This window comes from Ruminiclostridium hungatei (genome assembly GCF_002051585.1).
GTDB classification, from domain to species: domain Bacteria; phylum Bacillota; class Clostridia; order Acetivibrionales; family DSM-1351; genus Ruminiclostridium; species Ruminiclostridium hungatei.
This window is the reverse complement of sequence record NZ_MZGX01000008.1, coordinates 115,343-173,013: the sequence shown is the minus strand read 5'-3', so window position 1 is coordinate 173,013 and position 57,671 is coordinate 115,343. Positions and strand designations below refer to the sequence as shown.

Genomic DNA, 57,671 nt, shown 5'->3' with positions numbered 1-57,671 from the left:
GCCCGCCCCCAAGAAAAATAATATCATAGAGAGACGAATCAAAAGAATCGCCTATGGTTACGTTTGTAACCAGGGTGTCTATGCTGTGCCACTGGGCCCGCTTTTGAAGGGCCAGTATATTGCCTCTGTCCCCATAGGTGTTCAGCAGGTCGGGATATAAATGACATATATTCAGATCATACATACTATTTCCAGAACTCCTTTAAATTGTACTTTTTCTTTAGAATACCACGAATATCAAGCATTGCCGTATAAGTGGGCAATATGTGGAAACAGCCGCCTGCCGGGGTCTGCTCCAGGCCCCTCTCCAACAATAGCTGGTAATCCTTTATTATGCGTATTTTATTTGTGTCCAGGCCGCTGTATTTTAGTCTGACGGCCATATCCTCACCGCGGATGCCTGAGGCAAAAAGATTCCCTATTTTATGGGGGCTGTCGTTAAGCTGCTCGAAATCCACATCCCAAAGCCAGGAAATATCAGTTCCGTCGGCAAGATTGTCGTTTATCAGAAAAGCCGCATTCAACTGCTGGTTGTCCAAGGTCAAAAAGCTAAGTACCTGATTGAAGCCTGTGGGGTTTTTTACCAGTATAAGCTTTATTGTCTTGTCCCCTACGGTTATTGACTCCATTCTTCCAAAGCCGCATTCAAAGGACTGAAGAGCATCTGTCACCGACTGTGTACCGTAGCCCAGGGCCAGTCCGCAGGTAGCCGCCGCCATTGCGTTATAGACATTGTAAAGGCCGGGCAGGTTGATTCGTGTAACATGCTGCTGACTGTCCGCAGACAGCGGAGGCTTGTTCACCCAGTCAATTGTGGTAAAACTGCTTCCGGCTTCTCTTATACCTGTACATTCAAGATTTGCCGCAGGTCTTCCATAGCCGCAGTTGGTACAGTAAAACCCCCCAAGGTGTCCGTATACCCGGTTGGTGTACTCATATTTGCTCTTGCAGTTTATACAGAACATTGCATCGGTATTGATATCTCCCGCACCAGATTTCCCCCCTGTATCGGTATCAGGCGCCATTCCGTAATAGAGCACCTGCTTTTCGGTTTCCCTCCCCAGGGAGGCGCACATGGAGTCATCTGCGTTGAGAATAAGGGCAGTGCTGCCTGAAAGCCTGTCCAATCCGGATTTGACAGCGTTAAGAGTGGAATAGAGCTCACCGTATCTGTCCAACTGATCCCTGAAAAAGTTTGTTACTACTACGGCTTTGGGCCGCAGATGCTTTGTCACCTGGTTGAAGGCGGCTTCGTCACTTTCTATCAGCGCCACCTTGTGCCGGGGACTGCCGGTAAGGGTAACAGCCTGAATGAATATGGTGGTTATGCCGCTTAAAAGGTTTGCTCCCGACTTATTTGTTATGTAATCAACGGAATTGTTCTTTAAAATTTCCTCAATTATTCTGGTCGTGGTGGTTTTACCGTTTGTGCCTGTTACCATGATGATCTCAAAATTACAGGCAATTGACTTAAGGATGCCGGGCCAGACCTTAAAGGCCAGTTTGCCCGGAAGCGTGGTCCCGCCTCTTTTCAATATGCGAAGTACCTTAATGGCCAGCTTTGCAGTAAAAATGGAAACTACTTTTCTAAAATTCATAAATGCTCCCTGAATGACTTGATACAAAAAATCATTAGTGTTCTTAGTGTTATTGGATAAACCATTATAATAAACCATTATAACATCATATTGGCTTTTTAAAACATTAATTTATGCTCTGTGCTATTAAAAGTATTGACTCATATAATGGACTTTAGCAGTGTATATAAAAATTGTTGGACAATTGATAAATTGGCGCATTTGCAGATTTGAATATTCAATACAATTTTTTTAATGGCACACTTATGTGGTACAATATATAAATAGGCAATAAAAGGCTTTGTACGACTAACACAAAGGAGTTGTTCATGAAAAAAGACATCAAACTGGGTATTGGGTTTGCAACGGGGCGAAAAAGTTTTCAAACTATTCTGAAAACAAATATCTATAATTGGCGAGAATGTGGATTAACGGACAAGGAAAATATTACACTGAATCTGTTTGTTGCCTACGACCTGAAGTATTCCAACACGAGAGCATCAGATTATACCAATATGAATCAGAAACTGCTTGACCTGATTGACGGAACCTGTTTTATTGGCTCTGGGCTATTGCAACGTGAAATAGAGGAATTGCATTCCAACGGTATTCTTAGCAAGGCTGAAACCAAACTTTTTTTCACAAGCGGTTATGCCGCTAAACGAAACTCGATACTTTACTTTGCCTTAAAAAACCACATGGATTATCTTATCTTTCTTGACGATGACGAATATCCGATGGCAGTTACCAATTCGCGGACAACCGCTCTCTGGGGGGGACAGCATGTATTGATGACCCACCTCCGGCACATTGGCAATGCCGATATTACATATGGGCATCACTGCGGCTACATATCCCCCATACCTCAAATTGCCTTTGACGCTACGTTGACTGAAGGTGACTTTCAATTGTTTATTGAAGCAATTAGCAATGATATTGTTCATTGGGAGAAAGTCAAAGCAGTTATGGAAAACGGTGGTGTTACCTATGCCGACAAAGGCATCCTGATTACGGAGGCGGCTGAGGAAGTGAAGGAAATAAATGGCGCTAAATTTATCTCGGGTTCAAACCTGTGTATCAACATGACCACACCCGCACGAGTGCACCCATTTTATAATCCTCCGAAGGCGCGCGGCGAAGATACCTTTCTCAGTACCTGTTTAAGTGAAAACAAAGTGTTGCGCGTACCATGCTACACTTTCCATGATGCATTTTCTTTCTATCGGCCGCTGATGAATGGTGTCCTTCCAATATCCCTGCAAAAAATCAATACGGATTCCGCCGCTGTCGTAACCCGGTTTTACAAAGCTTGTATTGGATGGATTCGATACAAACCACTTCTGCTTTATATTACTAATCCCGACCAATACGATGTGAAAATAGCAGAAATGCGCAAAAAGCTTTCAAGCACACTCCCAAAAATATGCAAGTATTTTAACAATTCGGATTTTATGAAGGTGTTTGATGAACTCGACTATTATCACCTGAATGTACAGGCGCATCACCGTGATTTCATTGCTACGCAGCAAATTTGGATTAAGCTGACGAAATATTTAACTACTTAATAAGCTTGTTTTACTAATGCCAGGAACTTTTTTAATTTCAGATATAGAATAGTTTTTGCTGTTATACATTTTAAGCTGATTCAACATCCTTTTGAGATTTTAAAAAAACCTTCCGCCTTTTCTCCCCCGGGCTCTAGCTGCTTGTAATCCTTCTTTTGTACGTTTGCTTTAAATCTCTATCAAGTTGACTTATTCCGGCAAATATAATGAACATCAATTTTCCTTGTGGGGTTGTGGTTCTGCCCAAGGTTCGTGATAACTCAGTGACAATAATGGCTTAAAAGCGAAGACTAATGTTTGATGGGCAATAGATTTTTATGGTATAATAACCCTGTCAAAGGCCAATGGAATAACACACACGGGTGGCTGTGAAATAGGCCCGAGACCAATTGACCTTCACCTTAAAGCATTGCGCAGCCTGGGTGCCAAAATAAATGACACCAATGGCGGATACATAACCTGTGAAACCGACGGCCTTAAAGGAGCGGACATATATCTGGACTATCCCAGCGTTGGTGCCACGGAAAATGCAATGATTGCCGCAGTATATGCCCAGGGAGATACAATAATCCGTAACGCTGCAAAAGAACCTGAAATAGTTGATTTGCAGAGTTTTCTCCAGAAAATCGGTGCAAGAGTCACAGGGGCGGGTTCAAGTGTCATAAGAATAAAAGGCTTTGATAAGAAGTTGAAAAATGTTGAACATAATGTAATACCTGACAGGATAATAACCGGTACATATATGGCTGCTGCCGCCATCACAGGCGGAAATGTGGTTATCAGGGATATAATACCCGAGCACATTATTTCAGTGGCCTCCATACTCAGAGATATCGGCTGCCAGATCAATATAAAGCGAAACGATATCCATGTAATAGCAGGGTCAAAGCTTGAGGCGGTGGAAGTAATAAGGACCTTGCCTTATCCGGGCTTCCCAACCGATATGCAGGCTCAGATTATGGCGCTGTTGACCTTGTGCAGGGGGACCAGCATTATTATTGAGACCATTTTTGAGAGCAGATACAAGCATGTTGACGAGCTTTTAAAGATGGGGGCAAATATAAGGATTGACGGTCGTATGGCTGTGGTCAAGGGCGTGGACAGACTCAATGGCGCACAGGTGGTTTCCAGGGATCTCAGAGGGGGAGCCGCACTTATCCTGGCAGGATTGGCAGCCAGAGGCGAAACTGTGATTACGGGCCTTGAGCACATAGACAGGGGCTATTACAAAATAGAAGAAAAATTAGCTTCCTTGGGAGCGGATATCATAAGGGAATAACAAATGAAAAAAACACCTGAAAAAACTTATGTAAAAAAGAAAAGTAAGAAGGCCCGTATCAGGATGCGGAGAATAAGGCGATTTTTGCTTTTTATATTGGTGGTTACCGGAATAATCGTTTTTGCCAAATCATCGGTTTTTATAGTTGACAAGATAGAGGTATCCGGTAACAAGAAATATTCATCCAGTGCCATAATCTTAAATACAGGCCTTGTTCCTGGGAAAAATGCTTTTGAAATGCTGGGAGAGAAACCAAAGAATTTGTTATCCTTCAGATTCAATGATTTGGAAAGGGAAATCTATGATTCAATGCCATACATCAAGTCTGTAAGTATCAGGCCTGCCTTACCGACAGCCATAAAAATAAAGGTACAGGAGAGAACTCCTTTTGCCATTCTTGACAAGGAAGGGAAAAGCCTTCTTATTGACAGGGAGGGCTTTGTTTTAGAGGAAATGGACGGCAAATCCCCTCTGCCGGATAATTATTTCAGGATAATAGGTATTTCGGTGGATAGCTTTAAGCTGGGACAAGCTGTAAAATATAGAAATAATGAATCGTTAATGGACTTGTTGAGCTTTTGTGACCTGGTTGTCAAAAGTGACAAGGACGATAAGGAATTAAAGCTGTACAAGAGGATTACAAAGGTGGATCTGTCCGATGCCCCGTACATATCTGTTGAGTTTGAAAAGCGTATAACTGTCAAGTTCGGGGATTTGGAGGATGCCAACTATCAGATAGGTGTTTTTAGATACTTGCTTGTCAATAATATTACAGCAAAACAAAAAGGCTCCCTTGATTTTACAAAAGGCAGCAACCCCTATTTCGTTCCAAGCCAGTAAAGCTTTAAAACCGGCAGCGGGGCCGGACTGCAAAAGAATAGCTTACAGCATAAAAATACTTGACAAGACGAAAGGAAGAGAAGTTTATGATACCAATATTAGGCTTGATTCTGGGAATACTTGTAGGCCTGTTTATTCCAATTACCATCCCCTCGGAATATTTTACCTATGTGGCGGTAGCAATACTGGCGGCGCTGGATTCGGTTTTTGGCGGCATAGTAGCCACAATAAACAAGAAATTTGAAATGAGGATTTTCCTCTCCGGATTTTTTGGGAATGCCTTACTGGCGGCAGGGCTGGCATATATTGGAGATAAACTGGGAATTCAGATATATCTTGCCGCAATCTTTGCATTTGGAAACAGATTATTTCTAAACTTTGCGTTAATTAGACGATATCTATTGAATAAATTTATTAAAAAAGATAATATAGTAAAAGAGGATTTCTAAGCGCATTTGAGGGGATTCTCCATACATATTTCAGGGGGGCAGTTTCGTGTCTGATGTTATTGTGGGAGTAGATATAGGTACTACTAAGGTGAGTACGGTAATTGGAAAAACCAACAGTACCGGTGAAATAGAAATTTTGGGCAAAGGTATTGAAAGCTGTTCCGGTATAAAAAAAGGAATAATAGTTGACATTGACGCGACCTCCTCGTCCATACAAAGTGCAGTGAAAAAGGCGGAAGCTCAGGCGGAAGTCAAGGTTGTCTCGGCTTATGTCAACATATCCGGACTGCATGTGGATATAATCAATCACAAGACATATACAAATATAATGAATGACAATAAGGAAATTTCCCGCCATGATGTGGAAAAGCTGCTGTATTCGGCAGGAACCATTTCCATTTCGGAGGACAGTGAAATCATAGATGTTGTTCCCAGACAATTCATTGTTGACGGCTATGACGGTATAAATGACCCTGTGGGAATGAAGGGCACCAAGCTGGAGGGGGATTTTGACGTAGTTATCGGCAAGATTATTTCTGTCCGCAATATAGTCAGAAGTATGGAAAAGGCCGGCATCAGAGTGGACGGACTTATTGCCGAAGGCTTTACCGCAGGTGAATGCATACTTTTGCCCGATGAAAAGGATATGGGAGTCATCCTCATTGATGTTGGAGGAGGGACAACGGAAGTAAGCGTGTACAAGGAAGAAAAGCTGGTAATGAATAAATGCATTCCGGTAGGGGGGGATCATATAACAAATGACCTGTCCATTGCCTTGAAAATGACTTATTCGGAGTCGGAAAAAATAAAAAGGCAGTTCCAGCTAGCCCTGACAGCATTAATCAAAAACGATCAGGAAATATCGGTAAGTGATTTAAGTGAAAGCTTCAAAAAAAATATAAAGGTTTCCGATGCCATAGAGGTAATAGAAGCCAGGGTATATGAGATATTCAGCCTGTGCAGGGAAATGGTGAATGCAAATTGTCCCGGCAGTTACGGGGCAGGTGTGGTGCTCTCGGGAAACGGAATAGCGCCGCTGGATGGCGCCATGCAGCTTGCGTATGATGTATTTGACATTCCTGTCAGGGTGGCGGTTCCAAAAGTGAAGAACATAAATACACTTGAGTATTGTACTGCGGCAGGCATGGTAAAATATATTGCAAGGCTTGACAAGGAAGGCAGCACCATAAGCATAAAAAGCCTGCCAAAGACAAACAGGAAAACCAGGGATAAAACCTTCCTGAAGAAAGCTCTGAGCGCATTAAAAGAATTTTTTTATTAGGCAATACAAACAAAACTTGCCTTATTCAGTTTTATATTATATTATTATTAGTGTGTGTTTTTGTAACTTTTTATTTATGATTTTAACCTATTAATCAATATACAGATTAAACAATTCCAGTCTAATTTACCAATGCTAAAGGGGGATTTACTTTGCTAGATTTTGAAATTGATATGGATCATTTTGCCCAGATAAAAGTAGTAGGATGCGGCGGTGGAGGAAACAACGCTGTTAACAGGATGATTGATGCAGGACTCAGAGGTGTGGACTTCATAGCTATAAATACAGACAAGCAGGCTTTGTTTTTATCCAAGGCAAATACCAAGATTCAAATTGGAGACAAGCTTACCAAGGGTCTTGGTGCAGGCGCAAATCCCGACATTGGAGAAAAAGCGGCAAATGAGAGCAGAGATGAAATCGCCCAGGCTATTAAAGGGGCGGACATGGTATTTGTAACTGCAGGTATGGGAGGCGGAACCGGCACGGGTGCGGCTCCTGTCGTAGCCCAGTTGGCAAGAGAGATGGGTATTTTGACTGTGGCGGTTGTTACGAAGCCCTTTATGTTTGAAAGCAGAACCCGTATGCAGCATGCTGAAAGAGGAATAGAAAACCTTAAGAATTCTGTTGATTCCCTGGTTACCATTCCAAATGACAGGCTGCTCCAGGTAGTTGAAAAACGAACCACTATGGTTGAAGCTTTCAGGATGGCCGATGACATTCTTAGACAGGGTGTTCAGGGTATTTCAGACCTGATTGCAGTTCCTGGTCTGGTAAATCTTGACTTTGCAGATGTAAAGACCATTATGCTCAGCTCAGGCCTGGCCCACATGGGTATAGGCAGGGCATCAGGTGAGAGCAGGGCGGAAGAGGCAGCCAGGCAGGCTATCCACAGTCCTCTCCTTGAAACCTCTATCGAAGGAGCCAGAAGAGTGCTTGTAAATATTACAGGCGGTCCGGATTTGGGCTTATTTGAGGTTAACACCGCAGCAGAGCTGGTTCAAAAATCTGCTGACCCGGAAGCCAACATAATATTTGGAGCTGTTATTGATGACAATATGAAGGATGAATTAATGATAACTGTTATTGCCACAGGCTTTGAGAACGGTCCTGTTTTAAAGAAATTTGACAAGCCGGCGGAAAAGGCGAAGCAGGCCACTGCAGCCGTACCTGCTCATGACAGCAGCAGCTATGCAGCAGCTACCAGCGAGAAAAACAGCTCAGGTGCTGTTTCACCTGACAACGAACTTGATATACCTACTTTCCTGAGAAGGAACAGATTCAAATAGGCAGCCATAAGCAATAATTAAGAAATATGAAGTATATGGGAAGTGTTAACCTGCCCCGGAGGCAAGTGCACTTCCCTTTTTGTGTTCCCGGGATTGCCTTCCTGGGTCAAGGTGGGGCAAGGAAAGGCTTTGATGCTGTAAATCCGTATAAGCAATGAGCTCGAACCATTTAACGCCAGTTTATTCTGACATAATTGAAAGAAACCCTGAAATAAGCATAAATACCGCTTGTATCAGGGCTTTTTGTCATACGATATTTCTTTTTCTACATTCGTTTTTGACAAACTTTTATAGATTAACTAGGTATAATTATGGATGTATCAAAGGATGGTTGATGTAATGACTTGGCATAAAAACAAAGGGGCTTGAATAATAGTAAAGTATGGGCATATGGTGGTTTATACCCTAATTTGCTGTTTTGTGAGGGATACAAAGTGGAAATATATTTGGATATTCTGTTGCTTGAAAATGTGGTTATCAATTACCTTATATTGTACGTGACGGCCAGGTTTTCCAGGTTGAGGGCAAGCACTCTGAGGTTGTTCGCCGGAGCCATAGTAGGAGCTCTTTACGTGGTTTTTATAATTATACAGCCGGGAGGCAGGGTCTACTATACGGCATTGGCAAAAATTCTTTTATCATTTTTTATCATAGCCATAACCTTCTCGCCCAGAAAGGTGTTGTCCTTTTTGAAAACCCTGGTTATTTTCTACATATCGACTTTCATTTTTGCCGGCGCCGCACTTGCATTTTTGTATTTCAACCAGCAGGGCGGTTTTGTGAAAAACGGCATAATATATGTTTTCGGCCAGTCCAAGGGCAGTCTGATGTTTTTTGGCATTGCCACAGTGGGAATCATTGTAAAGATTTTCATGGAGGTCATCCAGAGCAGAATAACCAGAGAAAAACTGCTGGTGCCTGTTATAATAGCCTTTGACAACAGGGCCATAGCATTGCCGGCGCTGGTGGATACGGGGAATTCCCTCAAAGACCCCCTTACAAACATTCCGGTGATGGTTGTGGAGTTTAAGGCACTGGAAGAACTTCTGCCTTCTGAAATAAAGGGTATATTTGAAAACTCCAAGGAAGATGATTTGAGCTGTGTGACAGCTACAATTTCCACCTCCAGATGGTTTTCCCGCTTCAGGCTGATTCCCTTCAGCTCATTGGGCAAGGAAAATGGGATGCTGATTGGCTTTAAGCCAGATTTTATCCAGGTTGGAGAAGAGGATCAAAAGCGTGATATAAAAAATGTAATTGTGGGCATATACAACAGGTCCCTGTCGGGAGACGACATGTACAAAGCACTGCTGGGGCCGGAGCTGGTCGCATAGAAGCGGACCTGTATTTGTAAGTGCTTTCTGTCTGTTTGCCACATGTTCATCCCGCAAGATAAATTGAATTCAATAATATTAATTAAATATCCACAGTTGAAAGGGGACGGCCAAATGAAACTTTTTACCAGGTTGAAGATGTACTTTTTGGTTAAGTATGAAAAGCTTCTGAGAAAGTTAAATCTAGGAGGAGTATTTCCTGTTCATTATATAGGAGGCAGTGAGGCTTTGCCTCCGCCGCTTACTGCCGATGAAGAGATATATCTCCTTCACAGGCTGGAAGAGAGTGATTACGGCGTTAAAAGCATTCTTATTGAAAGAAACCTGAGGCTGGTTGTATACATAGCCAGGAAGTTTGAAAATACCGGTGTGGGCGTTGAAGATCTGATATCCATTGGCACAATCGGCCTCATTAAGGCCATAAATACCTTTAATCCCTCAAAAAATATAAAGCTGGCCACCTATGCATCAAGATGCATTGAAAACGAAATACTAATGTATCTGAGAAGAAATAACAGAGTAAAGGCCGAAATATCCATTGACGAGCCCCTTAACATAGATTGGGACGGAAACGAACTGCTGCTGTCGGATATCCTGGGAACGGAAAATGACATGATTCACAGGAGCATTGAGGATGAAGTTGACAAGGAACTGCTCAATACTGCCATGAAAAAGCTGTCCATCAGAGAAAAGCGGATTATGGAGTTAAGATTCGGCCTTGCCAACGGGGTGGAAAAAACACAGAAGGAAGTGGCTGATATGCTCGGCATATCACAATCATACATTTCACGCCTTGAAAAAAGGATAATCAGCAGATTGAAAAAGGAAATCAGCCGCATGACCTGACAATGCTGGTAACCTCCTTAAAACGGGCTTTGTCAAGGCCTTTCACGAAAATTTTTTGCAGGTCAAAGCAGTATAAAAAGTACCTCTGTGGCAATAATGATATTGACAAAGTCAATAATAAAAATTGACTTTGTTATTATAGCTCGGGAGGTTTTTATATGCTTATTAATAAAGTTGAGATCTGTGGTGTTAATACCTCAAAACTTCCTGTTTTGACAAATGATCAGAAAAAAGCACTGTTTGAAAGAATGCACAAGGGAGATAATTCTGCCAGGGACGAATTTATCAAGGGCAATCTCAGGCTGGTACTTAGTGTGATCCAGCGTTTTAATAACAGAGGCGAATATGTTGATGATTTGTTTCAGGTGGGGTGCATCGGATTGATTAAGGCTATTGATAATTTTGATGTGTCTCAGAATGTAAAATTTTCAACCTATGCTGTACCAATGATAATAGGTGAAATCCGGAGATATTTAAGAGACAACAATTCCATAAGGGTCAGCAGATCCCTGAGGGATATTGCATATAAGGCGCTGCAGGCCAAGGAAAGGCTGACAACAAAGAATTCCAAGGAACCTACAATAGCCGAGCTTGCAACCGAGCTTCAACTGCCGAAGGAAGACATTGTGTTTGCCCTGGACGCAATACAGGATCCCATATCACTTTTCGAATCTGTTTATCACGATGGTGGTGATGCCATATTTGTCATGGATCAGGTAAGTGATGACAAAAATATTGATGAAAACTGGCTGGAGACCATAACCCTCAAGGAGGCAATGAGAAAGCTGAACGACAGGGAAAAGCTCATTTTAAACCTGAGATTCTTTGAAGGGCGGACTCAGATGGAAGTTGCCGACGAAATAGGAATATCCCAGGCCCAGGTGTCCAGGTTGGAGAAGACTGCCCTTATGCATATGAAAAAGTATATCTGAAGTGATGCGTACAGTTCCGGTGTAAAGTGGACAGGACAGGCTGATAAAAAGCCAAAGCTGCTCATAGCGAGGACACAGGCATCAAAGAGCAGCAGTGCGGGAAAAAAAGTATACAAAAATTATCAAATAAGGTAAAATGGATATTGAATTATTTTACATCCTGTTTTTTCTTGGAGGATAAAAGAATGAAATGTCCATTTTGCGGTTTTATTGAAGATAAAGTTATAGATTCCAGACCCACCGACGAAGGTTCGGCAATCAGGCGAAGAAGAGAATGCATCAAGTGCTCTAAACGATTTACCACCTATGAGAAGGTGGAAAGTCTGCCCCTGATGGTGATTAAGAAGGATAAATCCAGACAACCCTTTGACAGGGAAAAGCTTATGAACGGACTTCTGAGAGCCTGTGAAAAAAGACCCATATCAATAAACGACCTGGAAAAAATGGTTGAAAGCATAGAGACCCAATTGCACAACTCCCTCATAAGGGAAGTAACCACCGAGGATATCGGTGAGATGGTCATGGCAAAGCTGAAAAATATGGATGAAGTTGCCTATGTGCGGTTTGCTTCAGTTTACCGCCAGTTTAAGGATATAAACACCTTCATGGATGAATTGAAAAATTTGTTGAGGGATGAAAAGTAAATAATTGCATTATGTGAAAAACAAGACAGAACCTGAGGAAATACAGGCTATGTCTTGTTTTTTTATCAGATAATGGATTTCTCAACATATTAGGTAGAGTTATTAATGTATTTTGGGCATTGACTTTGGCTTATAATGGCAATATAATTAAATAAACATATGAACAATTGTTCATATGTTTATAATAGATAAGTGGGGGTTAAAATATGAGCTTAATAAATGTGGTGTCGTTATCAATATTTTTAGCATTTTTTGTTTCATATATTTTGAAATTAGTAATCCTGTATAGAAAGAATGGAATAAAAGCAAATGTACTTGCAAAAGGGGGAAAGAGTAAGGAAATAGGCAGAGTAGAACTGACTGTAAAAGCAACAACTTTCATATGGGGCGCTATGTGGCTCGTTTTCTCAGTAGCAGGGCTTAAAGCAGAGAGTATTATAGGTCCGGTTATTAAGACGGATATGTATAGGTATATTGGGTTAATAGCCTTAGCAATAGGTGTGTCTGCATTTATCTCGGCAATGGTTTCTTTAAAAACCTCCTGGAGAGTGGGCATAGATAAGCAGACCCAAACTTCCCTGATTACTTCCGGAGTATATAGATATAGCAGAAATCCTGCCTTTGTGGGCTTTGATATAATGTTTACAGGTTTTGTACTTACCTTTCCAAGCGTATTGACCATAGCGGTAGCAGTCATTAATATAGTGGCTGTTCATAGACTGATATTACAAGAGGAAAAGCACTTGAAGTCTGTTTTTGGCAAGGATTATATTGATTACATGAGTAAAACCCCAAGGTATGCTCTTATAAAGTGAGGTGTGAAAGCTATCCTCAAGCGAGAGGGTTTGCTTTTGAGAAATACTTAAAAGATTTTTTTGAAGTAAACGGACTTCGGAAGAGTAGAGCAGGAGATCTTAGTTTTTAATTGAAGAGGAAACATTCTTTAAAATAATTGTAAAAAACAGATGATTTTTTTATAAGCTTGTGATATTATTATTAAATAAGTCAATTGACTTATTATGCTAATTAATAAAGTTTTTAACAGATAAGTTTGTATGCCACGCGAGAACGACTATACAGAAATGCGCAGTATGATTAAAAGCTTTTTGCCAAAGGAGTCATATACAAGCATTTATTTGAAGCTCGTGCGGTAGTGGCAGCATCTAAGCTTTCTGCCTGTTTACCACATTTTTAATTAGCACAACAGATTAAATGGACAGCAATGTTTTACTACACATTTTTGTTGTCCTATCTTTTAATTCTTATATTTTAACTCTTTTAAATTCTGATGTTTTTTTATCCCTATTTTGCTGTGCCTATATGATAAACGGTTAAGAAATTGGAACAATGCTATTCAGGTTAAAGCCATTGTATCTTGAAACATTTCTTTTGTCAAAAGCAATTCGTTTTTTTATTATCCTGTCTGTTCATATGTGCTTTGGCAGCATTTATTCTTTTATAAGGTCAATTACCGCTGGAACTTTTGCCTTGCAGGCGAATAACAGGAGGCTTGGGTCCCAGCCTCAAACTATTGGTTTTAAGCCCACAGCAATTGGCTTGCTTCTATTTTTAAATTCACAATAAGAAAGGACACAAATCCTATGGTTTCAAAGGTTAAAAGCTGTGTACTTACGGGCATTGACGGCTGTGTCGTGGAGGTGGAGGCAGACATCAGCAACGGCATTCCGGCCTTCGATATAGTAGGCCTTGGAGATACCGCAGTGAGAGAATCCCGCGAAAGAGTGAGGGCGGCAATAAAAAACAGCGGCCTTGAATTTCCTGTAAGAAGAATAACCATAAATCTGGCGCCGGCAAATCTCCGAAAGGTGGGTTCTGTCTATGATGCGGCAATAGCTGTGGGCATTATGGCCGCTGCAGGGGCAATAACAGCCTCTGAGCCTGATAATTTCATGTTTCTGGGAGAACTGTCCCTGGATGGAGGAATAAAGCCTGTGAATGGAATTCTGTCCATGGTGTGCTGCGCAAGGAACAACCGCATTAAAAATGTTTTTGTTCCGGCGGAGAATGCAAATGAAGCCGCCGTTGTAAAAGAAATCAATGTCCTGCCTGTGAGAACCCTTCTGGAAATCATTGCCCATCTGAACGGACAGCACCTGATTACTCCGCATACCGTAGACATCAGTGATATTTTCCGTCAGAACACACCGTCATCAGTGGATTTCAGTGACGTCAGAGGTCAGGCCCATGCCAAGCGGGCCCTGGAAATTGCGGCCTGCGGAGCCCATAACCTTCTGATGGTAGGGACTCCCGGCAGCGGAAAAACCATGCTCGCAAAAAGGCTTCCCACAATATTGCCTCAGATGACATTTGAAGAGGCACTTGAACTTACGAAAATATACAGTGTATCAGGTCTTCTGCCTTATAAAAACTCCCTGATTCCGTCCCGCCCCTTCCGAAATCCCCACCATACAATATCAGACACTTCTCTGGTAGGAGGCGGACGGCATATCAGGCCCGGAGAGGTAAGCCTGGCACATTACGGAGTACTTTTTCTGGACGAATTCCCGGAATTCGGAATGGAAGCTGTAGAGGCATTGAGGCAGCCTCTGGAGGATGGTGAGATATGTATAACAAAAGCAAACAACAGTGTGACATATCCTGCCAGAACAACACTGATATGTGCTGCCAATCCTTGCAAATGCGGATATTATCTGGATTCGTCGCAAAAATGCAGTTGCACGCCCAGAGTGCTGAAGCAGTACCTTGGCAAATTCAGCCGCCCCATATTGGACAGGATTGATATACATGCTGAAGTCAAGCCTGTCAGATACCAGGATATTGAGAAAAAGGGGGAGGAGGAAACCTCCGGTGCAATCAGGGAAAGGGTAAACAGGACAAGAAAGATTCAGCTTGAGAGGTATGTGGGCATGGGCATATACTCAAATGCTGAGCTGCCTCCTGCTCTTATACGGGAATACTGCCGACTGGACAGGACAACTGCCAGCCTGTTAAGGAGAGCCTTTGAAAAGCTTGGCTTGAGTGCCAGGGCATATGACAGGATTCTGAAGGTAGCCCGGACAATTGCTGACATGGATGGCAGCGACTCAATAAAATCCAGGCATGTTGCCGAGGCCATACAATACAGAAGCTTTGACCGTGCGGGAAATCGAGGCTGAAGAATACGGACATATGCAATATTGAAAATTCATAGATAACAGTTAAGGAGAATAGACAAGATGAGAGAGGTTGATTACTGGTTATGGCTTTCGTCCCTGGCAGGTCTGGGGCCGGTAAAAGCCCGGAGGCTGCTTGAGGTATACGGCCACCCTCAGGTGATTTACCACCTGCCGGAGGAAAAGCTCAAGCAGCAGGGACTGCTTACACCTAAAAATATTGAAGAAATCCTCGGCAGGGAAAAAAGGGAGAGAATTGACAAGATAACAGATTTGATGCTGAAAAAAGATATAAAGCTTATAACCTTTCTTGACAAAAGCTACCCGGAAAAATTAAAGCATATTTATGACCCTCCGGTTGCTCTGTACTATAGAGGCAGCTTCGCACTTTCCGAGTTTTCGGTGGCTGTGGTGGGCTCAAGAAGAACCACAAACTACGGCTCCATAACAGCAAAAAAATTATCCTATGAGCTGGCCCTGAGAGGTGTACAGATAGTCAGCGGCATGGCCAGGGGAATTGACAGCATAGCCCATGAGGGCTGTCTTGACGCAGGAGGAAAGACAGTGGCGGTATTGGGCTGCGGGCCGGACTACATATACCCGCCTGAAAATGCGCGGCTATATGAAGGCATACTTGGAGCAGGAGGGCTGATCCTGTCTGAGTACCCTCCCGGGACTCCTCCTATGCAATACAATTTTCCCGCTAGAAACAGGATTATCAGTGGAATATCGTCAGGGGTGCTGATTGTGGAGGCGGCACAGAGAAGCGGCTCCCTGATAACTGCAGCATTGGCGCTGGAACAGGGCAGAGAGGTGTTCGCAGTGCCTGGAAACATTGATTGTGCCTATAGCAGGGGCACTAACAGTTTAATACGTGAAGGGGCCAAAATAGTACTGGGCGTGGAGGACATACTGGAGGAATTTGACTACAGGGAAGAGAAAGCCACAGTGACGGGAAACGGTGATACAGCCGGCAGGAGAGCGGGGAATACTGCTTCAGGTGCAGGACATAAATTATACTTTGGACTGAGCACCGGAGAAATACGAGTGATAAAAACAATTCAGAAGGGGATACATCATATTGATGAAATTATCCAGCACAGCAATATTTCCATCAGTGAAATAAACAATATTCTATTCATGTTGGAAATGAAGGGAGTTGTTGCTCAAATGCCGGGAAAATTTTTCGAGCTTTGCCCTTGAACGTGATTTTAGTTTCTCTGTCTTTTCCGGTCATATTTTTAGTTTATATGTGCATAATTTGATTAGGATGACAATAAATAGGCAGTTCTGAAATGAGAAACAAAATTGAGAAATATTTTAAAATTTTTTAATAATTTATGGCTGCAAAAAAATTTTTGTTAAGCGCCCTGATAATTACAGAAATTACTATTTTACCAGTGTTATTGCTCAACGTAATGTTGACAGATTTTAAAAAGCAGTTTAAATTAGTATTTATCTGATAAAAATTGTAATATCATAAAATGCACAGCAATTGATACGGAGGAATAAAATGGCTGATAACCTGGTTATTGTGGAGTCTCCCGGAAAAGTTAAATCCATTGGGAAGTTTTTAGGCAAGGGCTATAAGGTGGAAGCATCTGTAGGCCATGTAAGGGATTTGCCTAAAAGCCAGATGGGAGTGGATATCGAAAACAATTTTGAGCCAAAATATATTACAATAAGAGGCAAAGGTGACGTTATATCCAAGCTTAAAAAGGAAGCCAAGACTGCAAAAAAAGTTTATCTGGCTACCGACCCTGACCGTGAGGGTGAAGCAATATCATGGCATTTGGCAAACCTTTTGAATATAGATGAAAGTCAAAAATGCAGGGTATCTTTTAATGAAATAACTCAGAATGCTGTTAAAAGTGCAATAAAGCAGCCCAGGAAGATTGATATGGATCTTGTGGATGCACAGCAGGCCCGAAGAGTTCTGGACAGAATAGTAGGCTATAAGATCAGCCCTCTGCTCTGGAAAAAGGTAAAGAAGGGTTTAAGCGCGGGAAGAGTCCAGTCTGTTGCAACAAAAATGATTTGCGACAGGGAGGAGGAAATAGACAGCTTTGTTTCACAGGAATACTGGTCAATAATATCAAAGCTTGCAAAACCCAAGGTTAATCCCAGCTTTGAAGCAAAGTTCCACGGAACCGCCACCGAAAAGCTTGAATTAAATAATGAAGAGCAGGTAAATGCTATCCTTAAGGAAATAGAGAATAGCCAGTATGTTGTTCAAAAGGTAAAAGAGCAGGAAAAAAAGAGGGCTGCGGCTGCACCCTTCATTACCAGCACCATGCAGCAGGAAGCTTCCAGAAAGCTTGGATTTACCACAAAGAGGACAATGATGGTTGCTCAGCAGCTATATGAAGGTATTGATATAAAGGGTCATGGCTCTGTTGGTCTTATAACCTACATGAGAACCGACTCCACCAGAATATCCGCTGAGGCTCAGAACGAAGCAAGGGACTATGTGACAAAGAAATATGGAGAAGCATATATACCTCAGACGCCAAGAGTATACAAAAACAAATCCGCGTCTCAGGATGCCCACGAAGCAATCCGCCCCACATATATAGACCTTACTCCGGAGGAGGTAAAGGATTCGCTGACTGCCGAACAGTTCAAGCTTTACAAGCTGATTTGGGGCAGGTTCATCGCAAGCCAGATGTCTTCTGCCGTATATGACACAGTTAGTGCGGATATTTCAGCAGGTAAATATATTTTTAAAGCCAACGGTTCCAAAGTTAAATTTCCGGGCTTTATGGTATTGTATATTGAGGGCAGGGATAACGAGGGCAAAGAAGAGGCAGATGAAGAGGAAAACAACCTGCCTGAGCTGGTACAGGGAGATGTCCTGGAATTGAAAAAGAATACTCCCAAGCAGCATTTTACACAGCCTCCGGCCAGATATACCGAAGCCACGCTTGTAAGGGCGCTTGAAGAAAGAGGCATAGGACGGCCGAGTACTTACGCTCCTACAATAACAACCATCTTATCCAGAGGATATGTGGTAAAAGATAAGAAACTTCTTCTGCCCACCGAGCTTGGGAAAATAGTTAACGAAATAATGAAAAAGCACTTTGTGGATATTGTTGACGCAGAATTTACCGCTCAGATGGAAAACGAACTGGATGCCGTCGAAGACGGACAAAAGCCCTGGAAGGCCGTAATGAACGATTTTTATTCTTCCTTTGAGGGAGTTTTGAAGCAGGCTGAGGAGACAATCGGCGATGTTGAAGTGCCGGAGGAAGTTTCAGATGTCATCTGTGAAAAATGCGGCAGAAATATGGTTGTCAAGCATGGCAGATTTGGCAAGTTCCTGGCCTGTCCCGGTTTTCCCGAGTGCCGCAATACAAAGACCATAGTTGAAGAGGCCGGAGTGTTGTGTCCCGTTTGCCAGGGCAAGGTATTATTTAAAAAGACTAAAAAAGGAAGAAAATATATCGGCTGTGAAAGAAATCCCGAATGCTCCTTTATGAGTTGGGAGATGCCGTCCGGTGAAACCTGCGGCGTGTGCGGGAATTTCATGCTGAAGAAGAGTTCCGGCAAGAAGGCTGAACTTAAGTGCAGCAATGAAAAGTGTCCCAGCAACAGTGAAGACACAGCAAAAAAGACCAAATAGACAAAATGGACCAAAAAACAAAAAGACTTGGGGGCAGTTGGGGCTTGAACCTGGTTTTGCAAAGGATTTTCACCCCTGACCCGGGCTTTCAGTCATTACCTATATAATTGACTTTTATAACCGGAAGAGCAGGCTGTCTTTCGGTTTATTTTATTGTCTGGGAAGTATAAATTTTTAAAGGGTATAAAAAATGTCTGAAGGCCGGGGGCTTGTGCAGCCGAAGGCACCCGAAACACTCAATACAAATTTTGTATTCCGTAACGAAAGCAGGAGGATTATATGAAAGCTACAGTAAATGTTATCGGAGCAGGACTGGCAGGCTGTGAGGCAGCCTATCAGTTGGCAAAAAGGGGAATATCGGTAAGGCTTTATGAAATGAAACCTCAGAAATATTCACCTGCCCACCATTCTGAGAATTTTGCAGAGTTGGTTTGCAGCAATTCACTAAGATCTGATCAACTGGAAAATGCAGTAGGCCTGTTAAAGGAAGAATTACGTACAATGGATTCCCTGGTAATGAAGGCGGCAGACAGCACAAGAGTGCCTGCCGGGGGAGCGCTTGCTGTGGACAGGGAGGGTTTTGCGGAATATATAACAAAAAGCATAAGAGCCATGGACAATATAGAAATAATCCATGGTGAGCAGACAGGTATTCCTGAAGGCGATATTGCAATAGTGGCCACAGGCCCATTGACCTCCGAGGGCATGTCCGGCTTTATAAGAGAAATGGTGGGAGAGGATTATCTTCACTTTTTCGATGCTGCCGCGCCTATCGTCACCTGTGAATCTATAAATATGGAAAAGGCATTCAGGGCCGCCAGGTATGGAAGAGGCTCGGACGACTATATAAACTGTCCCATGGACAGGGAGGAATATGAAGTCTTCTACAATGCATTGGCAGGGGCGGAACTTGCGGAGGTAAAGGATTTTGAAAAGAAAATGGTGTTTGAAGGCTGCATGCCTATAGAAAGCATGGCACAGAGAGGCAAGGATACAATGAGGTTCGGTCCGTTAAAGCCCGTAGGGCTCATGGACGCAAGAACAAACCAGAAGCCCTATGCGGTGGTACAGCTCAGACAGGACAATAAAAACGGAACCCTGTACAATATAGTAGGCTTTCAGACTCATTTGAAGTGGCCCGAACAAAAAAGGGTATTCAGTCTGATACCGGGACTTGAAAATGCGGAATTTGTCAGATTTGGTGTAATGCATAGAAATACCTATATAAATTCGCCCAAACTGCTGGACAATACCTACAAGCTGAGAAAAAATCCTTCAATATACTTTGCAGGGCAGATTACAGGAGTTGAAGGTTATATAGAATCCACTTCCTCCGGTTTTGTTGCAGGTTTAAATGCCGCGGCAGGGATACTGGGAAAAGACAGGGTTGTATTTCCGGCTAACACGGCAATAGGAGCTTTGAGCAATTATATTTCGGATGCCAGCGTTAAAAACTTTCAACCCATGAATGTAAATTTTGGGTTATTCAATAATTTCGACACAGGTATAAGAGATAAAAGAAAAAGAAATGCTGAAAATGCCGTCAGATCTCTTGCACTTATTTCAGAAATAAATGAGACTGTTAAAAACTGGATTAAGTAATTAGTCCTATATTACGCTATAATCTAACTATATTTGTTGTTTTTTTAAAATTATTATGCTAAAATTTATCTAATAATATAATTCGTTTATACAAATTTTTACGGGGGTGCTATTTGCAATGATACAAAATTTGTTCGGTAAAAGTAGTATTCTGGAAAAGTCGTTGAATGCTTCGTGGACAAGAAACGACGTTATAACGCAAAATTTGGCAAATGTCGACACGCCTCAATATAAACGAAAAGACGTAGCTTTTGAAGAGTATCTTAATGATTCCATGGGAAGAACCAAGCTTGAAGGGACAGTTACCGATAAAAGGCATATAGCCATAAACAGCAGGGGCAACGTTGACAGCATCGAGCCTGAACTTGTGGAGGATAATTCTGATTCCAGCATGAGAATAGACGGCAACAATGTTGACATAGACAGCGAAATGGCTAATCTGGCTAAAAACCAGATTAAATACAACGCTCTTATTCAGATGCTTAACGGAAATTACAGTAAGATAAAGAGCGTCATATCAGAAGGGAGAGGCTAATAATGGGTTTTTTTACTTCACTTGATATCGGGGCATCGGGCTTGACTGCCCAACGGCTGAGAATGGATACAATTTCTCAGAATATAGCAAATATCAATACAACCAGAACTGAGGACGGAACACCCTATAGAAGAAGAGAAGTCATATTGGAAGAGCGTACAGGAGCCGATTCGTTTTCATCCTATTTGTCTGCTGCAAATGACAAGTTAAATGGCGGACAGGGTGTCAGAGTCAGCAAGATAGTGGAGGATGCCTCAGAGTTTAAAAAGGTATATGACCCGGGACATCCCGACGCTGATGAAAATGGCTATGTGAGTATGCCAAATGTGGATATAGTTACCGAGATGGTAAATATGATTTCTGCATCCCGGTCCTATGAGGCTAATGTTACTTCAATAAATGCCACCAAATCCATGGCTTTAAAGGCCTTGGAAATTGGTAAGTAATTGGGAGGTTTCAAATGGCGGTTAACAGTATTTCTCAGGTAAAGCAGTTGATGCCTGACAATGTTGGGCTAAGTGGTGTAAATGAGGAGGTTAAAACTCCTGAAATAAGTTTTGGCGAGTATCTGAACTCGGCTCTTATGAAAGTAACAAATCTGGAAAATGAGGCCAGCAAACTGAAAGAAGACTTTGCTTTAGGAAAGACGGATAATATACCCGAAGTCCTGATTGCAGGTGAAAAGGCCAGCATTGCGCTGCAGTTCACCATGCAGATAAGAAACAAAATACTTGATGCTTATTCAGAAATTATGAGAATGCAAATTTAGTTTACTAAATAGTTTACTTGATAATTGAAATCATCAAGGTTTTACACTAAAGATAAAATATTATAAATCGAGGTGGTAGAGTTGCCGGAAATTTTATCTCGAATACTTAAACCAATTCAAGATTTTTGGAAGGGACTTGATAAGTCTCAAAGAATAAGAATCTATATTACATCGGGAATAGTTGTTGTTGCAGTCGGACTGGGTTTGTTTCTTCTGACAAGACCGTCCTACACGACAGTGATTAGTAATGCCGACCCTGCTGATATTGCACAAATGCAAGGAATCCTGTCTGAAAAAGGAATTTCTTATAAACTTACAGAGGACAAGTCCGGAATAATAGTTAACGTAAAAGACAGCGACTCGGCCCATTTCGAGCTGGTTTCTGCCGGATATCCCAAAAACGGTCTGACTTTTGCCGATGCTCTGAGCAGTATAAAGATAAATACTACTGAAAGTGACAAGAAGCATATCTGGCAGCAGCTTGATGAATCTGACATTGCCAGGCAGCTAAAGCTTATTCAGAATGTCAAGGATGCAAGTGTTACCATAACACGTCCTGAAAAAACACTTTTTATTGATGACACCGACAGTAAGGATGCCAAAGCCTCGGTAGTTATTACCAAAGTTGGTGACATAACACCAAAACAGGCTGAAAGCATAGTCAAGGTTGTAGCAAGCAGTGTTGAAGGACTTAGCCCTGAGAATGTCACAGTTGTGGATCAAAACGGAAATCCCCTCAGTATTGAGCAGGATGAGACGGGCATGGAAAAAACTGCTACGCAGTATGACATGAAAAAGAAAGTGAAAAGTGATTATGAAAAAGATCTCAGAGCAGTGCTGAACGAAACCTTTGACAGCTTTGATGCTGCCAGGGTTGTAGTTAATCCTGTCCTGGATTTCGATACATTATCCCAGTCTTCAAAAGAAATTTCAAATCCTGACGGAATGGATACGGGAGCTATTGTAAGCAGGCAGGAAATAAAAGAGGATCTCAAAAACGGAGACTCAACCGATACTCCTGCCGGCGTCAATTCAAATCCTGGAAATACTCCGTCATATCCTATGGGGTCATCTGATTCAAAGACCTATAAAAAATCAGATATAACTGAAAATTATGCCTATACCGAGACTTCCAAGCAAAGTGTAAAATCCCTGGGAGAGGTTATTCCTGAGAAAACCACAGCAGCCATAACCTTGTTGTATGGCAGCCGTGTTGCTGATGATTCCAAGCTCACCGACGATTTGATGGCTCAGGTTAAGGAGCTTGCAAGCAAGGCAACAGGTATACCTGTACAGAACCTTTCGGTAACAAAGCTGAAAGTTGCGCCTCCGGTTCAGGAGACACAATCGCTTAGAGAGACTGTTCAGGGGCTGCTGTCAGATTACGGTCTGCCTGCGCTTCTGCTGGTAATGCTTGTAGTGCTGGTTATAGTTGCAATGCCCAGAAAGTCCAGGAAGCCGCAGCTTTCTCCTGTTCTGGCAGGAGCAGAGGATGTGGTTATGCCATCTAAATACAATATTGAAAACAAGCAAGAACCGGTACCGGAAATTGATATTGAAGAGAGATCTGAGGTTAAGAAGCAATTGGAGAAGTTTGTAAAGCAGAAACCGGATGCGGTTGCTCAGCTTCTCCGCAATTGGCTGACCGATGATTATGAATAATTGAGTCTATTATTTGTGGGGTGGAAAACTTGACGAGAAATAGTACCAAGACAGAATACACCGGTAAGGAAAAGGCAGCAATGCTATTGATTTCATTAGGGCCTGAAAAGTCTGCGGAGATATTCAAGCATTTAAAAGAGGACGAGATAGAGCAGCTTACATTGGAAATAGCTAACATAAGGGCAGTTACCCCTGATGAAAAGGAAAGGATTCTTGATGAATTTTATCAGATATGTCTTGCCCAGGAGTATATTGCAGAAGGTGGTATCGGCTATGCCAAGGATATTCTTGAAAAAGCCCTGGGAACTCAAAAAGCGGTTGATATTATAAACAAGCTGACTGTTTCCCTGCAGGTTCGTCCCTTTGATTTTGTGAGAAAAACCGACCCGTCGCAGCTTTTGAACTTTATTCAAGGTGAGCATCCGCAGACTATAGCGCTGATACTGGCATATCTGAAGCCTCATCAGGCGTCTGTTGTACTCTCGGCATTGCCGCAGGACAAGCAGGCGGATGTTGCAAGAAGAGTTGCAACAATGGACAGGACATCGCCCGATGTCATAAAGGAAGTTGAAAGAATACTTGAAAAGAAGCTGTCATCGCTGGTTACAGAGGATTATACCGCAGCCGGCGGTGTTCAATCAATAGTTGATATATTGAACTCTGTTGACAGAGGAACAGAGAAGTTTATTATGGAAACCCTGGAAATTGAGGATACAGATCTGGCAGAGGAAATCAAACGGCGTATGTTTGTATTTGAAGATATACTTACACTTGACGGCAGATCCATCCAGAGATTCCTCAGGGAAGTTGACAACAATCAGCTTGCAGTTGCGCTCAAGGGTGCTACCGATGATGTTCAGAAGCTTATTTTTGCCAATATGTCCAAGCGTTTGAGTGAGATGATAAGAGAAGACCTCGAGTTTATGGGACCTGTTAGACTTAAGGATGTTGAAGAGGCGCAGCAGAAGATTGTCAATATAATCCGTAAGTTAGAGGACGCAGGTGAGATAGTTATTTCCAGAGGCGGAGGAGATGAAATAATTGTCTAATAATAAGATATTTAAACATAACCAGGTTAATGTAGGCATACCATTTTTAATCAAGTCTCCTGTAACTTATCAGCCGCCGGTTTTACGAGTTGGTAATCCTGGTGTCAAAGCTGACCCCGCAGAGCATCAGGACACCCCGAAAGTTGATTGCAGGGCTGCGGGAGAAGAGATACTGAACAAAGCAAGAACTGAGGCTGACTATATTATAAAGGAAGCACTTTTAGAGGCCAAGGATTTAATGTCAAAGGCCTCTGAAGAGATACAGGAGCTGAGAGGCAAGGCATTGCAGGAAGCGGGCGAGGAAGGCTATGAGGCAGGTATGGCCAAAGCCGGAGAGGAATACGAAGGCTTGCTGCGGGAGGCAAAGGAAATCAAGGAGCAGGCCGGCATGGAGTATAAGCAGGTGCTTGACTCCCTGGAAGCCGATGCGGTAAACACCATACTTGATATTGCCAGGAAAGTAATAAGCAGAGAGCTTCAATGCAAGGAGAATATTTTGCTGCTTGTGAGAGAAGCCTTTGAAAAATGCGCTAAAGACCATAAGGCAGTACTGAAATTATCTGAACAGGATTTTGATTATGTAAATGAAAATAAAGAAGAGCTTTTATCCCTGCTTCAGAGATCGGAGGAAGTGGAACTAAAGAAGGACCTCTCTCTGAAGGAAGGCGGCTGCATCATTGAAACTCCGTTCGGAGGTATTGATGCAAGTGCGGAAACCAGGCTCAAAAAAATTGAAGATGACTTTAAAGGATTGCTGGAGGAAAAGATTAGTTAAGGTGTGACATTGTACCTTAACTAATTTTAGTAACCAGACTTTTATAAAAAAGGAGGCCGTAGAATAGTGATAGACCTGAAAAAATACCGGGATGCGTTGGACACTAAAGATTATATTGACTATATAGGCAGAGTATCAAAGGTTGTAGGTCTTACTATTGAAGCTGACGGCCCCCAGGCCAGTATTGGCGATTTATGCAACATACATGTATCCAGAGGGGGGCCGCTTAAGGCCGAAGTAGTGGGCTTTAAGGATGAAAAGGTCCTGCTTATGCCTCTTGGTGAAATGAATGGTATAAGCCCCGGCTGTACTGTTACGGCAAATGGAGACATCCTGAAGGTAGCAGTGGGGGAAGAGTTGGTAGGACGAGTTTTGGACGGGCTTGGAAGGCCCATGGATGACAAGGGTCCCATAAGCCCCGGAATATTTTATAGGACTGATAATAAACCTCCCAACCCAATGACAAGAAAAAGGATAGCAGAACCTCTGCCGCTGGGTGTGAGAGCGATAGACGGGCTGCTGACCATAGGCAAGGGCCAGAGGGTAGGTATATTCGCAGGCAGCGGTGTTGGGAAGAGTACCCTGATGGGTATGATTGCCAGGAATACCAGGGCGGATATCAATGTTATCGCCTTGATTGGAGAACGTGGCAGGGAGGTCAGGGAATTCATAGAAAGGGATTTGACCGAGGAAGGACTGTCAAGGTCTGTGGTAGTTGTTGCAACCTCGGATCAGCCGGCGCTCATAAGGTTGAAGGGGGCCATGGTTGCCACAGCCATAGCTGAATATTTCCGCGACAGCGGCAAGGATGTGCTGCTTCTCATGGATTCCCTTACAAGATATGCCATGGCTCAGAGAGAGGTGGGACTTTCAATAGGAGAGCCGCCTGTATCCCGTGGCTATACACCCTCGGTATTCTCTGTCTTTCCAAAACTGCTGGAAAGGGCGGGAACCTCGGAAAAAGGTTCCATTACAGGGCTGTATACAGTACTGGTGGATGGTGACGACTTGACCGAGCCGGTAACTGATACGGCCAGAGGCATATTGGACGGACATATTGTTCTCTCCAGGGCGCTTGCAAATAAGAACCATTATCCCTCCATAGATGTACTGGCCAGTGTCAGCAGGGTTATGAGCGATATTATAGATAAGCAGCACAAAAAATATGCTTCGGAAGTAAAAAAGACATTGGCAATACACCGTGAGGCGGAAGACCTGATAAACATAGGTGCCTATGTGAAAGGCAGCAATGAAAAAATAGACTATGCCATTGACTGTATAGATGCAATAACCGCTTTTCTCCAGCAGGATACCGACCAGAAGGTGACCTTTGAGGAAGTGCACCAACAGCTTATGAGTTTACTTGGATAGGAGAAGTCGGCAGGGAGGTTGTCTCATGCAAAAATTTGGATTCAGGCTTGAATCGGTACTTAAACTGAGAACACAGTTGGAAGATAATGCAAAAAACAATCTGGCCCAGGCCGCCAGGGAACTTGAGAACCAGAAGAATTGCCTTGTGGAGCTGGAGGAGACAAGGGAAGCTTCCAGGAGAGCTCTGACCAGTGCTGTAGACGGCGGTGTGCCCGTATATCAGGTCAGAAATTTTAACAGTTTTTTCGGACTTATGAAAAATAAGATAGTAAGGCAGAAAGAAAATGTAAATAATGCGCAGAATGATGTCGATATAAATAGGGAAGCTCTTGTTAAGGCAATGCAGGACAGGAAAATAATAGAAAAGCTTAAGGAAAAGAAGCATGAGGATTTTCTCAAGGAGCAAAACAGGGAAGAACAACTTTTGATAGACGAGCTGAACAGCTACAAGTTTAAACAGGGCGTATAACATGCCGGATGGGGAATAGACATGGCCGATAACAAAAGAGACACCAATGAATTGCAGCAGGTGGATGAAGCTCTCAAAAGCCTGGATAAGGATAGTAAGGCATCAGGTGAAGAGGGGACACATAAGAACAGCATAATGTTTTATATACTTTCTATAGTTGCAGCACTTTTACTTGTAGCATTAATAATAGGCGGAGTGTTCTTTTTTGCAATAAAAAACAATGTAAACGGTGTGGCAGAAAACATGAGGGGAACCATAGAAAACATACCCGTATTAAAGCTGGCGCTCCCGCCCCTGCCGGAGCCTGAGGATGAGAAAAACATGACCGAAGAGCAGGTCAGGCAGAAGTACACCGAACTGAGGGCAATAAACTCCCAGCTTGAAAAGCAGCTTGAAGAGCTCACAAAGCAGTCTGATGCCATCAGCAGGCAGTTGGAGGCCAAGGATACAAACTCAACCTTGCTCCAGCAGCAGAAGGACGAGGCTGAAAAGGCACAGCAGAAACAGGCCGCCGAGTATGAGACCTTGAAAAAGGACTTTGATGAATTGACAGAGGTCATTGCAAAAGGCGACCCAACTGCGTATAAGGAGTATTTTGAAAGAATAGATGCCGCAAAGGCAGCCGAGCTGTATGAAAAGGTCATGCAGAAGCAAAAAATCAGTGCAGACGCAAAAAAGTATGTGTCAATATATGAAAGCATGGACGCAGCATCTGTGGCCACCATACTGGAGCAGTTGGGAAAAAGCAAGATGCCTCTGATACTGGAAATTTTGCAGAATATGAAAAAGGAAACTGCTGCGGGTATATTGACCGAAATGGCTCCCGAATTTGCCGCACAGGTCTCGGAGCAACTGGCCAAGGTCTATAATGTAGGCACTGATAAGACTGAAAAGTAGTTTTGCAGTTTGAAGAAGGGTAATCCGGTGCAGGTCAGACTGCACTGTTACTAAATATTATTCGTTACTTGATTATTGAAAGGAGGTGAGAAAATGATTTCATATAATAATACCAACTATCTGGTTGCACAGACTTCAGATATGGCAGCTCTTGATCTGAAGTCAAAAACCGTCCAGGACAACAAGACCTCGGATTTCAGAGCCGTATTTGACAGGGCTGTGAGCAGCGGCAGCAGCGCCAGGACTACTGAAAGACCTGCCATAAAAGCTGAACGTGAAGCCCCCGGAAATACCGATTCTCAGGTAAAGTTCAAATCCTACAGAGATCTGAAGCCTGTACAGACAAACAACTCCGGTTCCGGTGAAAAGGCCGCGGTGAGCGAGGCTCAAACAAAGCCCGCCGCAGAGGCAGGTAAGGAGGAGCTTGGAAAAGTTGAAGGCGATTCTCTGAAAGATGATGAGCAGATAAATGTTCTTGCTCAAATGCTGGGAATATCCCCTGCGGAACTTGTAAAGCTTTCTGAAAAACTTGGCTTTTCCGCCGAGGACCTGAGCAGTAATGTTAAGCTGGGGCAGTTGGCTGAAAAGCTGGGTGACTTGCTTCAACTGGATAATACACAAAAGACTGCACTTTCCGGTTTGGTACAGGAAATAACAAAGCAGTTGGCTAAAGTGGATAACAAGGTTGCAGATAAGCCCCAGGCAGCAGCGGATGTAAAGGCGGAGCAGGTTATTTCCGGCTCGGACTCAATTGAAGCTGATTTTTCAAAGCTTGCCGAAACTGTCAAGGCAAAATTGGATGAACTGCTTCAAGCTGCAAAAGCTGAACCTCAGACCACTGCTGCGGAGGTGGCAAAAGTCATTGAAGCCATGAGGGCTCAGGCACTGAACAGGGTTTCCCCCATTACCCAGGAGAACGGGACAGCCACAGCCGGAACCTCAGCCGAAGAGCTTGCAGGGGAGGGCATACTGCAGCAGAAGGTGGCAGTTGTTGATGAAAAGGCAGACAGCAAATACCTGGACAAATCCGGAGAGGACAGCAAGGAAACCGGGGCTTCCGTCACTGATGCAGCACGGGATTTACCGGCAGAAGTTAAAAATGTTTCTGTGCAGGTGGGCACAAACGCCCAGCAGAATCCTCAACAGCAATTTATGCAGGCTTTAAATGATTTCAGGGCTATTGCCAATAATCAGACAGAAGCTGCGAAATCCACATTTGCAATGCCTCAGACCATAAAGACAGGCGAGTTGCTGAACCAGGTGGTGGAGCAGGCCAAAGTGGTCATAGGCCCGGACAAGACCGAAATGGTCATACACTTGAAACCTGATCATTTAGGAAAGCTTGAACTGAAGGTGGTAACAGAGCAGGGCATAGTGGCTGCAAAATTTGTTGCAGAGAACCAGCAGGTAAAGGAAATAATTGAGACAAACATGCAGCAGCTTAAGGATTCACTGCAGAAGCAGGGAATCAATATTGAAGGTGTAAGTGTTCAGGTAGGACAGGAAAAAAAGGAGCAGTTCCAGAATAATTCCTTTGGCAGCAAGAACGGCACAACGGGCGCAAAGCGGGGAATTACTTCGGCCGTGCCGGTAAATACCGGTATAAGGGGAACTATCATGGAGAATCTTCCGGAAAGGCTTGCCCAGTATTCCTATGAAACCAGCACCATTAACCTGACAGCATAAAACAAAACGAGGAGGTGAAAAAATGGCAGCAACCAACGGCATATCCGACTACAAGACAATTGAACAGATAATTCAAAGTACAAAGGAAAATCTGGCAGCTACCAGAAAAACCGGAGGAGATCTCGGAAAGAATGATTTTCTGAACCTTTTGGTTACACAGCTCAGATATCAGGACCCTTTGGAGCCTACCGACGACAAGGCATTTATTGCACAGATGGCGCAGTTCAGTTCTTTGGAGCAAATGCAGAACATGAACGGCGTAATGACAAATTCACAGGCCTTCAGCCTTATAGGCAAGGATGTTACTGCAAGTATTACCGACCCGAAAACCTTTGACGTCAAAACAGTTACAGGGCTTGTATCCACCGTCAGGGTAAGCAACGGCAAAACCTACCTGATGATAAACAACCAGCAGGTGGAAGCCGACAAGGTAGTTGAAGTAAATGATAATATTTACAACACCAACACCAACCTTGCTGCTTATACAAATCTTATCGGCTTCAAAGTAAGAGGTGCGGTTTATGATTCCTCAAACGGTGAATACATTTATTTAAGCGGTAATGTAAAGGAAATCCAAAAGGGTACACATGAGGACTATGCAGTGATGGATGATGTTACTGTAAATGTAGCTGAAATAACAGGTGCAACCTCGGCAGATCCGAACTTTATGAAAAATTACCTGGAAACCAACAAGGGCAAGCAGGTCAAGCTTACAATAAAAGATCCGGATTCCGGATACAGAGTTCCTGTTACGGTAACCTTGAAGGATTACAGCATCGATGAAAGCACCGGAAAGATCACTGCAACAGTTAATGATTTGTACGTATCTGTTTACAGTGTATCAAATATCCAGAAGCAAAAAGAGGAAAGCACCGCAGGTGAAGCAGGCGGCGAAAATACCGGAAGTACAACGGGAAATTGAAAGAAGGTGAATAATGGTCATTAATAATAATTTTCAAAACAGAATAATTAATTCGCCTTTATCCACCGGAAAAGTCCAGACAAATGGAGTCAGGAACAACAATACAAGCAATTCCGGCGTTGGTTTTGACAGTATCCTGCAACAGGCAATAGACAAAAGCTCCGGGGTAAAATTCTCAAAGCATGCCGAGATGCGGATGCAGGCAAGAAACATTGATCTGACACAGACTCAAAAGGACAAAATCAACAGTGCGGTTTCAATGGCACAGCAAAAAGGAGTCAAGGATTCATTGGTGATACTGGACAATATGGCTTTTGTAGTAAATGTTCCGAGCAAGACGGTCATAACAGCGGTAAATAACAATGAATTGAAAGAAAATGTTTTCACAAATATCGACGGTGCAATATTCGCATGACCAATGCAAGGCAATATCGGCTGGACCCTTACGGGAAGCTGAAAGGTTCCTGAATGACGGACGGAACCATACTAAGAACCTTATATATACAAGGGGGTCAATTTAATTATGATGAGATCTATGTTCTCTGGTGTTTCAGGCTTGAGAGCCCACCAGACAAAAATGGACGTTATTGGTAATAACGTGGCAAACGTAAATACCTTAGGCTTTAAATCAGGAAGAGTAACCTTCCAGGAAGTATTCAACCAGACACTCAGAGGTGCAGGTGCACCTGATGCGGCGTTGGGCAGAGGCGGTACCAACCCTATGCAGATTGGTCTGGGTACCGGTGTGGGAGCTGTTGACACTATGATGACAAGGGGAAGTTCACAAAGAACGGATAACCCCACCGACCTTTCAATCGAGGGAGAGGGCTTCTTTATAGTGAAAGGCTCAAATACCGACAGCTTTAAGTTTACAAGAGCAGGAAACTTCGGACTGGACAAGCTGGGCAATCTTGTTTCAGGAAGCGGTATGAATGTGTATGGCTGGATGAAATACACTCCTCAGCCCGACGGCTCTGTAAAGTTTGACACCGAGGCTGAAATCAAGCCCATTAACCTTTATACCGACATAGACAACGGCAATAAGAGGGTTATTGCGGCAAAAGCTACTGAAAACGCTTTGTTTGCAGGAAATCTTGATTCCGGCTTGCCTGTCAATACCACGGCAGACGCAGTACAGTTCACTGTTCCGTTTACCGTGTATGACAGCCTTGGAAATGCCCACGAGCTGGCTGTAAACTTTACAAAGACAAAGACAAACCCTGGAGATACAACGGCAGATCCTCCGGTGCTGTCAACAACCGAATGGACTTATACCATTTCTTCAAAGGACGGCAAGGGTACCTATGATGCAGGCGGAAGCTCCACAATAAAGTTTGATTCCAAGGGAAAGCTGGTTACTTCAGACGATACCATGCCGCCTGAGATAAACCTTTCGGTAGATCCCGACGGTACTGCCAATGATTCAGGTATAGATCCGTTCACTATAAAGCTTAACTTTAACAGCATGACCATGTTTGCAGCCGACTGTTCTGTCAAGCCTACAAATGTTGACGGGTATTCCACAGGAAACCTGGTTACCTTCAATATAGGCTCCGACGGTATGCTCACAGGCATATACAGCAATGGACAGCAGCAGCCGCTGGGTCTCATAGCTCTTGCCAGCTTCTCCAATCCTGCAGGTTTGCAGAAGGTGGGAGATAACCTGTTTATTACCTCCACCAACTCAGGAGAGTTTACAAAGGGAGTACAGGTAGGCTCAGAGGGAGTGGGAACCTTAAGTCCGGGAACGCTTGAAATGTCCAACGTAGACCTTTCAAGAGAATTTACCGACATGATTGTCACTCAGAGAGGCTTCCAGGCAAACAGCAGAATTATTACAACATCCGACGAAATGTTACAAGAACTGGTTAACCTGAAGAGATAAGAATTAAAAACTACTACCGTGGAACATGGGTAAAACCTAGGTCCATGGTAGTAGTAAAAGTAATGTATTTAGTCTTATTTTGTAAGTTTTACGGAATTTATCTATTGTCTTTTTGGAGTAAAAATATTATGATAAGATTAACTAAGCTTAACAGGTCCTCCTTTGTGTTGAACTGTGAACTGATAGAAACTATAGAGAGTACTCCGGACACCGTTATATCTACTGTCAACGGCAAGAAGTATGTGGTTACAGAGTCTGTTGAAGAGGTAGTGGACAGGGTGTTACAATACAAAGGCAGAATTGCCGGAATAAAAGAAATTTCGACTTAATTTTTAACATAGGAATTATATTTTAGACGTGAATATCCTAGGGATATTGGCGCTAAAACATAAAGGGGGATACAATTTTGGAAGGAAAAAGCAGTTATTTTATTTTACTGGTTATTGTGGCGTTTCTTTCAATATCACTTGCTTTCCTTGCTATAGGATATTTCTTTTTCGACAACAAGGGTTCTACAGGAGAAAAAGAGGTTGTTCTGGTTACTGAAAAGGTACCTACGGATGATGAGCTTGCCAACAAGGTTATATTTGAAAAATCAAATTTCAATTTGAAAAAGACAGACCCCAAGCAGGTTGCGGTTATTGTTCTGAGCGCAAGCATGAAGCATTACAAAGAAGTTGAAGGTATGAAGGCAGAAGCAATAACTGCGAAGATTGACTTCTATAATAAAGAAATCAACTCTGCAATAGGAACTTACTTCCAGGGTCTCACACTTGAAGAGGTAAGTCAGAGCGATGCCAAACAGAAAGCGTCTGAGGATTTAAAGAAGAAGATAAATGAAATATTGATGAATAATGACAAAAAGGCTAGCCCTCTTGTTTACTCCGTTGTTTTTGATTATTGGTTTTATCAATAGGAGGTGAGCTGATTGGGAGATATATTATCCCAGAATGAGATTGATGAACTGCTGAAAGCTCTCACTACAGGTGATATAGACGTCCAGCAGATTCAGACTACTAAAACCGAAAAAAAAGTAAAATTACACGACTTTAAGAAGCCGCCGAAGTTTGCCAATGACCATAAACGAACCCTGCAGTTCATAAATGAAAACTATGCCAGGTTGGTGCAGTCTTTTTTATCAGGGTACTTAAGGTCGCTGGTGCAGGTGGACGTCTTGTCGGTAGATGCGCTGCAATACAGTGAGTTCAGCAATTCACTGGCAAATCCGGTGGTGTTGGGTATTGTGGATTTCAGTCCGCTGAACGGCTCTCTTATTTTTGAAATGGACCCCAGCATAGCCTATGCCCTGATTGACAGGATATTGGGCGGCAGAGGTTCTGCCATGGAAAGAATAAGATCCTTTACCGAGATAGAACTTGCAATTCTTGAAAGGATTATTATACAGATTTTAAATTTAATGAGGGAGCCTTGGGAAAGTATTATTTCCATAAAGCCAAGGCTTGAAAAGATTGAAACCAATGCTCAGTTTGCTCAGATTATCCATCCAAATGAAATGGTAGCTCTGATTACATTAAATGTGGTAGTCGGAGAGGTTAAGGGTATGATTAACATATGCATACCGCATATGACGGTTGAACCTATAATGCCAAAGCTGAGTACGAAGCTCTGGTTCACAAATATTGAAAATGAAAAAACTGAACACAACAAGCAGGATATTGAGTTCAGAATTGAAAATACATTAGTTCCGGTCAGGGCTGTTCTGGGCAGAACAGTGATAAATGTCGGTGAGTTCCTTGATCTTCAGTCCGGGGATGTGCTGCCGCTGGAGACCAGTATAAACGGCGACCTGGAAGTGCTGGTGGGAGACCTGCCCAAGTTTTTAGCCAAGCCCGGTGTCAAGAAAAATAAAGTTGCGGTTAAAATTACCGAAGTGATTAGAAGGGAGGAAGAGTAGAATGGGAGATATGCTGACACAAGCAGAAATTGACGCTTTATTGAACGGCACTTCCTCTTCGGAAGAATCTACAGATAATGTTGGAGGCGGCAGCCCCGCTGATGTCCTGTCAACTCAGGAAATAGATGCTTTGGGAGAAATCGGAAATATAAGCATGGGAACTTCTGCTACCACATTGTTTACCCTGTTATCCCAGAAAGTGACCATTACCACTCCAAATGTATCAATAACAACATGGGGTGAGCTTTCCCAGAGTTACAATTCACAGTATGTTGCCGTCAAAGTTGAATATACCGACGGATTAATCGGAAGTAACCTTCTAATCCTTAAACAGGATGATGTAAAAATAATTACTGATTTGATGATGGGTGGAGAGGGTACTATAGCGGACGGTGAGCTTACCGACCTGCATTTAAGTGCCATAAGTGAAGCCATGAACCAGATGATAGGTTCTTCGGCAACTTCCATGTCGTCAATGTTTTCAAAAAGAATTGACATCTCACCTCCGAGGGCGTTTGTTGTAAGTTTTGGAAACGGCGATCCTTACGGGGAATTTGAAATGGATGATGTGCTTGTAAGAATTGCTTTTAAAATGGTAGTAGGTAACTTGATTGACAGTGAGATTATGCAACTGCTTCCGATGAAGTTTGCCAAAGAGCTTGTAAGCAGCCTTCTCAATTCCTCCAAGCCCAAAGCGGCTCCTGAGCCTGAGCTGCCGCCTGTATCCCAGGCAGTTCCTCAGCCTCAGCCTGCAATGCAGCAGCCGGTGATGCAACAACCGCCTGTGCAGCAGCAAATGATGCAGCAGCAAATGATGCAGCAACCGCCAATGATGCAGCAGCCAATGCAGGGTTACGGTTATGACGCGGGTTACCAGGAAATGCAAAGGCCAAGAAATCCGGTCAGCGTACAGCCTGTTCAGTTCCAGGCTTTTGATGACGGACTTTCTGCGGCGGAAAAGAAAAATATAAGCCTTATAATGGATTTGCCTCTGCAAGTGACCGTTGAATTGGGAAGAACTCAGAAGTTGATAAGAGACATTTTAGAGTTCGGATCAGGTTCCATAATTGAACTTGACAAGCTTGCAGGAGAACCAGTTGACATATTGGTAAACGGAAAAGCTATTGCTAAGGGAGAAGTTGTAGTAATTGATGAGAGCTTTGGTGTGAGAATTACAGATATAATTCATCCATCAAAACGATTATAGTTTTAGAAAATCAACTAATAGTTAAGGAGAGAGCGTTATGGGGAAAAGTATATTAATTGTTGACGATGCAGCATTTATGAGAATGATGATTAAGGATATCCTGTCCAAGAATGGCTATGATATCGCAGCGGATGTTGACAATGGTTTAAAAGCTATAGAGAAATATAAGGAACTTACTCCCGACTTGGTTATTATGGATATAACAATGCCTGAAATGGATGGTGTAACAGCCGTCAGAGAAATAAAGAAAATACATAGTGATGCAAAAATAATAATGTGCTCAGCTATGGGACAGCAGGCTATGGTTATTGAATCAATACAAGCAGGAGCAAGAGACTTCATTGTTAAGCCATTCCAGGCAGACCGCGTTGTAGAGGCGGTTAAAAAAGTAATAGGTTAATGCAGCGTGAAATGCATTAAATGAAAATATCCTGCTAGTTGCTATAAATTTATATGGCTCGGGTTTTCCTGCTGTATGATTTTTGTTAGATGACTGCAGGATATTTTGTAATGATGAACTTTTAACCTAAAGTGTTTGTTGAGTAATAACAGCCTGAAATCTTATCAGAAAACCGGTTTGACTTTTTTATATATCAGGAGGGTGAGATGGAAGGGATTTTTAAGTATTTCACTGTTTTGCTGGCTTTTGTGGTTGTTATGGCAATATTGCTTTTAACAACAAAATATCTGACCTATAAGTCGAAGAAAATGATGAAGGGCAATCATATGCAGATTGTAGAATCTCTCAGCCTTGGAGTTAACAGCAGGTTACACCTGGTTAAGGTTGACAGGGAGTTTTTAATACTGTCTGCAACCAACAAGAGCGTGGAGTTTCTGGCCAGGGTCAATATAAGTGATTACGAAGAGGAAGAGATTAAAAACCCAATTTCGGAGGTTATGGATTTCAAGGTAATCCTGAAGAAATATATAAGCGGGTTTAATTTCGGAAACTCTTCAGCAGCGGGAAACTCAAAAACGGAAGAAACTGCTGCCGGCCCAAAACCGGAGGAGGCAGCCTTAACTGATAATCATAAGTTCAAAAACAATCTTGAGAGACTGAAAAACATAACCAACAGTATGAACGATAGACGGGGACAAAATGAAGAAGAAAACAAGAATTAAGAAGTTTATCTTTATAACATGTATCTTGGTAGTGGTTTTTTGCCTTATGATCGGGCGTGTTATGGCCGAGCCCAACATTTCAGTAACCCAGGGCGGTATAAGCATCGGTGCTTCCGACAATCCCAAGGAAGTATCCTCAAGTATCCAACTGCTGCTGCTGCTGACGGTATTGTCCGTGGCTCCGTCCATTCTTATAATGATGACCGGCTTTACCAGAATTATTATTATCCTGTCATTTTTAAGAAACGCGCTGGGAACGCAGCAAATGCCTCCAAATCAGGTTTTAATAGGACTTGCGCTGTTTATTACCTTTTTTGTAATGAGTCCGGTTATTTCAGATATTAATCAAAACGCTTTCCAGCCTTATTCAAAAGGTGAAATAACCTCTCAGCAGGCTATTGAAAAGAGCTCGGGAACCATTAAAACCTGGATGGTAAAACAGATTTTCAGCAATAAAAGAGAAAAGGATCTGGCGCTGTTTATGACTCTTGGAGGCCAGAAGGAGCCCATCAAGGTTCAGGAGGCATCCAAGCTTTCACTGTCAATAGTGGCACCTGCCTTTTTAATCAGTGAGCTTATGGTGGCCTTCAAATTCGGATTTTTAATATTTTTGCCATTTTTGATTATTGATATTGTAGTTTCAAGTACATTGATGTCTATGGGTATGATGATGCTTCCTCCTACCATGATATCTCTGCCTTTTAAAATACTGTTGTTTATTTTGGTGGATGGTTGGTCCATGCTGACCCAGTCCATTGTTGTGAGTTTTGCCCGGTGATGTTGCTTTTTTACAGCCGGGCTCAGCCGGTTAGGGGTTCTTTAATTGGGTAATATATAGTAAAAACAGACATTTTCAATAAGTGGGTTTGTGCAGCGGGAGGGTTAAAATGGACGAAAGCGGTATCATATACATCGCACAGGGAGCCTTGAAAATAGTAATATATGTATCGGCTCCGGTTTTGCTCATCAGCATGATTGTAGGCCTTTTGGTAAGTATTTTTCAGGCTACCACACAGATTCAGGAGCAGACTCTTTCCTATGTTCCCAAGATTCTCTCGGTTGTAGCTGCCATTGCGCTGTTCGGTTCGTGGATGCTGAGGGTTTTGATAGAATATACCCAGAATATTTTTACAAATATGAACCAGTTTATTAAATAGGGAAGCTCGATTATACATTTGTGCCGCAGCAAAAGGGAGGCTGGCATGCAGATTCCGTTTGATATGTTTCTCAACAATATAGAGCTGTTTCTTCTTATTTTTGTGAGGATGACAGGTTTGTTTGTAACCGCTCCCATATTCGGAAGAAGGAATATTCCCGTATACTTTAAGATCGGCTTTGCATTTACAACTGCTCTTTTGATGGCAAATGTTGTTCCGGTGGGGCAGGTGCTGGATACCGGAAACTTTATGATATATGCACTGTATATTATCAAGGAATTTCTGGTGGGAGTAGTGATAGGCTTTGTGGCATATGCGGTGTTTACAAGCATTTATATTGCCGGACAGATAATTGATATGCAGATAGGCTTCGGTATGGTAAACGTGCTGGACCCTCTCAGTAACATACAGGTGCCTGTTACTGCAAACCTGTATTATATGATGGCAATGATAATATTTCTTGTTACCAACGGCCACCATATGCTTATTAAGGCCCTGTACCAGAGCTTTAGCATAGTACCGCTGGGAAGTGCCGTCATAGGCCCAGGCATGGTTGATAATATAGTAATAGTATTTAAGAACATGTTTTCAGTGGGTTTTAAGATAGCCGCCCCTATTGTGGCAGCAGTGATAATTACGGATGTGGTGCTTGGTATTATTTCCAAAACCATACCGCAGATGAATGTTTTCGTACTTGGTATGCCCCTGAAGGTATTTTTAGGACTCATTGTTGTTTTGCTCACAATTCCGGCTTTCATTTATATTGTGACAATGCTGACCGAAGATATGAATCTTGAGATTTTCAGATTTATCAGGTCAATGGTGCCAGGGTAAGGATTAACCGGTGGTAACTCCAGGAGGACTGAATGACGAGCTTGGTTAAGGAACAAAGCCTGAAGCTGAATTATCAGCTATTTGCCGGCGGCGGAGACGACAAAACTGAAAAGGCCACTCCCAAGAAAAAAAGTGATGCCAGAAAAAAAGGCCAGGTATTTCAAAGCAGAGAAGTGTCAGCCTCGCTGGTATTGGTTTTAATGATCGTGTCCATGAACGCTTTTGGTTCCATAATATACGGGCAGTTGTCCACATATATAAAGAAGGCGTTTACAGAATATTTGACTAATAAGGATGCCATAGACACCGGTATTCTTGCAAAATTGTTCATTGACGGTGTTATAGTCCTGGCGAAGACATCACTGCCCCTGCTGCTGATTGCACTGTTTGCAGGGCTGATTGTGGGATATGCCCAGGTGGGAATCCTTTTTACCCTTGAGACTTTGAAGCCTCAGGGCAACAGGATAAACCCCTTCAGTGGATTTAAAAGGATATTTTCCATGAGATCCATTGTTGAACTGGTTAAGTCCATTATAAAGATTTTAATTGTTGCCGGAGTTGCATACTCCTATTTAAAATCTAAGTCCAATGAAGTTGTGGCGCTTATGAATGCCGACCTGCGGGATATCCTTTCTTTTATAGGAAGTGCGGCATTTGCGGTGGCACTGAGAATATGCATTGCAATGATTCTGGTGGGTTTTTTGGATTATCTCTACCAGAGGTATGATTATGAAAAAAGTCTCAAGATGACAAAACAGGAAGTCAAGGAAGAATTCAAGCAGTTGGAGGGTAATCCTGAGATAAAATCCAAAATAAAGCAAAAGCAGCGTCAGATGTCCATGAAGAGGATGATGCAGGAGATACCCAAGGCAGATGTTGTAATTACCAACCCCACCCATTTTGCAGTAGCAATAAGGTACGAGGCTGAAAAGTCCAGCGCACCTTATGTGATTGCCAAGGGACAGGATTATATAGCGTTGAGAATAAAGCAGCTTGCTGCTGAAAATAAAGTTCAGATTGTTGAAAACAAGCCTCTGGCCAGGACTTTGTACAGTACAGTGGATATTGGACAGCCCATTCCGCCCGAACTATATCAGGCGGTTGCGGAAATTCTTGCCTTTGTCTATAATTTGAGAAGCGGCGGCAGGGCAGGTTAGACTTTGTTTAAGGGGGACAAAAATTGTCTAGGTTAAATAACTTTTTTATACCAATAATAATTATTATCACAATATTAAACCTTATTTTGCCTATCCCGCATATTATGCTGGACTTTTTGCTGGCAATAAACATAATTCTGGCTGCAATTATAATGCTTAATACCATTTATTTAAAGACAGCGCTGGACTTGTCCATATTTCCCACGCTGATAGTTGTTACAACAATATACAGATTGTCCCTGAATGTTACTGCCACCAAGCTGATATTGTCGGAGGGTGAGGCCGGAGAAGTAATCAGAGGCTTTGGTTCCTTTGTGGGAAGAAACAATCTGGTTGTGGGTTTCGTTATATTCTTTATCATAATGATAGTTAACTTCCTGGTTATAACAAAGGGTTCGGAAAGAGTTGCAGAAGTTGCTGCCAGGTTTACTCTGGATGCAATGCCCGGAAAACAGATGGCCATTGATGCCGACCTGAATACTGGTCTCATAAGTGAAGCTGAAGCAAAGGAAAGAAGAAGGAAGATTCAAAGGGAAGCTGATTTTTATGGTTCCATGGATGGTGCCAGCAAGTTTGTAAAAAACGATGCCATAGCAGGCATTATAATTACCTTTTTGAATATAGCAGGCGGTTTGATAATAGGTGTAGTTATGAGGGGGGAGGAAATAACCGAAGCCCTTAACAACTATACCATTTTGACTATTGGAGACGGTTTGGTCAGCCAGCTTCCGGCATTAATGCTTTCGGTGGCCACTTCCTTCATTGTCACAAGAGCCGGCGCGGAATCGGATCTCAACAAGGACTTTATAAGACAGTTGTTCTACAACCCGAAGGTTTTATATGTTTCTGCGGCATTAAGTGCAGCCATGGCACCGTTTTTGACTCCCGTACCGTTTTTGATTCTGGCAGGGGTACTGGTGTTTGTGGCGTACAAGGTAAAGCAGTTGCAAAAGGAGGCTGTAATTGATGAGGAAGTCCAGATACAGGAAAGCGAAGTTGAGGAAATCAGAAAGCCGGAAAATGTTGTTACCCTTTTACAGGTTGACCCTATAGAATTGGAATTCGGCTATGGAATCATTCCTCTGGCTGATGCCAACCAGGGCGGGGACTTGCTGGACAGGGTGGTGCTTATCAGAAGACAGCTTGCACTGGAGTTGGGAATGATAGTTCCGGTAATCAGGCTAAGAGACAACATACAGATAGGACCAAACGAGTATATCATTAAAATAAAGGGCTCGGAGATAGCAAAGGGAGAGCTGCTGTTTGACTACTTTATGGCCATGAACTCAGGCGGGGTTGAGGAAGAGCTTGACGGTATAAAGACAGTTGAACCCGCATTCGGCCTCCCTGCCATCTGGATTCAGGAAGGACAAAGAGACAAGGCGGAAATGCTCGGATACACCGTGGTAGATCCCCCGTCAATTATTGCCACACACCTGACCGAGGTAATAAAGAAGCATTCTTACGAATTACTTGGCAGGCAGGAGGTACAGACACTTGTTGACAATATCAGGCAGACCAACCCTGCAATTGTTGACGAACTGGTACCCAAGCTCATGGGTATCGGAGAGATTCAAAAGGTACTTGCCAATTTATTAAAGGAGAATGTATCCATCAGGGATATGGTTACCATAATGGAAACTCTGGCGGACTATTCGCCCATGACACATGATGTGGATATGCTTACCGAATACGTGAGGCAGGCGTTGGGAAGGTCCATATCACAGAAGTTCTTTAACGGGAACTCAAATGTTATTACAATAGATCCGAAGGTGGAGCAAATGATCATGGACGCAATACAAAAGACTGAATTTGGTTCGTATCTGGCTCTGGACCCTGCTGTGAGCAATACTATAATAAATAATGTTTCAAGAAATGTTCAGAGGCTGATGCAGCTTGGCAACCAGCCCATCGTGCTGGCTTCACCCATAGTCAGGTTGTATTTTAAGAGACTTACGGAGAATGTTATTCCAGGATTGATTGTACTGTCGTATAATGAAATTGATCCGGCAGTGGAAATACAGTCCATTGGAACTGTCAGTGTTTAGAACGGGCGGCTTATGCTGATTCATAACATTTTGTGGCCGGGTTTCGGCTCATGGAGGTTAAAATGAAGATAAAACGGTATATGGGTAAGAATACACAGGAAGCTTTGCTGAAAGTGAAAATGGACCTTGGAAACAATGCAATAATACTCAATACTAAAAAAGTAAGGCAAAAGGGTATAAAAAAATATTTTACAAAGCCCATGATTGAAATTATGGCAGCTATTGATGACGATAATGCAAAAGCAAGAGAACGGGAATTGTCAAAAACCGGAGCATTTTATCCTGAAAATGTGAATACAAAAAATATATTGTCGCAAAAAGAGGAAAAAATTGTTGAGCTAGAGAATAAAGTAAGTAATATTGAAAGTATGCTGCAAAGGGTTCTAAATACTGTAAAGACTGACAGTAAAAGTATTGAAGCTGTCAAAAAAAATGGAGATGAAGCAAGGCAGACAGAAGCTGAAAAGCTGCCTCAAATATTTCAACTGTTGTATGGCAATCTGTTGAAAAATGAAGTGGATGAAGAAATTGCCAGAAAGATCATTGATCAGGTTGCCAGGAAAAGTGATTCGCGCAATATTAACGATGCATCACTGGTAATGCACTCGGTTATAGCATCTATGTTCGGGAAGGCGGAGCCCATAGCTCTCCGGAAGGATGGAAAGCCAACCGTGATACTGTTTGTGGGGCCCACCGGAGTGGGAAAGACTACAACACTTGCAAAGCTTGCGGCAACCTTTATGCTCTCAGCAAATAAAAAGGTGGGACTGATAACTGCCGATACCTATAGAATAGCAGCGGTGGACCAGTTGAAGACCTATGCTGAAATACTTGGCATACCCATATCCGTGGCATACTCCGTAATGGAAATAACGAATGAGATTCAGAAGTATAGTGATAAGGATGTAATATTGGTTGATACCGCAGGCTGCAGTTACAGGGACAAACAGAAGTTTGACGAACTGAAAAAGCTGGTTGCGGCATCAAATGCGGACAGTATATTTTTGGTGTTGAGTTCTACCGTCAGCTCAAAAAATAGCAGGGAGATAATAAGGAATTATGAGTTTATTCCCAACTACAGGCTAATTTTTACCAAGCTGGATGAAACTCCGGTATACGGAAATATACTAAATACAAAATGTTTTTCAAACAAGAGCCTGTCTTATATCACCAACGGACAGAATGTTCCGGATGATATTGAAATTGTCAACATTGACAGGCTGTCAAAAAACCTGTTGGGAAACATGTCGTAACTTGAATGCCAGGATGAAACCAGGTGGCCGCACTGGAAAACACGGAGGTTAAGGATGCTAGATCAAGCTGAAAAGTTAAGGAAGATAGTAAACGATTTGAATAGCGAGCCCTCAAAGAACGCAAGGAGTATACAGGCGGCAGCCGACCGTATAGCGCTTGACAAAAGTGCGAAGGTTATCGCTGTCACAAGCGGAAAGGGCGGAGTGGGAAAGACAAGTGTTACTGTCAATCTTGCCATTGCTCTGAGCCAGAAAGGCTATAGGGTTGTAATAATAGATGCGGATTTGGGACTGTCAAATATCGACGTTGTTTTCGGCATTGTACCAAAGTATACACTGCTGGATTCCGTCAAAAGTGAGAGAGGTATTCTGGATATACTTTGCGACGGGCCCAATAACATTAAATTCATTTCAGGGGGCTCGGGAGTTCAGGAACTGATAAACCTGGACAAGAATTCACTGGATTCATTTATAGCAAATATGTCCCTGCTGGACCATATAGCGGACTATATCCTGATAGATACAGGTGCCGGACTTTCGGACACCGTTATGAACTTTGTATTATCGGCGGACGAGGTACTTCTGGTGGTGACTCCGGAACCGACTTCAATAACCGATGCATATGCTCTTGTAAAGACTGTTTCGTATTCCAAAAAGGATTGTACCATCAATGTGCTTATAAACAGGGCAGAAAGTGAAGTGGAGGCAAAGACGGTTTACAATAATTTTGCCATGGTTTCAGACCGGTTTCTGGGTATGAAGCTGGAGTCATTGGGATATTTGCCCTTTGACCAGTCCTTTATAAAATCGGTAAAGCTCCAGAAGCCGTATTTGTTATGTTACCCGAAGAATTCAACCAGCAAATTGATAAACGATGTAGTGGATTCTCTTCTGAAAAGGGAGACCAATGTGAACGGCTTGACACAAGCCGGAATTAAAGGATTTATTAATAAATTTGTTGGGTTGTTTACCAATTGATAAAATAGTATACTATTATTAAGTGGGGTAAATCGCTTGAACACTGTATATAACCTGAAAGAATTTTCAATCGGGACAAAGATTGAAATGACAGTTGTTGATCCGGTTGAGGGAAAACTTGATATGGGCTTTATAAGCCAGTTGGAGGGCCTTGTTGATGTTAACACCATCAGAATCAGTGCCCCCATACATGAGGCAAAGGTATATCCCGTAAGAGTGAATTCGCATATAGAAGCATATTTTTTCTATAAGGCGAACCAGATATACAGGGTTATAGGTTATGTCACAGACAGGCTTATCATAGATGATATTGCACTATTGGATGTCAGAGTCACGGAAAAGCCCGAAAAAATTCAGAGAAGACAGTATTACCGCTTTGACTGCAGGGTTCCGGTAAGCTTTAGTCCGCAAAAATCGGACGAGCCCGGAAAGCACGATGAAATTGCTGGCTACACCATTGATATAAGCGGCGGAGGTGTTTCCTCCCAGACTGACTATATGCTTGTGCCAAATTCTGTTATATCAGGTGCCTTATTGTTTGATAACTTCCAATTGAAGTTTAAGGGAAAGGTAATCAGATGCAGCAGAGAAATTATAAATGAAGAGATAAAGTATAATTCTTCCATAAGCTTCGAGGATATTGAGTACAAGGAGCGGGAGAAAATAGTTGGTTTTATATTCAGACAACAGAGGGAATTATTGAAAAAAGGTCTAAGGGGTAGCTAATGAGTTCAAAACCAAAGAAGAATAACTTGGTAAAAGTTTTGATAGTCGATGACTCAGCTTTTATGAGAAAAGTTTTGTCTGATATGATCGATATTGAAGAATCCCTTTCGGTGGTGGGAACGGCCACTGATGGCAAGGATGCGCTGGCTAAGATAGAACAGTTGGATCCTGATGTCATTACTCTTGATGTTGAGATGCCGGTCATGAATGGTATAAGCTGCCTGAGAGAGATAATGAAGAGGTTTCCGAAGCCTGTTATCATGCTCAGCAGCGGCACCGAGCACGGGGCTGAACTGACAATACGGGCTCTGGATGAGGGGGCTGTGGATTTTATAGCAAAACCTAAGAATATATTTGATATCAAGAATGATAAAAAGAAAAATGAAATAATTGAGAAAATTACAATTGCTAAGAATATAAAGTTCAGTTCCGCCAGGAACAAGGCAAGAGAAAGTGAAAGCAGTGCACTTGTCGGAAACAGCAAGGTATTGAAGCATATAATAGCCATAGGGACTTCCACGGGAGGGCCCAAGGCACTGCAAAGCGTCATCCCGTTTTTGCCGGGAGATATTCCGGCAGCCGTATTGATAGTTCAGCATATGCCGCCGGGCTTCACAAATTCGCTGGCAGAAAGGCTGAACAGCAAGAGCGAATTGATTGTAAAGGAAGCTTCCCATAGGGAGAAGCTATTGGCAGGACATGTTTATATTGCACCCGGTGATTCACACATGCTGATAGACGCTGCCCCAAACGGAGATATAATTATTAATCTTGATAAGTCCCCGCCTGTAGGCGGACACAGGCCTTCAGTTGATGTAATGATGCAATCGCTGTCAGCCACAGGGCTGAAAAACATTATCGGGGTCATTATGACGGGGATGGGAGCTGATGGCAGCATAGGTGTAAAAAAGCTCAAGGAAGTCAACATGAGTTATATTATAGCGCAGGATGAGGAAACAAGTGTGGTATTCGGAATGCCGAAAATGGCAATCCAAACAGGAGCGGTAGATAAGGTAGTATCACTAGACAAAATTTCAGAAGAGATTATACAATATTTGGGGGTGCGTTAATATGGATATGAGTCAGTATTTACAAATATTTATCGAAGAGTCGAATGAGCACGTACAGAGCCTTAACCAGTGCCTGCTGCAGATGGAGAAGGACCCTGAGGACAAGGATGTATTAAACGAAATATTCAGAGTCGCTCATACTATTAAAGGCATGGCAGGCACAATGGGTTTCACAAAGATGACAAAACTGACCCATGACATGGAAAATGTGCTTCATGCCATTAGAAATGATGAAATAAAAGTGACCTCGGGGCTGGTGGATGTTTTGTTCAAGTGTCTTGATGCACTTGAAAACTATGTAAACAGCGTTATTGCCACCGGTGGTGAAGGTGACAGGGAATATAAGAGTGTCATAGCTTCCTTGAATGAAATACTGGAAAACAAAGGCGCTGTTTCCACTCCGGCACAGGCGGAGAAAAAGTCCGCGGAGACGACCGCAGTTGCCGCTCCGGTGCAGACCGATGAAAAGTATGTCACCGCTCAGATGGAACTGGACGAATTTGAGCAGTCGGCTGTTAATAAAGCCCTGGATATGGGTATGAATGCATTAAAGATAACAATCGTGCTGAATAAGACCTGCCTGCTGAAGTCTGCAAGGGCATTCATCCTGTTTCAGACCCTGGAGAGATATGGTGAAATAATTAAATCACAGCCGGTGGTTCAGGATATAGAAGATGAAAAATTTGATTTTGAGTTCACTGTAGTGGTAGTTTCAAAAAGTGATGACCATTTGTTTTCAAAGGAACTCAACTCTATTGCGGAAGTGGATGAAGTAATCATAAGGCCTATGAACAGGGTTGCCGCTGAAGGTGCCTCCCCAGAGGCTTCCGTAAAATCAGAGACAGAGGCAAAAGCTTCTTCTGCCGTGGATAGCCCGGCGGCAAAGGAAGGAGAAGCGCAGGAGGCAAAGCAAAATGCAGGCAGCAATGCTCCCAAAAAGACCCAAAGGACAGTCAGAGTTGATATTGACAGGCTGGATGTGCTCATGAACCTGGTGGGAGAGCTGATTATAACAAAGACAAGACTTGAAGGTACAGACATCACAGAAAAGCCCCAGGAGTATCATGAAACGCTGGAGTATCTGGAAAGAATTACCACTAACCTGAATGATGCTGTTATGAAGGTCAGAATGGTTCCTGTTGAAACGGTATTCAACAGATTCCCCAGAATGATAAGGGATATAGCAAAGGATCTGGGCAAGGAAATTGACCTGGTCATGTCGGGAGAAGAGACTGAACTGGACAGAACGGTCATTGATGAAATCGGTGATCCGCTTATCCACCTGTTGAGAAATTCCTGCGACCATGGCCTGGAGTCCACTGAGAAACGAAGGCAGTTGGGCAAGTCTGAGCATGGAAGGATAAACCTTACGGCCTATCAGTCCGGCAACAATGTTATCATCGAGGTATCGGATGACGGAGCCGGTATAAATATTGAGAAAATAAAGGAAAAAGCCATACAAAATGGTATTTTGACCAGGGAAGCCGCAAATGCCATGTCTCAACAGGAGGCAATAGAGCTGCTGTTCAGGCCCAGCTTCAGCACCGCAGAAAAAATTACCGGCCTTTCAGGCAGGGGTGTGGGGCTTGATGTGGTAAAAACCAAGATAGAACAGCTTGGCGGAACGGTTGAAGTGGAAACCTACAGCGGAAAAGGAAGCAAGTTCCTTATAAAACTGCCTCTTACACTTGCAATTTACCAGGCACTGCTTGTTAATGTGGGAAGTGAAAAATATGCCATTCCTTTGGGCTCCATTTACCAGATATATGAATGGAAGGCAGAGGACGTGAAGTCGGTGCAGGGTCAGGAAGTAATCCTGCTGAGAAATATGGTTGTCCCCATAACAAGGCTGGCTGATTCCCTTGAGGTACCTGACAGCAATACCAAGACACAGAAAAAGCTTAAGATTGTTATCGTAAGAAAGGGTGAAAAGCTTACAGGTCTGGTTGTAGACAGTGTAATAGGACAGCAGGAAATAGTTATCAAGTCGCTTGGAAAGCTGCTGACAGGCATAAAATATCTTGCAGGTGCCACTATTCTCGGTGATGGTAATGTTGCATTGATTATTGATGTTAACTCTATTACATAAAAATATTCGAAGGCTTTGAGCCAAAAACGAAAACAGGAGGTCAATATGGCAGACGTACAGGTTAATGATTTTGATACAAAACAATTTATCGTATTCAGTCTTGGTGATGAGCGTTTTGGAATAGATTCCTTAAAGATAACAACAATAGACAGAATGAAGACAATTACAAGAGTCCCAAAAACGCCGTCATATATTAAGGGCGTTATAAATCTGAGAGGTGACATAATTCCTGTCATGGACTTAAGGGACAGATTCAATCTGCCTGCTGTTGAGGAAACAGAGGAAACCAGAATAATTATCCTTAAGCTGGAGGAAGTATCCATAGGGGTTATAGTCGACCAGGTGCAGCAAACCATACAATTGAGCGGAGAAGATATTGAAAACACCACAAGCCTTATCAACAGTGCGGCTGCTGAATATATCTTCGGTATCGGCAAGGTTGGCGGTGAAATAGTAACCCTGATAAACTTTGAAAAATTAGTTAAGCTTTGATTAAAAAAATAAAATTGAGGTAAAAGCAATGACGATTAGTTTTGATGAGTTAAATAATCTCCAAATGGATGTTCTAAGGGAAATAGGTAATATCGGAGCCGGAAACGCAGTTACATCTTTGGCAAAAATGATTGATAAAAAGGTTGATATGGCCGTGCCCAAGGTAAAGATCATGGGCTTTGACAAGGTGAGCCAGATATTGGGCGGAGAGGAAATGATAGTGGTAGGAATACTGCTTAGTGTTACCGGAGATCTGACCGGAAACATGATGTTCATTCTGGACACCTTTGCCGCCAGACAACTGGTAAACATCCTCATAGGCAGTGATTCCACAAGTCTTAGCTTTGATGAAATGGAGTTGTCTGCGCTCAAGGAAATAGGCAATATATTGACCGGATCATATCTGAATGCACTTGCAGGCCTGACCAACCTGAGAATATTGCCTTCCATACCGGAGCTGGCAATAGACATGGCCGGAGCCATATTAAGTGTTCCTGCTATAGAATTCGGCAAAGTGGGAGACTCGGTGCTTTATATCGAGACTGAGTTTAGTGAAGGCATAACTAAAGTATTGGGGGACTTTCTTTTAATACCTGATATTGATTCATACGAGGTATTATTAAAAGCATTGGGAGTTATAGAATAATGGATATAGAGATTATTAAGGTTGGTATGGCTGATTTAAATTCGGCTCACCACCCTTGTATGATAACAACACTTGGGTTAGGCTCCTGTGTGGGCATTGCATTATATGATTCTGCTGCAAAAGTTGTAGGTTTGGCGCACGTTATGTTACCAAGCAGTGAACAGGCAAAAAATAACAGCAATACTGCCAAGTTTGCCGATACGGCAATAGTTAAACTGGTGGAGGATATGGTAAAATTAGGCGCCAGAAAGGAAAGAATAACTGCAAAGCTGGCCGGCGGAGCCCAAATGTTTGCTTTTACCCAGGGGTCTGATCTTATGAGGATAGGATACAGGAATGTCATAGCATCAAAGGAAAAGCTCAAGGAGCTTAATATACCCGTATTGTCCGAAGATACAGGAGGCAATTACGGGAGAACCATTGAGATTTATTCAGAGGACGGCAGGTTGATGGTTAAGACTATTGGCTGCGGAATGAAGCAATTATAAAGATACGCAAGCCGGGGATAAATTTATTAAATATATGTATAAACTAAAGAAAAAGAATGTAGATATTCTTTTTGAAGCCATTTTGGTGGCTTTGCTTTCACTCGCATCACGCGTACATGAGAGGTAAGAATGGAGACAATTATGAAAATACCGTTTCTTTTGGCAATGACGGCGGCTCTGGTTACCGGGATTATAAGTATCAGCAACAATGCCGGTACTAATCAGACCTGCATCAGAATGATCATAGCACTGATTGGATTTTATATATTAGGTGCAATTGTGAGTTCGACCCTGACCGGAATTGTTGAAGAACAGCAAAGACGAAAGCTGGAAGAGGAAAAGCAGCGGAAGCTGGCAGCGGTGAAGCTTGAGGAACAGCAAATGGCTGAGCTGCTGGAGCAGGAGGAACATTTGGGCACTAATCTGGATTTGGTTGCGGGCAGCAGCCTGGACGACGGTTTTTCTCCACTAGATTTATCACAAGCGATTAGGACAAAAGTTAAGGAATAGACATTTTGGTGATATATATAGTAAAGGTTTGGGGGATTTACATGTTTAGTGTAAACAATATTAGTCAGCTTTGGAAACAATATACCGAAAATAAGGACCCTGCTGCAAAAGAAAAGTTAATAGTTCAGTATGCTTATTTGATTAAGTATGTGGCAGGAAGATTGAGCATCTACTTCGGATCAAATGTGGAATTTGACGACCTGGTGGGCTATGGTGCTTTTGGCCTTATAGATGCTATTGAAAAGTTCGACGTAACAAAAGGTGCTAAATTTGAAACTTATGCCTCATTGAGAATCAGAGGCTCTATTATAGATAGTATCAGAGACCTGGATTGGGTTCCAAGGTCTCTGAGGCAAAAGAACAAGGAACTGGAAAGGGTATATGCGGAGATTGAGAATGAAGCAGGCCATTCAGCCACCGACAAGCAGGTTGCCGAGAAGCTTGGAATAAGCATGGATGAATTTTACAGGCTGCTCAATGATGTAAATGTATCGTCAATGATGTCGCTTGAAGAATTCATGGAACAAAATTATGAAAGAGGTCTGGAAATAGTCAGTGAAAATACCGAGGATAAGCCTGAGGCATCTCTGGAACTAAGTGAGATAAAAGAGCTTTTGGCCGATTCTATAAATAAATTGCCGGAAAAAGAGAAAGCGGTAATTACTTTTTATTATTTTGAGGAGCTAACTTTAAAAGAAATAAGTGCCATAATGAATGTAACCGAGTCAAGAATTTCCCAGTTGCATACAAAAGCACTTTTAAGGATGAGAGGCAAATTGTTCAGACACAAAATAATGCTTGAATCTTAAAGGAGAATTTATGGCAAGTCAAAGCGATGTTAAAATTTCAGTTACAGTTTCCCCGGACGAACTTAAAGCTTTTATAACACTGTTTCCGGGTGAAGAAAATTCAGGGGTGAGCAGAGCGGACATTGTTTCAGCTCTGCAGGGCCAGAGGATTGTGTATGGGATCAGGGAGGATGTAATCGATGCCTGCTGCAGTAATCCTATATATAATGAATCTATTTGTGTAGCGGAAGGTTTGCCCGCACAAAACGGCAGGAATGGGTCTGTAAATTATCATTTTGACACTACGGTTGACAAGACTCCAACAGTATTGGAGGACGGAAGGATAAATTACAGGGAATTGAACCTTATTCAGTCCGTTAAGCAGGGCCAGTTGCTGTGTACTGTTGTTCCGCCTGTCATGGGCATTCAGGGAATGACGGTCAAAGGCAAGCCAATACCTGCAGTAAACGGCAAGCCTGCTGTTTTGCCCAGAGGAAAGAATGTCCATTCTTCTGAGGATGGACAAAGCCTGTATGCTTCAACAGATGGAGAAGTTGAATACCTTGATACGACAAAGGTAAGTGTTTATACCAATCATGAGATTCCTGCCGATGTGGACAATTCCACCGGAAATATTAATTTTGTAGGAAGTGTTATCATAAAAGGAAATGTCTTGTCCGGTTTTAGTGTTGAAGCCGGAGGGAATGTTGAGATTTATGGGGTAGTTGAAGGCGCTACCATAAGAGCCGGAGGCAATATCATCCTCAGAAGGGGTATGCAGGGTATGGGCAAGGGGACCCTTATTGCTGGAGGGGATATTGTTGCCAGGTACATTGAGTACAGCAACGTGGAGGCTCAGAATAATATCCAGTCGGAAGCTGTGATGCACAGCAATGTAAAGTGCGGAAACAAGCTTGAGCTGACCGGGAGGAAGGGACTGCTTGTAGGAGGCACCTGCAAAGTGGGGAAAATAATAGTCGCAAAGGTAATCGGTTCTCATATGGCCACAGTAACCGACCTGGAGGTTGGAACTGATCCCACTGTCAGGGAAAGATACAAGCAGGTCAAGGAAGAGCTGACGTCCGGCGAGTCTGATGTAAAAAAAGCCGATCAGGCCATAACAATACTGAAGAAGCTTGAGGGGATGGGAGCGTTGACGCCGGATAAGCAGGAGATTCTTACAAAAAGCGTGAGAACAAAGATTTACCTGTCCTCCAGGCTTGAAGAACTGAAGAGGGAAATGCTGGTGCTGGATGAAAAGCTCCAAATGGAGGTCAGCGGCAAGGTGCGCTGTTTAAACACCATCTATCCCGGCGTAAAGGTTACCATCGGCACATGCATGATGTATGTCAAGGAGTCCCTGCAGTATTGCACTCTGTACAGAGACGGCGCGGACATACGTGTGGGAGCAGTGGACAGGTAATCGGTGTATTTTAGTATTTAACTATTAACTGGAAGCCTTATAGATTAACCATTTACATATGGAGATATGGAGGTCAATATGATAATCAGGCCAATGGATTTTCAAGTCCTCTATCCAAAGACCACCGAGCTGTCCAAAATTCAGAATGAAGAAGCCAACAAAAATCAGGCGATACTTCAGCAGCAGGCCGAAACCAATCGTGACAGGATTGATCACAATTTGAAGCAGGTTGTTGCAAGGGAGAATGTACAGCACGGACGGGTGAATGAAAAGCAGCAGAAAGACAATAATAAGCAAAAAGACAAGAAGAAAAAACAAAAAGATGATGATCGTCAGACAGCTAAAATTGATATAAGGATATAGCAGCATTGAGGTGAAAATGGGCGCTTTTTATGTGAGCATTATATTTTTAGGGATTTTACTGGTAATTGGATCCCTGTTTTTTATTGCTATGGACAAGGTAAGCGGAAAGGATTTTTTCAAGGAGTTCGACAGAAAAAAGGAAGAGATGTTTAACCTTATACAGGACTCTGAGGAAATGCTTCAGGAGCTTAATAAAATGTCCGACTATGTTGTTACAATTATCTCAGAGAAGAATCAGGAATATTTTGAGAAGGTGAATATGACCAGCCAGGAAAGCAAGCCTGGACATGCGGTTAATATTATGGCGCCTTCCGTTCCGATACCTTCTATGCCTGTAACCGGAAGGCCGATTCCAGTGCTGCCTGTGAAAGCTGTTGAAGACATTCCGGGGGCAGCAGGAGCAGGGACAGCAGCTTCAGTGACTTCAGTATTGCAGCCTTCCGCAGCTCAGGCGACGGTATTTCACCCCGCAGTTTCACAAGTGACGGCAGCTCAACCCATGGTTACTCAAACGGAGACAAAAAAGTCTCCGGCAAGAATAATTGCAGCCGAAAAATCTGTAACTGAAGAAGTAACCGAAGAATCTGTAATCGGAAAGCCGGCAGCAGCAAAAGCAGAGCATAAGGTGCCGGGCGGCAAAAAAGCTGCGGAGTTGGAGGAAGAGCCGGATAAGGCTTCACCTGTCAAGGTAGCACAGCCTCAGAAGAATGCCAAACGGGAAGTGAATACCCAGATGGCAGATATTTCAGAAAGACTTAAGGAGACGACAGAAACCAACAAATCCAGGCTTGTACTCAATGGCAGGAGACGTGAAGTGCTGCAGATGATAGAACAGGGCCTGAGCAATGATGAAATAGCAGACAGGCTCAAAATAGGCAAAGGCGAAATCGGACTTATCAGAGGGTTGAGTAAATGAAAAAGGTTCATGAGAAAAGCATAGTGCTGGGAATTGGCATAGGCATGATAATTACCGCGATTGCAGGCTTGATTTATTCCGGAGGTGACAATACCGGCACACAGGCCGGCAAGCTCTCAAAAGAAGAAATAATCAGGCTGGCAAAGGGATATGGTATGATTGAGCCTGTGCATCTTATAAATGACGAGGAAGCAGGAGCCCAGACAGGGAGCAGTACTTCGGCGGCTGTTCAGACCGGCGGCACTGCAACAGATACCGGAGTGTCTGGCAGTGAAAGTTCCGGCAGCACCGGCGGCAAATCAGCAGATACTCAAGCCGCCGGGGAAGCAGGAGAACGGAATATAAATGTTGCTATCAAGCAAGGTTTTGACTCCTCAAAGGTTATTGATGTTTTGTTGGAAAGCGGAGTTATTTCCAATAAGGATAAATTCGCAGAAGTATTGGATTCCTACCAGGCTTCCACAAAGATAAAAATCGGTCAATACAGCTTCAGAAAAAATGATGACTACGAATATATTGTCAAAACCATATGCAACATCAAATAAAACCGCTTTAAATGGCCTGATAACTGCCATTCAAAGCGGTTTTCTGCTTGTCACCCATACAACCCCAACCATGCACCAATATCTTTCACATGCTTTACAGCTTCACATGCTTCATAGCCAGCCACAGATGCGGCAGGCTTCATGCCGGCATGAAACCCGCTACATGTTCAAAATCAGGAAACAGCCTCACCTGTGGTTTCCGGGACTATTTCAAATTCTTTCTTCCTGGTGAATTCCTCTTTTATGACCTTAAAGCCAATAGGAGTGAAAATGAGGACGCAAACCAGTTCAGCAAACGGATAGCAGAACCACACTCCGTCCAGACCAAAGATTTTGCCGAACAAAAATGCTCCCGGAAGTATAAACACCAACTGCCGCAGCAGTGACATAACCAGTGCTTTCATTCCGTGTCCCACTGCCTGGAACATTGTGGTTATAATTACGCCGAAAGCGGCAGGCAGGAAGCAGAGGCTGACAGCTCTGAGGGCAAATATTCCTATGTGGGATTCCTGTCCGAATATGGACAAAAGCTGGCCGGGAACCAACTGGAACAGCACCAGTCCCAGGGACATTATAATAATGGCTACAGTCAGTGACAAATAGAAGGTTTTGTAAAAGCGTTTCTTTTTGTTGGCTCCGAAATTGTATGCCATTATAGGCATAGCTCCCTGTGTCAAACCGAACACAGGCATAAATATAAAGGATTGCAGCTTGAAGTAGATACCCAGCACTGCAATTGCAGTTTCGGAGAAGGACATAAGGATGGCATTGAGCCCGGTGGTGGTTACAGACCCTATGGCATTCATAACTATGGCAGGCGCACCCACCTTATAGATGTTTACAATGTTATCCTTCTTTAATTTCAGGCCCTTCAAGGTCAAATGTATATCATGGCTCTTCAGCCTGTACATGGTCATAACATAGCACATGGCTGTCAACTGCCCGATTACCGTGGCAGTTGCGGAACCGGCAATGCCAAGTTCAGGCAGGCCGAACATACCAAAAATCAGCAGCGGATTGAGAATAATATTTGTTATTGCTCCAATCAGCTGGGATATCATCGGAATAAGCATGTTCCCGGTGGCCTGAAGGGTTTTTGAATGAATTATCTCTATAAACATGCCGGCAGATGCTACCGTTACAATCGTCAGGTAGGTAGTACCCATGGAAATAACCTCAGGGTTTTTTGAAAACAAGGATATGAAAGGTCCGGACACCACCAGGCCTATAACGGCAAATATAGCTGCGTTGACTATGGCAAGAAACAACCCTGTTCTTGCGGTGATGGTGGCCTCATCAACCTTGCCTTCGCCAAGCTTTCTGGCTATCAGTGAATTAGTGCCGATTCCAACACCGACGGCAAAAGCCAGTGTCAGCAACTGCATGGGAAAGGCTATGGAAACTGCGGTGAAGGCTTCTTCACCCAGCTTTGAAACAAAGTAACTGTCTACGACATTGTAAAGAGATTGTACCAGCATGGACAGCATGGCAGGCAGTGACATACTTGCCAGAAGCCTTCCAATCGGCACACTTCCCATTTTTTCGGATTTGAGATTTTCCTTCTGCATAATGACCCCTTCTATTTCTGTATACTATATTAAGTAGTTTATATCAAACAATTGATTCTATCAAATTATCCGATAAAAAGTCAAATAAAATAAAAAAACTGTTTATGGTAAATACAGGGAAGAAATTTTCTGCCGTTAACAATAGCTTGCCAGGCCGTGATTTTCAGGTGTTTGACCACTACAGCAGGCAGTCGGGCAGTGAACATAAATAATACCTGCAAAAAAATTATATTTTGAATATTTGGTATTGATTTGTGAAAGTTTCTATGTTACTATATTTAAGCAGTGAAAAACACATGCCGAAGTGGTGAAATTGGCAGACGCACTGGACTCAAAATCCAGCGTTAGTGATAACATGTCGGTTCGAGTCCGACCTTCGGCACCAAAAGGGTTTCGTAGATTTTATAATTTATGAAATCCTTTTTTATTTCACTAAATCCAGTGGGTATAAAAAGCTTATTTTTAACACACTGGACTCAACAAAGTAGAGACCTATATTTAATAAAGTGGACACTGATTTTGAAGATTTTAAATAATTGTACTAAGTATTTTAATGATAAAGGCTAAAATATTTTAAACGCCCTCCGACCAGAGGGTGTTTTTTGTTTTAACGAATACCTCATTGCAAAGACGGACTATCTTTGAATTTCCATGAACCCGACAAAATTAAATATAAAAAAATTCAATAGGAAATAATTGTAAATAAATTGCTTTTTTAGTAGTATATATTATATAAACAAAATTAAGGGGGTTTATAATGAAAAAACGAGTTATTTCAGCATTATTGCTTGCTGTGATGTTAACAGTAATTTTAGTAGGATCAGCAAGTGCAGCAAGTGGAGTTGTTATTACATCTCCTCAATCAGGTCAAACTTTTAGTAAAACGGATTCAATAACATTTTCTTGGTCAAACGGTATATATGCACCTAAGTTCTTAGTAACCATAGTCAACACTACTAAAAATGACTATTATTATAACTCTATGCCTATGATAAAAAGGAGTTTCACTATCGGTGGTGGAGTTTTTGCTGCTGGAACGTATAGATTTTCTGTTGTTGGAGTCGATGATAGTGGGAATATTATTTCATTTCATTCAATTTCATTTAAAGTAGTATAAAGTATATTATATTCAGTCCATGATAACTTGTACATAAACGCTCTTTAACTTAAATGATGAAGAGCGTTCTTTGTTTGCCTTATACTCAGAGGTATATATATCATAATACCCTGAAAGACGGAATTTCAGGTTTCTGAAAAAGAATAATATTACAATGAAAATATCAATTTTATTAGCTTATGAAATTAATGTAATAAATATAGGCTTGTTCAAAATTTTCTCAATCCAAAGACTTGTATAATTACTAAATTGGGCTTGAGATATAATGGGATAATTAATAAAATTTGTTTAATCAGGAATTATCTTTAATTTACGCAATGGTAGTGAGGGTGTATTTTATGAGTAAGGGATTCAGTAAATTTATAGCATTCGTGGGGTTGTTATCCAGTCTTATTGGAATTATCTATTTTTTTTCTGGTAAGGGTACTATAGCAGATTTTATTGGACATAAAGATAATACTAATCCATCAGCCGCGACAGCAAGTTATAGTCAAATCATTGAAAAGAGACAACAAGATTCCAATAGCACTCAATCTGAAATAAGTTTAGAAACCTCATTAATTTCCGATTCGATACCAGAATATACATCTTCCACACTATCACCGAAGCCTAGTAAAGATACTGGGGAGTTGAGTAATGATATAATTGATTCCACAAAGCAAATACCACAACCCAATGTGGATGATAACTATTTAAAAATTAAAATTGATGGTGTAGAAAAAAATTATTTTGTCCTCGATGGCTATATGTATTTTTATAATGACGTATGGTGTCTTAATTTTCATTCAGATAAGTTTAGTAATAATGACAGTATATTTATAAAATTACCCTCGAACATAGCTACTGG

58 protein-coding genes, 1 tRNA gene and 1 pseudogene (2 of these 60 running past the window's edge) are annotated in these 57,671 nt (G+C 42.5%); 56 read left to right on the top strand and 4 right to left on the bottom strand.

All coding sequences use genetic code 11. From position 1 onward, the window contains the following. A protein-coding gene (locus CLHUN_RS07950; protein ID WP_080064051.1) for a type 1 glutamine amidotransferase crosses the window boundary here: on the bottom strand, window positions 1-184 show its start. The gene continues 569 nt to the left of window position 1, outside the view; the window shows 184 of its 753 coding nt (coding positions 1-184); the start codon lies at window positions 182-184; its stop codon lies beyond the left edge, outside the window. A 1-nt stretch (window position 185) separates the two neighbouring features. Further along, window positions 186-1,598, bottom strand: a complete 1,413-nt coding sequence (locus tag CLHUN_RS07945; protein ID WP_080064050.1) for a Mur ligase family protein — start codon at window positions 1,596-1,598, stop codon at window positions 186-188. 308 nt (window positions 1,599-1,906) lie between these two features. On the opposite strand from CLHUN_RS07945, the gene CLHUN_RS07940 reads away from it, so the two are divergent. Then, the gene (locus tag CLHUN_RS07940; protein ID WP_080064049.1) at window positions 1,907-3,142 is read left to right on the top strand and encodes a hypothetical protein; all 1,236 of its coding nucleotides are present in this window, start codon (window positions 1,907-1,909) and stop codon (window positions 3,140-3,142) included. Between the two features lie 108 nt (window positions 3,143-3,250). Here the strand turns inward: CLHUN_RS07940 and CLHUN_RS22865 are convergent. Beyond that, window positions 3,251-3,338 (bottom strand): annotated as a pseudogene (locus CLHUN_RS22865) (recombinase family protein); the annotation flags it as partial. A gap of 111 nt (window positions 3,339-3,449) precedes the next feature. On the opposite strand from CLHUN_RS22865, the gene murA reads away from it, so the two are divergent. The 52 genes from murA (at window position 3,450) to CLHUN_RS07675 (ending at window position 54,139) form a co-directional block, all read left to right on the top strand. After that, on the top strand, window positions 3,450-4,421 hold the full coding sequence (gene murA, locus CLHUN_RS07930) for a UDP-N-acetylglucosamine 1-carboxyvinyltransferase (RefSeq protein WP_340148328.1): 972 nt from the start codon (window positions 3,450-3,452) through the stop codon (window positions 4,419-4,421). Window positions 4,422-4,424: 3 nt separating this feature from the next. After that, window positions 4,425-5,261 carry a cell division protein FtsQ/DivIB gene (locus CLHUN_RS07925; RefSeq protein ID WP_080064047.1) on the top strand — a complete coding sequence of 279 codons (837 nt, stop codon included), beginning with the start codon at window positions 4,425-4,427 and terminating at the stop codon, window positions 5,259-5,261. 86 nt (window positions 5,262-5,347) lie between these two features. Further along, entirely contained in the window at window positions 5,348-5,710 is a 363-nt protein-coding gene (locus CLHUN_RS07920; RefSeq protein WP_080064046.1) for a small basic family protein, read from the top strand. Window positions 5,711-5,756: 46 nt separating this feature from the next. Beyond that, entirely contained in the window at window positions 5,757-6,992 is a 1,236-nt protein-coding gene (gene ftsA, locus CLHUN_RS07915; RefSeq protein WP_080064045.1) for a cell division protein FtsA, read from the top strand. A gap of 152 nt (window positions 6,993-7,144) precedes the next feature. Continuing rightward, window positions 7,145-8,278: a cell division protein FtsZ gene (ftsZ, locus tag CLHUN_RS07910; protein ID WP_080064044.1), complete on the top strand. Its 1,134-nt coding sequence runs from the start codon at window positions 7,145-7,147 to the stop codon at window positions 8,276-8,278. A 434-nt stretch (window positions 8,279-8,712) separates the two neighbouring features. Next, entirely contained in the window at window positions 8,713-9,612 is a 900-nt protein-coding gene (spoIIGA, locus tag CLHUN_RS07905; protein ID WP_080064043.1) for a sigma-E processing peptidase SpoIIGA, read from the top strand. 114 nt (window positions 9,613-9,726) lie between these two features. Next, a complete protein-coding gene (sigE, locus tag CLHUN_RS07900; RefSeq protein WP_080064042.1) occupies window positions 9,727-10,458 on the top strand; it encodes an RNA polymerase sporulation sigma factor SigE in 732 nt (243 codons plus the stop codon). Window positions 10,459-10,616: 158 nt separating this feature from the next. After that, window positions 10,617-11,390, top strand: coding sequence for an RNA polymerase sporulation sigma factor SigG (gene sigG, locus CLHUN_RS07895; protein ID WP_080064041.1), 774 nt, complete (start codon window positions 10,617-10,619; stop codon window positions 11,388-11,390). Window positions 11,391-11,575: 185 nt separating this feature from the next. Then, a complete protein-coding gene (nrdR, locus tag CLHUN_RS07890) occupies window positions 11,576-12,034 on the top strand; it encodes a transcriptional regulator NrdR (protein WP_080064040.1) in 459 nt (152 codons plus the stop codon). A 206-nt stretch (window positions 12,035-12,240) separates the two neighbouring features. Further along, the gene (locus tag CLHUN_RS07885) at window positions 12,241-12,849 is read left to right on the top strand and encodes a methyltransferase family protein (RefSeq protein ID WP_080064039.1); all 609 of its coding nucleotides are present in this window, start codon (window positions 12,241-12,243) and stop codon (window positions 12,847-12,849) included. A 765-nt stretch (window positions 12,850-13,614) separates the two neighbouring features. Next, on the top strand, window positions 13,615-15,171 hold the full coding sequence (locus CLHUN_RS07880) for a YifB family Mg chelatase-like AAA ATPase (RefSeq protein WP_278247528.1): 1,557 nt from the start codon (window positions 13,615-13,617) through the stop codon (window positions 15,169-15,171). Between the two features lie 60 nt (window positions 15,172-15,231). Beyond that, window positions 15,232-16,371 (top strand): DNA-processing protein DprA, encoded by a 1,140-nt coding sequence (gene dprA / locus CLHUN_RS07875; RefSeq protein ID WP_080064037.1) that lies wholly within the window; start codon window positions 15,232-15,234, stop codon window positions 16,369-16,371. A gap of 310 nt (window positions 16,372-16,681) precedes the next feature. Further along, complete coding sequence (topA, locus tag CLHUN_RS07870) at window positions 16,682-18,790, top strand: type I DNA topoisomerase (RefSeq protein ID WP_080064036.1); 2,109 nt, start codon at window positions 16,682-16,684, stop codon at window positions 18,788-18,790. 279 nt (window positions 18,791-19,069) lie between these two features. Beyond that, on the top strand, window positions 19,070-20,392 hold the full coding sequence (gene trmFO, locus CLHUN_RS07865) for a methylenetetrahydrofolate--tRNA-(uracil(54)-C(5))-methyltransferase (FADH(2)-oxidizing) TrmFO (RefSeq protein ID WP_080064035.1): 1,323 nt from the start codon (window positions 19,070-19,072) through the stop codon (window positions 20,390-20,392). A gap of 118 nt (window positions 20,393-20,510) precedes the next feature. Further along, entirely contained in the window at window positions 20,511-20,927 is a 417-nt protein-coding gene (gene flgB / locus CLHUN_RS07860) for a flagellar basal body rod protein FlgB (protein ID WP_080064034.1), read from the top strand. Between the two features lie 2 nt (window positions 20,928-20,929). Continuing rightward, window positions 20,930-21,373: a flagellar basal body rod protein FlgC gene (gene flgC, locus CLHUN_RS07855; RefSeq protein ID WP_080064033.1), complete on the top strand. Its 444-nt coding sequence runs from the start codon at window positions 20,930-20,932 to the stop codon at window positions 21,371-21,373. 14 nt (window positions 21,374-21,387) lie between these two features. Next, window positions 21,388-21,696: a flagellar hook-basal body complex protein FliE gene (gene fliE, locus CLHUN_RS07850; RefSeq protein ID WP_080064032.1), complete on the top strand. Its 309-nt coding sequence runs from the start codon at window positions 21,388-21,390 to the stop codon at window positions 21,694-21,696. An 81-nt stretch (window positions 21,697-21,777) separates the two neighbouring features. Next, the gene (gene fliF / locus CLHUN_RS07845; RefSeq protein ID WP_080064031.1) at window positions 21,778-23,358 is read left to right on the top strand and encodes a flagellar basal-body MS-ring/collar protein FliF; all 1,581 of its coding nucleotides are present in this window, start codon (window positions 21,778-21,780) and stop codon (window positions 23,356-23,358) included. A 29-nt stretch (window positions 23,359-23,387) separates the two neighbouring features. After that, window positions 23,388-24,407, top strand: a complete 1,020-nt coding sequence (gene fliG, locus CLHUN_RS07840; RefSeq protein ID WP_004626989.1) for a flagellar motor switch protein FliG — start codon at window positions 23,388-23,390, stop codon at window positions 24,405-24,407. Next, window positions 24,400-25,182, top strand: a complete 783-nt coding sequence (locus CLHUN_RS07835; RefSeq protein WP_080064030.1) for a FliH/SctL family protein — start codon at window positions 24,400-24,402, stop codon at window positions 25,180-25,182. Before fliG ends, CLHUN_RS07835 begins: the two co-directional genes overlap by 8 nt. Before the next feature lie 66 nt (window positions 25,183-25,248). Beyond that, window positions 25,249-26,553, top strand: coding sequence for a flagellar protein export ATPase FliI (fliI, locus tag CLHUN_RS07830; protein WP_080064029.1), 1,305 nt, complete (start codon window positions 25,249-25,251; stop codon window positions 26,551-26,553). 25 nt (window positions 26,554-26,578) lie between these two features. Continuing rightward, window positions 26,579-27,022 carry a flagellar export protein FliJ gene (fliJ, locus tag CLHUN_RS07825; protein ID WP_080064028.1) on the top strand — a complete coding sequence of 148 codons (444 nt, stop codon included), beginning with the start codon at window positions 26,579-26,581 and terminating at the stop codon, window positions 27,020-27,022. Window positions 27,023-27,043: 21 nt separating this feature from the next. After that, window positions 27,044-27,919: a hypothetical protein gene (locus CLHUN_RS07820; RefSeq protein ID WP_080064027.1), complete on the top strand. Its 876-nt coding sequence runs from the start codon at window positions 27,044-27,046 to the stop codon at window positions 27,917-27,919. 93 nt (window positions 27,920-28,012) lie between these two features. Beyond that, a complete protein-coding gene (locus CLHUN_RS07815; RefSeq protein ID WP_080064026.1) occupies window positions 28,013-29,605 on the top strand; it encodes a flagellar hook-length control protein FliK in 1,593 nt (530 codons plus the stop codon). A 22-nt stretch (window positions 29,606-29,627) separates the two neighbouring features. Then, window positions 29,628-30,527 carry a flagellar hook capping FlgD N-terminal domain-containing protein gene (locus CLHUN_RS07810; protein ID WP_080064025.1) on the top strand — a complete coding sequence of 300 codons (900 nt, stop codon included), beginning with the start codon at window positions 29,628-29,630 and terminating at the stop codon, window positions 30,525-30,527. A 13-nt stretch (window positions 30,528-30,540) separates the two neighbouring features. Continuing rightward, complete coding sequence (locus CLHUN_RS07805) at window positions 30,541-30,942, top strand: TIGR02530 family flagellar biosynthesis protein (RefSeq protein ID WP_080064024.1); 402 nt, start codon at window positions 30,541-30,543, stop codon at window positions 30,940-30,942. Window positions 30,943-31,050: 108 nt separating this feature from the next. After that, the gene (locus CLHUN_RS07800; protein WP_080064023.1) at window positions 31,051-32,412 is read left to right on the top strand and encodes a flagellar hook protein FlgE; all 1,362 of its coding nucleotides are present in this window, start codon (window positions 31,051-31,053) and stop codon (window positions 32,410-32,412) included. 128 nt (window positions 32,413-32,540) lie between these two features. Further along, window positions 32,541-32,741, top strand: a complete 201-nt coding sequence (locus CLHUN_RS07795) for a flagellar FlbD family protein (protein ID WP_080064022.1) — start codon at window positions 32,541-32,543, stop codon at window positions 32,739-32,741. A 77-nt stretch (window positions 32,742-32,818) separates the two neighbouring features. After that, window positions 32,819-33,328 (top strand): flagellar basal body-associated FliL family protein, encoded by a 510-nt coding sequence (locus CLHUN_RS07790; protein WP_080064021.1) that lies wholly within the window; start codon window positions 32,819-32,821, stop codon window positions 33,326-33,328. A 12-nt stretch (window positions 33,329-33,340) separates the two neighbouring features. Next, entirely contained in the window at window positions 33,341-34,327 is a 987-nt protein-coding gene (fliM, locus tag CLHUN_RS07785; protein ID WP_080064020.1) for a flagellar motor switch protein FliM, read from the top strand. A gap of 1 nt (window position 34,328) precedes the next feature. After that, the gene (gene fliY, locus CLHUN_RS07780; RefSeq protein ID WP_080064019.1) at window positions 34,329-35,534 is read left to right on the top strand and encodes a flagellar motor switch phosphatase FliY; all 1,206 of its coding nucleotides are present in this window, start codon (window positions 34,329-34,331) and stop codon (window positions 35,532-35,534) included. A 37-nt stretch (window positions 35,535-35,571) separates the two neighbouring features. Next, window positions 35,572-35,934, top strand: a complete 363-nt coding sequence (locus tag CLHUN_RS07775; protein ID WP_080064018.1) for a response regulator — start codon at window positions 35,572-35,574, stop codon at window positions 35,932-35,934. Between the two features lie 206 nt (window positions 35,935-36,140). Beyond that, a complete protein-coding gene (locus CLHUN_RS07770; protein WP_080064017.1) occupies window positions 36,141-36,656 on the top strand; it encodes a flagellar biosynthetic protein FliO in 516 nt (171 codons plus the stop codon). Continuing rightward, window positions 36,634-37,434, top strand: coding sequence for a flagellar type III secretion system pore protein FliP (fliP, locus tag CLHUN_RS07765; RefSeq protein ID WP_080064016.1), 801 nt, complete (start codon window positions 36,634-36,636; stop codon window positions 37,432-37,434). Before CLHUN_RS07770 ends, fliP begins: the two co-directional genes overlap by 23 nt. Before the next feature lie 109 nt (window positions 37,435-37,543). Next, window positions 37,544-37,813, top strand: a complete 270-nt coding sequence (gene fliQ / locus CLHUN_RS07760) for a flagellar biosynthesis protein FliQ (protein WP_080064015.1) — start codon at window positions 37,544-37,546, stop codon at window positions 37,811-37,813. 45 nt (window positions 37,814-37,858) lie between these two features. After that, a complete protein-coding gene (gene fliR, locus CLHUN_RS07755) occupies window positions 37,859-38,647 on the top strand; it encodes a flagellar biosynthetic protein FliR (protein WP_080064014.1) in 789 nt (262 codons plus the stop codon). Between the two features lie 32 nt (window positions 38,648-38,679). Continuing rightward, window positions 38,680-39,804: a flagellar biosynthesis protein FlhB gene (gene flhB / locus CLHUN_RS07750; protein WP_080064013.1), complete on the top strand. Its 1,125-nt coding sequence runs from the start codon at window positions 38,680-38,682 to the stop codon at window positions 39,802-39,804. A gap of 23 nt (window positions 39,805-39,827) precedes the next feature. Further along, window positions 39,828-41,852 carry a flagellar biosynthesis protein FlhA gene (gene flhA, locus CLHUN_RS07745; protein ID WP_080064012.1) on the top strand — a complete coding sequence of 675 codons (2,025 nt, stop codon included), beginning with the start codon at window positions 39,828-39,830 and terminating at the stop codon, window positions 41,850-41,852. 62 nt (window positions 41,853-41,914) lie between these two features. Then, entirely contained in the window at window positions 41,915-43,105 is a 1,191-nt protein-coding gene (gene flhF, locus CLHUN_RS07740) for a flagellar biosynthesis GTPase FlhF (protein ID WP_080064011.1), read from the top strand. A 54-nt stretch (window positions 43,106-43,159) separates the two neighbouring features. Then, on the top strand, window positions 43,160-44,083 hold the full coding sequence (locus CLHUN_RS07735) for a MinD/ParA family protein (RefSeq protein ID WP_080064010.1): 924 nt from the start codon (window positions 43,160-43,162) through the stop codon (window positions 44,081-44,083). A 36-nt stretch (window positions 44,084-44,119) separates the two neighbouring features. Beyond that, a complete protein-coding gene (locus tag CLHUN_RS07730) occupies window positions 44,120-44,809 on the top strand; it encodes a flagellar brake protein (RefSeq protein ID WP_080064009.1) in 690 nt (229 codons plus the stop codon). Beyond that, entirely contained in the window at window positions 44,809-45,879 is a 1,071-nt protein-coding gene (locus CLHUN_RS07725; protein WP_080064008.1) for a protein-glutamate methylesterase/protein-glutamine glutaminase, read from the top strand. The genes CLHUN_RS07730 and CLHUN_RS07725 overlap by 1 nt, the downstream gene beginning before the upstream one ends. A gap of 1 nt (window position 45,880) precedes the next feature. Next, entirely contained in the window at window positions 45,881-47,968 is a 2,088-nt protein-coding gene (locus CLHUN_RS07720) for a chemotaxis protein CheA (RefSeq protein WP_080064007.1), read from the top strand. Window positions 47,969-48,013: 45 nt separating this feature from the next. Continuing rightward, window positions 48,014-48,460 carry a chemotaxis protein CheW gene (locus tag CLHUN_RS07715; protein ID WP_080064006.1) on the top strand — a complete coding sequence of 149 codons (447 nt, stop codon included), beginning with the start codon at window positions 48,014-48,016 and terminating at the stop codon, window positions 48,458-48,460. Between the two features lie 28 nt (window positions 48,461-48,488). Beyond that, entirely contained in the window at window positions 48,489-49,106 is a 618-nt protein-coding gene (locus CLHUN_RS07710; RefSeq protein WP_080064005.1) for a chemotaxis protein CheC, read from the top strand. Beyond that, window positions 49,106-49,594 carry a chemotaxis protein CheD gene (locus CLHUN_RS07705; protein WP_080064004.1) on the top strand — a complete coding sequence of 163 codons (489 nt, stop codon included), beginning with the start codon at window positions 49,106-49,108 and terminating at the stop codon, window positions 49,592-49,594. The genes CLHUN_RS07710 and CLHUN_RS07705 overlap by 1 nt, the downstream gene beginning before the upstream one ends. A 141-nt stretch (window positions 49,595-49,735) precedes the next feature. After that, the gene (locus tag CLHUN_RS07700) at window positions 49,736-50,104 is read left to right on the top strand and encodes a hypothetical protein (RefSeq protein ID WP_242656470.1); all 369 of its coding nucleotides are present in this window, start codon (window positions 49,736-49,738) and stop codon (window positions 50,102-50,104) included. Between the two features lie 41 nt (window positions 50,105-50,145). Beyond that, on the top strand, window positions 50,146-50,913 hold the full coding sequence (locus tag CLHUN_RS07695; RefSeq protein ID WP_080064002.1) for a FliA/WhiG family RNA polymerase sigma factor: 768 nt from the start codon (window positions 50,146-50,148) through the stop codon (window positions 50,911-50,913). A 10-nt stretch (window positions 50,914-50,923) separates the two neighbouring features. Then, entirely contained in the window at window positions 50,924-52,315 is a 1,392-nt protein-coding gene (locus CLHUN_RS07690; protein WP_080064001.1) for a DUF342 domain-containing protein, read from the top strand. A gap of 78 nt (window positions 52,316-52,393) precedes the next feature. Next, on the top strand, window positions 52,394-52,678 hold the full coding sequence (locus CLHUN_RS07685) for a hypothetical protein (RefSeq protein ID WP_080064000.1): 285 nt from the start codon (window positions 52,394-52,396) through the stop codon (window positions 52,676-52,678). Between the two features lie 16 nt (window positions 52,679-52,694). After that, window positions 52,695-53,594 carry a DUF6115 domain-containing protein gene (locus CLHUN_RS21775; protein WP_242656469.1) on the top strand — a complete coding sequence of 300 codons (900 nt, stop codon included), beginning with the start codon at window positions 52,695-52,697 and terminating at the stop codon, window positions 53,592-53,594. Then, window positions 53,591-54,139 (top strand): hypothetical protein, encoded by a 549-nt coding sequence (locus CLHUN_RS07675; protein WP_080063999.1) that lies wholly within the window; start codon window positions 53,591-53,593, stop codon window positions 54,137-54,139. The genes CLHUN_RS21775 and CLHUN_RS07675 overlap by 4 nt, the downstream gene beginning before the upstream one ends. 173 nt (window positions 54,140-54,312) lie before the next feature. Here the strand turns inward: CLHUN_RS07675 and CLHUN_RS07670 are convergent, their stop codons facing one another. Further along, complete coding sequence (locus CLHUN_RS07670) at window positions 54,313-55,707, bottom strand: MATE family efflux transporter (protein ID WP_080063998.1); 1,395 nt, start codon at window positions 55,705-55,707, stop codon at window positions 54,313-54,315. A gap of 298 nt (window positions 55,708-56,005) precedes the next feature. Between CLHUN_RS07670 and CLHUN_RS07665 the strand changes: the two genes are divergently transcribed. The 3 genes from CLHUN_RS07665 to CLHUN_RS07655 all read left to right on the top strand — a co-directional run. After that, window positions 56,006-56,092: transfer RNA gene (locus CLHUN_RS07665), tRNA-Leu, on the top strand. A 372-nt stretch (window positions 56,093-56,464) separates the two neighbouring features. Further along, a complete protein-coding gene (locus CLHUN_RS07660) occupies window positions 56,465-56,824 on the top strand; it encodes a hypothetical protein (RefSeq protein WP_080063997.1) in 360 nt (119 codons plus the stop codon). Window positions 56,825-57,162: 338 nt separating this feature from the next. Continuing rightward, window positions 57,163-57,671: the 5' portion of a hypothetical protein gene (locus CLHUN_RS07655; protein ID WP_080063996.1), read on the top strand. It continues 277 nt past the right edge of the window; 509 of the gene's 786 nt are visible here — the first part of the coding sequence; the start codon lies at window positions 57,163-57,165; its stop codon lies beyond the right edge, outside the window.

Coding starts and splice junctions, on each gene's coding strand:
- CLHUN_RS07945 (WP_080064050.1), bottom strand. CDS start 1,598: ATGAATTTTAGAAAAGTAGTTTCCATTTTTACTGCAAAGCTGGCCATT.
- CLHUN_RS07940 (WP_080064049.1), top strand. CDS start 1,907: ATGAAAAAAGACATCAAACTGGGTATTGGGTTTGCAACGGGGCGAAAA.
- CLHUN_RS07925 (WP_080064047.1), top strand. CDS start 4,425: ATGAAAAAAACACCTGAAAAAACTTATGTAAAAAAGAAAAGTAAGAAG.
- CLHUN_RS07920 (WP_080064046.1), top strand. CDS start 5,348: ATGATACCAATATTAGGCTTGATTCTGGGAATACTTGTAGGCCTGTTT.
- sigE (WP_080064042.1), top strand. CDS start 9,727: ATGAAACTTTTTACCAGGTTGAAGATGTACTTTTTGGTTAAGTATGAA.
- sigG (WP_080064041.1), top strand. CDS start 10,617: ATGCTTATTAATAAAGTTGAGATCTGTGGTGTTAATACCTCAAAACTT.
- nrdR (WP_080064040.1), top strand. CDS start 11,576: ATGAAATGTCCATTTTGCGGTTTTATTGAAGATAAAGTTATAGATTCC.
- CLHUN_RS07885 (WP_080064039.1), top strand. CDS start 12,241: ATGAGCTTAATAAATGTGGTGTCGTTATCAATATTTTTAGCATTTTTT.
- dprA (WP_080064037.1), top strand. CDS start 15,232: ATGAGAGAGGTTGATTACTGGTTATGGCTTTCGTCCCTGGCAGGTCTG.
- topA (WP_080064036.1), top strand. CDS start 16,682: ATGGCTGATAACCTGGTTATTGTGGAGTCTCCCGGAAAAGTTAAATCC.
- trmFO (WP_080064035.1), top strand. CDS start 19,070: ATGAAAGCTACAGTAAATGTTATCGGAGCAGGACTGGCAGGCTGTGAG.
- flgB (WP_080064034.1), top strand. CDS start 20,511: ATGATACAAAATTTGTTCGGTAAAAGTAGTATTCTGGAAAAGTCGTTG.
- flgC (WP_080064033.1), top strand. CDS start 20,930: ATGGGTTTTTTTACTTCACTTGATATCGGGGCATCGGGCTTGACTGCC.
- fliE (WP_080064032.1), top strand. CDS start 21,388: ATGGCGGTTAACAGTATTTCTCAGGTAAAGCAGTTGATGCCTGACAAT.
- fliJ (WP_080064028.1), top strand. CDS start 26,579: ATGCAAAAATTTGGATTCAGGCTTGAATCGGTACTTAAACTGAGAACA.
- CLHUN_RS07820 (WP_080064027.1), top strand. CDS start 27,044: ATGGCCGATAACAAAAGAGACACCAATGAATTGCAGCAGGTGGATGAA.
- CLHUN_RS07815 (WP_080064026.1), top strand. CDS start 28,013: ATGATTTCATATAATAATACCAACTATCTGGTTGCACAGACTTCAGAT.
- CLHUN_RS07810 (WP_080064025.1), top strand. CDS start 29,628: ATGGCAGCAACCAACGGCATATCCGACTACAAGACAATTGAACAGATA.
- CLHUN_RS07805 (WP_080064024.1), top strand. CDS start 30,541: ATGGTCATTAATAATAATTTTCAAAACAGAATAATTAATTCGCCTTTA.
- CLHUN_RS07800 (WP_080064023.1), top strand. CDS start 31,051: ATGATGAGATCTATGTTCTCTGGTGTTTCAGGCTTGAGAGCCCACCAG.
- CLHUN_RS07795 (WP_080064022.1), top strand. CDS start 32,541: ATGATAAGATTAACTAAGCTTAACAGGTCCTCCTTTGTGTTGAACTGT.
- fliY (WP_080064019.1), top strand. CDS start 34,329: ATGGGAGATATGCTGACACAAGCAGAAATTGACGCTTTATTGAACGGC.
- CLHUN_RS07775 (WP_080064018.1), top strand. CDS start 35,572: ATGGGGAAAAGTATATTAATTGTTGACGATGCAGCATTTATGAGAATG.
- CLHUN_RS07770 (WP_080064017.1), top strand. CDS start 36,141: ATGGAAGGGATTTTTAAGTATTTCACTGTTTTGCTGGCTTTTGTGGTT.
- fliP (WP_080064016.1), top strand. CDS start 36,634: ATGAAGAAGAAAACAAGAATTAAGAAGTTTATCTTTATAACATGTATC.
- fliQ (WP_080064015.1), top strand. CDS start 37,544: ATGGACGAAAGCGGTATCATATACATCGCACAGGGAGCCTTGAAAATA.
- fliR (WP_080064014.1), top strand. CDS start 37,859: ATGCAGATTCCGTTTGATATGTTTCTCAACAATATAGAGCTGTTTCTT.
- flhB (WP_080064013.1), top strand. CDS start 38,680: ATGACGAGCTTGGTTAAGGAACAAAGCCTGAAGCTGAATTATCAGCTA.
- flhF (WP_080064011.1), top strand. CDS start 41,915: ATGAAGATAAAACGGTATATGGGTAAGAATACACAGGAAGCTTTGCTG.
- CLHUN_RS07735 (WP_080064010.1), top strand. CDS start 43,160: ATGCTAGATCAAGCTGAAAAGTTAAGGAAGATAGTAAACGATTTGAAT.
- CLHUN_RS07725 (WP_080064008.1), top strand. CDS start 44,809: ATGAGTTCAAAACCAAAGAAGAATAACTTGGTAAAAGTTTTGATAGTC.
- CLHUN_RS07720 (WP_080064007.1), top strand. CDS start 45,881: ATGGATATGAGTCAGTATTTACAAATATTTATCGAAGAGTCGAATGAG.
- CLHUN_RS07715 (WP_080064006.1), top strand. CDS start 48,014: ATGGCAGACGTACAGGTTAATGATTTTGATACAAAACAATTTATCGTA.
- CLHUN_RS07710 (WP_080064005.1), top strand. CDS start 48,489: ATGACGATTAGTTTTGATGAGTTAAATAATCTCCAAATGGATGTTCTA.
- CLHUN_RS07705 (WP_080064004.1), top strand. CDS start 49,106: ATGGATATAGAGATTATTAAGGTTGGTATGGCTGATTTAAATTCGGCT.
- CLHUN_RS07700 (WP_242656470.1), top strand. CDS start 49,736: ATGAAAATACCGTTTCTTTTGGCAATGACGGCGGCTCTGGTTACCGGG.
- CLHUN_RS07695 (WP_080064002.1), top strand. CDS start 50,146: ATGTTTAGTGTAAACAATATTAGTCAGCTTTGGAAACAATATACCGAA.
- CLHUN_RS07690 (WP_080064001.1), top strand. CDS start 50,924: ATGGCAAGTCAAAGCGATGTTAAAATTTCAGTTACAGTTTCCCCGGAC.
- CLHUN_RS07685 (WP_080064000.1), top strand. CDS start 52,394: ATGATAATCAGGCCAATGGATTTTCAAGTCCTCTATCCAAAGACCACC.
- CLHUN_RS21775 (WP_242656469.1), top strand. CDS start 52,695: ATGGGCGCTTTTTATGTGAGCATTATATTTTTAGGGATTTTACTGGTA.
- CLHUN_RS07675 (WP_080063999.1), top strand. CDS start 53,591: ATGAAAAAGGTTCATGAGAAAAGCATAGTGCTGGGAATTGGCATAGGC.
- CLHUN_RS07670 (WP_080063998.1), bottom strand. CDS start 55,707: ATGCAGAAGGAAAATCTCAAATCCGAAAAAATGGGAAGTGTGCCGATT.
- CLHUN_RS07660 (WP_080063997.1), top strand. CDS start 56,465: ATGAAAAAACGAGTTATTTCAGCATTATTGCTTGCTGTGATGTTAACA.